This window comes from Herminiimonas glaciei, from assembly GCF_042664955.1.
Lineage (GTDB): Bacteria > Pseudomonadota > Gammaproteobacteria > Burkholderiales > Burkholderiaceae_D > Oxalicibacterium > Oxalicibacterium glaciei.
On sequence record NZ_JBHTBU010000001.1, the window covers coordinates 599329 to 656842 of the forward strand.

The following is a 57514-nucleotide window of genomic DNA, read 5'->3' on the forward strand; positions in this document are numbered from 1 at the left end:
TAGGCAGAATTCAACCAGTCGATAATCGAGGAACGGGACCCGGGATTCGATGCTATGTGCCATGGAATTCCTGTCTTCCCAATGAAGCAGCATCGGCAGATGGCGTGCCTTGAGCAATGACAGGGAAAGGGCTTGCACCGAACTGGTTTGTTCTACGGCGCCGGCGCTGCCTTGTGTCGCGATCTCGTTGAGGTAGGAAGGCGCAAGCCAATTGTTGTTCATCGAGGATGGACGCCCGACCATATGCCGGAGCGATTGTCGTATGGCCGGCGGCAGCAACATGTCGGCCATCCTTTGCAACGCATACATCGGCGAATATCCAAGTTCCCGTTTCATCGCCCGCATTTCCCGGATTAACTCCGGAAAGTTGCCGCGACAGAGCAATCCTGTGAGGCGTGGAGCGAGGAAGACATGATATCCGGCCAAAATTTCATCGGCACCCTGGCCATTCAGGATGACACGTACATCGCTGCCGGAAACCAGCCGGTAGACGCTCCATTGGGCAAAGATGCTGGTGGAACTGAATGGTTCATCCTGATGCCAGGTCATGTCCGGCAAGGCTTCAAACAATTGATCCAGGTCCGGGATGGTTTTGTGGCTGGTAACCCCCGTTTGCTGTACCACCATATCGATCCAGGCCCGTTCATCCACGCTTGCCACATCGGAGCAGGCGGAAAAGGCAGACTGCGCGCTGTCAGTACTTCCTTGCAGCTGCCCATGCATCAGGCATACGATGCTGGAAGAATCCAGCCCACCGGACAGGCACGACCCGACCGGGACATCTGCACGCAAGCGCAGTCGTATGGAATCCTGCAACAGGTGTTTGAACTCGGCGGCTGCGTCCTCATAGCTTCCGGTATATGAGCCCGGTTTCAGTTCATACCAGGCGGTGGTCTCGAGCCGCCCATCGCTTTTCAACTTTGCCAGCGGCTGGCCTGCATCAATAACCGTGTAGTGTCCCGCAGGGATCTGATAGACAGCATCAAACAGCGTTTCGTCGGTGTGATCCATGACATTCCAGACCAGGAAATCATGGGTACGCTGGATATTGGCGCGTGCCTTCCAGCCGGGCAGGGCCGTCAATTGTTTGATTTCGGACGCGAAGGCCAGGATCCCGGCGTTGGTTTTATTGTAGTAAAGCGGTTTGACGCCAAACCGGTCACGTGCCAGGAACACTGTGTCGGAGGAGGTATCCAGGATTGCGAATGCCCACATACCATTGAATCGCTCGAGACAGCGAGGCCCCCATTCTGCATAAGCGGCGAGGATCACTTCTGTATCTGAATGCGAGACGAAGGTATGTCCGAGGACTTCCAGCTCCTGGCGCAATTCAACGTGATTAAATACTTCACCGTTGTATGTGATCCAGTAACGGCCATTTGCGTAGGACATGGGTTGGTGTCCCAACGGGCTTGGCTCGACGATGGCCAGTCGCCTATGTCCCATGGCCAGGTTTGCCGTATGGTTGGCATCTGCCACGTGCTGTTTCGGTTGCCACGGCAGGGCCGCCGAGATTGCCGCAGCCGGCGTGTCGTCGCCATAATAAACCGTTGGCGACATATTTCCCGTGCGCAGAAGATAACCTTCATCATCCGGTCCGCGATGCCGGATCATGGACGTCATTTGCCGGAGGGGGGCGGTCAGGGCCGCGGCATGCGGACTAAAGATGAGTGAGATACCACACATGGTCAGGTATTCCCAATGAGTTCACGCAGCAAGTCCGCGTTGCGTTCGGCACAAAGTTGCGGCGCAGCCTTATGGCTATTGTTCTTGTAGCGCATGAGCATGTCGGCGGAAAGTCCGGACAGGCTACGCGCCATTGATTCGGCGCTGAAATCGTCGGATACGACTCCCAGCTCATGCTTGTCTACCAGTCTTTTCATTTCGCTCGATGGGCCGATGGCGATCGCCAGTCGGGCCTGCAGGAATTCGAAGAATTTGTTCGGCAATGCATAGGAATAGTTCACGCTCACCGGCGGTAACAAGAATAGCCCGATGTCATAGTCATTGATCGATGGTGAAATCTCAAGCATGGGGACGGGGTCGAGGAAACGAATGCGCGGATTGTGCGCAGCAAGGGTTTTCAGTGTTTCCAGGTATGCCGGTGCATGTGCAATCAGCATGAAGTCCAGGCTAAAGCGTTCGTCGAGCAGATCCATCAGGCGGATCATTTCTTCCGGGTGTCGCGACGGGGCGGCGACTCCGTGGTGGATCATACGGATTTTATCCGCGACGACCTCGCGAGGCCCGAGGTCCTGATATGCGGTGGCGTTTGTTATCGTGTGTACGCGGACACCGTATTCGCTTGCATACAAGTCGGCGATACTTTCACAGACAGTCGTCATCGCATTGACTTGCGGGATGAACTCCTTGCACTGCGCAGATATCCTGCGCTGGTGCAATAAACGCCAGATCCATCGATCTTCGAATTCCCGTGGTGCGTATTCATGTGCATCAAACACGATGCGTGTTTTTTTGCCGGCAATGGCAAAAGTGACCGGCAGGGCATCGAGATCATTTGCCAGTATGACGTCGAAGTCGCAATTACGTGTCGCAGCCAGCGCTGATTTCACCGAAGGATGCGACCAATAAAAGAGCTGATCCAGCCGGAGAATGGAGAGGAATGCACCGAACAGGCGGCGTGTTTTTCCATTCGGGCGATCTGCATTGATGTGCGCAACACCAGGGATGGAGGAAGGCGAGAGTCCTAGCGTTGTAACTGAATAGCTGTCACGCAGCGCAAGGATTTGCCGGTGTACACGTGGATCGCGTGCGAGATCGGAAAATGAAATGATGAGTATGCTTTTCATTGGATCGGTTTGATGTCCTGGATGGCGTATCCAAGTGAGCTGTATATCGCAAGCAGCGCAGCTTCTTCCGATTCCCACGAGTAGCGAACCGGTGATGCCTGAATATGCTTCCTGATATCACTTATTGATTGGTGATCGATGCTACGAAGTTTTTCCAGTACGGTTGCGACACCGGGCTCCACGGTCCAGCCATAAGCAGATTCTTCGATGAAACGACTCATTTCGGGGAAGTTGCTTACCAGGCTTGGAACGCCACAAGCCGCATACTCAAATACTTTATTGGGCAGGCAGTAGTAATAGCTGAGGCAAACGTTTTCGATCAGGGACAAGCCGACATCAGCATCCGATGTATGTGCCAACACTTCTTCCGGTGGCACGGCGGGTACCCAATGAATGTTGGGATGCCGGTCAGCTGCTGCCGATATAGTTGATTCCATATCGCCATAGCCCATGAAAACCAGGTGCTGTTTTGCATCCATTTGCCGGAACACATCAAGCAGGATCGGAATGCCCCGGCCTGCGGTCAGCAAGCCTTGATAAAGGTAAATGCGTTCTTCAGGACCGGTCACGCCGATTAATGCGCGGAGCTTTCCGGTGGCAGCTATTTTGCGCTGCTGCACTTTAGGCATATTACGGACAACCGCAACTTTGCCCAGCTTGTATTGCTCTTTGTACCATTGGGCGATGGAGTGGTTCACCACTGAAACTGCATCGCACTGGCCGATCATGAGGCGTTCCGCGATTTTCGCAAGCCGTTTGCGTAAGCCGCGACTGGACACCACTTCCGTTTCCAGTTCGTGAGTGTCATAGACCAATTTACATTTCAAGAACCATTTTGCGAGTACGCCCAGGGGCAGGACTGACAGGCTGTGACAATTGACACATTGCAGTCCAGGCAGTGACAGCAACTTGCGGAAGGCAGCCACATACCAGCCGACAGCCTTGATGACATGCCCTAATTTTCCGGTAATTGTGCGTCCGAACGCAGGGGCAATGCGTGTAACCCGGGAGTTGTCATTAATTGCCTCTTCCGCAGGAAGGTCCTTGCGGAAGATGGCTATTATCAGGAACTCATTGAATACCCGGTACTTACCCAGGCATTCCACAATACGCAGGATTCGTGATTCGTTCGTGAAATACGACGGATAAATATGAACGTTCACTGGCTCAGGCGGTTTTGAAGTAACTGGTCGACATGTATCAGCGCGCAGTACCCCGCAAAGCGCGGCGTGCTGCACGTAGTGGGAATGTCGCAACGCGCAGCGCGAGGCCGACGCCACGCCTTGCCTTGGAATAGGCACCGAAGGCCAGCTTGAATTTCAGGCTGTGATTAGGGAATTCCGTGTAATGCCGTGGTGGTGCGGCTATCATTTGTTCCAGCTCTTCGAGTGAAAGCCCGAGTTTTTTGGCAATGAAGGCTTTATCCTCGACCAGTAGCTTTTCATCGTAGAGGGGCTTCTTCAATTCGGCCAGCGCATCGTCGCGGCTCATTTGGCCGGAGACTACCAGGCTCGACAGATGTGCTTTCCTTTTGTCGTAACCGAACTTGTGCGGCAGATAGTAAGCCTGGAAGAAGCGGGTCCAGCGTGATTCATAGTGCTTGCCGCCGTAATAGCGCCAGCCATAATCCTGCTCCAGGGTTTTGATAGCACTGTCTTTATCGTAAGGGATATAGTTGAGCGGACGCAGTACTTCCATTTTCAGGATCAGCGGATAGCGGAAATACAGGTCAAAGAAACTGACAACCGGGAAGTCGCCGCGCTTGCGCTGACCAAAGCGGGAGTGAATCGCTTTCAGGTGGGTTGCATCCATCGCGTCATAGCCCCAGCTTTGCGGCAGGATGCTCTCGGTGGAGAAGTTGCTGCCGTTGATCACGTATTTAATGCCGGCTTTGATCGCATAGCCATACAGGGCCGCAAAGTAGGCGTGATCTTGCGGGACGTCCTGGTTGGCGAGGTTGGAACGCAGGAAAGCCAACTGCATATCCTTCATTTCTTCCCAGTCCACAACGTGCGTCACCAGATCAAGGCCAAGTCGTTTGCAGATTTGTTCGATGTTCATCACTGCGAGTTCTGAATTCCAGCCGGCATCGACGTGCACCACGAGTGGTCGCAGTCCCCATTCCACCGCCTTGATCGCAATGTATGAACTGTCGACACCGCCGGACAGGCCGATGATGCAGTCATACTGCTTGCCCTGGCCGTAGGCCTTGACCTTTTCCAGCATGCGTTCCAGTTCGACCTTGCCCTGTTCAGGCGTAGGCCAGGCCGGGGTAATATTGTTGTCGAAGTAGTGGCAGTGGCTGCAGACGCCTTCCGAGTCAAAAGTGATCGTCGGGTCGGTCGTGTCCATGACGCAACGGGTACATACTTGATAGGCGCGTGTTTCAGGTACGAACGCCGCCTCTGTGATTGGGCTGCCGTCGATAGGGGCAAGAATGGCTTTTGAGTTCATGTCGAAATGGTCTTGAAAAGAATAGTAGGAATACGGCGACGGGCTTTTTAGGGAAGCCTGTCAGAAAGTTGTTTCCGGTCAGGGTAGTTGATCAAAACGGCACGATGCGGGCCGACGAAGACGAACAGACTGCCTGCAGCGACAGCCGATGCATGCCCCTCCGTTACCGCAGCCACGAAATCATCTATGCTGCCGGCCCCACCACATGCGATAACCGGGACCGTTACTGCATCGCTGACCTGGCGCACGAGTTTAATGTCATACCCCGACTGGGTGCCGTCGCGATCAATTGAATTGACGAGGATTTCACCGATGCCGGCCGCCTCAAGGCGTTCCAGGTGTTGTTGCAATGCTCCAGGCTGGCGGTTCTTGCCGGAGTGAGTATACAGCTCGTAGCGGCCGAGTAGTGTTTTACGTACGTCTACGCAGCCTACTATACTCTGGGCGCCGTAAATGGAGACGGCTTCCCTGATCAGGTCCAGGGAGGCGTAAGCCGCTGTATTGATGATGACTTTTTCAAAACCGAGGGAGAAAATCTTCCGGATTTCATCCATGGTGGTGATGCCGCCACCGTAACCCATGGGCATGAACGCTTCACCAGCGATATCTTCGAGCAGGGCAAAATCCGGACCCCGGCCTTCGGGAGTCGCGGTGATGTCGAGGAATACCAGTTCGTCGACTTCCTTTTCGTTAAAGATACGGACGGAATTTATCGGGTCGCCGATATATTTGGCATCCTTGAACTTAACGGTTTTGACAAGGCCTTTGCCCCTCAGCAGAAGGACGGGAATGACGCGGGTTTTATTCATGATGGTTGATATTCCACGAAGGCCTTCATTAAGGCCAGGCCATGGCGCAGTGATTTTTCCGGATGGAACTGTGTGCCAATGATGTTATCCCGTTGTACCGCACAGGTGAATTCGATGCCGTGGATTGCCGTTGCCAGCACGTCATTTTCATCCTGGCAATGCATGTAATAGGAATGCACGAAGTAGTACCTCGCATCGGCGCTCCTGTTGTCGAGCAAGGGCGAAGGTTTGCGCTGGACTATACTATTCCAGCCCATGTGAGGCACCCTCAGGCCGGGTGCTGCCGGCAAGCGGCGGCACTCCATGTCGATCCAGCCCAGGCCTTCGGTATTACCTTCCTCGCTGCGTTTTCCTAGGATCTGCGCGCCCAGGCAAATACCCAGCACCGGCTTGCGGCTTTCGAGCGCAAAGCGATCGATCGCTTCCCGCAGGCCGGATGTGTTGAGCATTTTCATGCCATGGTCGAAGTGTCCGACGCCGGGCAGCAGTAGCTTGTCCGCAGCGGCTATTTCACCCGGATCACGGGAAATTTTTACGTCACCGCCGGCCTTGCGCAGCATGTTATTGACGGAAAGCAGGTTGCCTACGCCATAGTCAACAATCACGATCATTGGGAAATCTCCTGATACAGCGACAGCATTATTTTTTGTTCCGCTTCCCAATTAAGTTCGCGCGCAGCAAGTAATGAGTTGCGCTTCATTTCATCGATCTTTTCTTTGGTAAAGCTATTGATGACATCGGCGATTGCCTGCTCATCGTAAGTCGACACGAGCAAGCCCAGTTCATGTTGTTTGACCAGTTTGGCCATTTCCGGAAGATCGGATACACATAGCGCGATCCCTGCCATCACATATTCAAAGAATTTGTTCGGGAGGGTAAAGCGTCGCTGCGGGCTGTTGTCCTGATGCACGAAGTAGCCGATATCGGCCTGGTTGGCGGATGGCACGATTTGGTTAAATGGTACTGGTGCTTCTATGGTCAGGCGATCCTGTACACCATTATCGCGCGCGATTTTCTTCAATTCCTCGATATAGAGGGGATCGCTATAGCCGCGCAGGACCAGGCGGAACTCCGGCCGCCACAATCGCATCGACTGGACCGCCAGGTGCAGGCCGCGCGATGCGTAAATTTCACCGTGATAGAGGACAGTGATCGTGTCCCCGGTCGGGCGGAATGCCTGTTCGCTGTAGAACGGAGTCGAACGAATGACGGTGGCAGGGCGTCGCAGCGACTGTTCACTATCCAGCAAGTCAGCGATGCCGCTGCATACCGTGGTGACCGCATCTGTCTTTTCAAGGTACTGGTCCTGCAATGCCGTCACATACGGACGATGCCATTTGACCCAGTAAGGATCCTGCATGTATTGACCGCGGGCATATTCATGGCAATCCATGGAGAATTTGGCACCGTGCTGTTGCACCACTTTGTACGCTGCAGGCGCTGTGAAATAGTCGTGACAGAGCACCAGGTCGGGCTTGAAGTCGGGGTGCTTGTTTTGGAAATCCGAGATGGCTTTTTTATTCCACGCATATTGCTTGACGGTGGAGTGGTAAAAGCGGGCGCCAAATCTGCGGATGGCAGAAGTCGGACCATATTTTGCAATCGACAGCCCCCCCAAATGCTGGATACGATGGACCTGGAACAGGCCCTTTGCGTGCGCAAACAGCTGGTGCACGATTTGCGCCGGCCGACTTGCACGCAATATCGGATTGCTCTGTGAGAGCTGCACATAATGCCATTCCGGCGGACATTTGGTCGGTCCCTCGTAGCCAAAAACAAAAACCCGCCAGCCTGCATCGATCAGGGCCTGGGCCTGGCGGATTACCCGGGGCTCTTTCGAGACCGGGGTGTATGAAATGATCCAGGCGGTTTTGTCTCCCTGGCTGGTGCCCTTGCGGTAGCCATGGTCGTATTGTTCAATTTGGAAAGGCATTTTTGCACTAGTAGTAGTTGTTTTTTCGGCTGGCGGCATCACGGTTTGCGGTACCGCATTACTGCCGCGTTTCCATTCACCCTGCGCCTGCATGTCTATCAGTTCGGCGGCACTTGCCCACTTCCAGAGTTCGGCGGAGTAATCGCCTTCACCTTTCATGTGATGGGTAAAAGCGACTTCAAGATTGCGCCCGATATAGCCGGGTATGGTACTCAGGCGTGTATCAAAAACCCTTTCTTCCAGCCATTGTTTCATGACCGGGCTTGCCAGCCATTTGTCTTGCGGCGCCGCAAAGCCCACTTTGTCGACGCGCCAGAGTACGCTGTGCGGAAGTTTATCCGGCAGCGCTTTGCGCAATATGGCCTTGTTCCATGCATCATCCATATACGCCCAGTCAGGCAGGTGCGTCGCAAAATCGACCAGGTCGTAGTCCAGGAATGGATAACGGCATTCAATACCGTGCGCCATGGAGTTGCGGTCGCCGCTATACAGATTGGACGGGAGTGAGGTCCGTAATAAATTCAAGGCCAGATCGAAGCGCAAGGCCCCGATGTCTTGCAGTGCCGGCAGGCCATCGCCACCATAGGCGGCGCTCATTTCAGCAGCGAAGCCGGTGGGGAATTTCCTCATTTGGGAAATGGAGAAGCTGTCCCTGATGCCAAACCTGCGCTGGGCGTTATCGTATTGCTTGGCAGTCTGTTCCAGCCTGCGATTACGCTTGTATCCAAGCAGTACCGACTGGAGCAGACCAATCGGGCCGCGACTTGCCAGTTCCGCCTGATAAGCCTGCAGATAACTGCGATAGCCGGCCAGGACTTCATCTGCACCCTGGCCATCGATGATGACCTTGTAACCAAGCTTGCGTGCTTCGCGCATCACGCACCACTCCAGGTACATCGAGGGGCCGGGAATAATGGTTTCGTGATGCCAGTGCAGGCGTCGTAAATCCCGGGATAGTTCATCCGAGGTAGGCGTGACCGTATGCCCTTTCAGTCCTGTGCTTTGCAAGACCAAATCAATGAAATGACCTTCGTCTATCGTCGGGTCATCAGGGAATCGAGCGGAAATTGCGCCCTTGATTCCACCTTCTGCAAGGTTGGCAGTCTGATCGGCCAACAATGCCACCAGGGTCGAAGAATCGAGTCCACCGGATAAGCATGCCGTCATCGGTACATCACTGCGCATGCGCATCGCTACCGACTGTTCGAGCTTTTCACGGAATTGATGAATGAGTTCCTTGCGCTCAACACTGGATAGTGCCCGGTCATATGCGGGAGTCCAATAGCGGCGTTCGCCAAGTATCCTGCCTTCTGCGGTGACCAGCATGCAATGCGCCGCAGGAAACTGCCGGATGTTTTGAAATAGCGTGTCTTGTGTACCGAAGACCAGATGCCCGTTGTTGAGGACACGGCCAAACATCGACAAATCGTAACTTGCCTTGATGTCCGGGTGTGCCAGCAATGCCTTGATCTCGGATGCGACAGCGATTTTTCCGTCGGGAAGCTTGCATATGAACAGTGGTTTTTCGCCAAAACGGTCACGCGCTATCAAGGCCTGGTTTTTACTTGCATCCCAGATCATGAAAGCGAACATGCCATTGAGGCGTTCGACCATGGATTCACCCCAATGCTCGTACGCCTGCAGCAGAACTTCTGTATCACTGCGCGTGACGAAACGACGTCCTTTGGCTTCCAGTTCAGCCCTGATCTCGACGAAGTTGTATATCTCACCGTTGAAGACGACAACCTTGTTTTTATCGCCCGACACCATAGGTTGATCGGCGATATGTCGTGTATCGATAATGGCAAGCCGGCGGAAGCCCATGCCGATGCTGCCGTTTGCATGGTTGCCCATCCACGTACCCGCACCGTCCGGGCCGCGATGCGCAAGCTGGTCGCGCATGTGCTCGAGGATGGTTTGGGGGAGAGGGGCACCGGGGCCTATAACTGCAACAAATCCGCACATAACGTTATACCCAGCCCGAAATTTTGCTCGCGATTGCGACGCGTGCGTTTCCTGAATGCCATTGGCCGTCCAGGTGTACCAGGGGCGGGTCGCTCCAGTTTGTCTGTGCCATTTGCAAGTTCAGCGGATGGTTACTTACCTGCACAATGCGCTTGACGACAGGATCACGTAAAGCAGGGAAGAGTACATAGCTACCCACTCCCACGCCGAGACGCTCCGCATTTAATATTGTCGACGGCGATGCGGATTGTCCATCTGCATTGATTTCGAATTCGAAAATAAACGCGCCCTGGTCCGTAAAGCCGAGAATGACCGGTTGCAGTCCTGGGGTGTCGTTGGTGGATAAATGAAGGCTCAGCTTCGCTCCGATATCCAGGGTTTTGGCTGACTCGCCGTTGGCGTAACTGAATTCGCGAATGAACGGGGCCTGTGGATCAGTCAAGGAAAACAGGGCCCTGATTTTATCGAACAGCTGGGGCGGAGGTGCCGCCGGATTATGGGTGCTTTTGCCACCGGCAGCTTCACTTTCGGAAAACCGGCGTTCCGACTGGGCGTTCATGTATTCCCTGTACTGCTGCAGTGTTTCAGCGACAGGGCCATCGGCGCGTATCTTTCCACCATCAAGCCAGATCACCCGGTCACAATATTCGCGTATCTGGTCCAGCGAGTGCGAGACAAGCAGGAGCGTCGTTTTGGACATGAGGTGCCGCATGCGCAGCGCACATTTCCGTACAAAATAGCCGTCACCTGCACCCAGCACCTCATCAATCGCAAGGACGTCGGGACTGATTGCCGTCGCGGCTGCAAACTCAAGGCGCGCACGCATCCCGAGGGAATATGTTTTGAGCGGATGGTGTAAAAACTCGCCCAGTTCCACGAAGTCTATGATCTCTTCTTCGGCAATTTGCGCATCGGCAGTCGATACCCCGTTATACACCAGGGCGTTGCGGATGTTTTCGAGACCGGTAAGGTCATCGTTGAAACCGTAACCGGTCTGCATCAAGGCCTGGACGTCGCCGTCTATGACCACTGTGCCGGAGGTGGCTTGTGTGTAGCCTATGATAAGGCGCAGGAGCGTCGTCTTGCCCGAGCCATTATGACCTACGATACCGACGCGTTCGCCGTGCCCGATTTCCAGGCTGATATTGTCCAGTGCGAGTTTGCTCGATACATTCCGCTTGCCGATGCCGATATAGCCGAGCATTTGCCGCAACGGGCTGGCGTACAGCGGGAAGGTCTTGCTGGCACCGTCAAGTTTGATTGCAGGGAGTGATGTTTTCGTCATTTCATTACCTTTTGCAGCCGGCCCCTGAGCCAATCTGTCGCCTCGGGGCCTCCTAAAGCGGTTCTTTCCGGATGCCACATGATGCCGAGCCAAGGTAGTACGGTGTGTTGTGCCGCCTCGATTGTGCCGTCGGCATGCTGGTACAGCCCTTTTAGCGGTGCTGCCAAAGAGCCTTGTCCGATAGCCGATGTGTGGTAACTGTTTACCAGTAATTCAACCGGTAAGCCGACATCATCTGCGATTGCATGGACGGCATGTGCACAGGCGACATGCCCGTCTACCCTGATCAGGGAACCACCTAAAAAATGCTGGAACATTTGCAAACCGCGGCAGATGCCCAGTACCGGTATTTTTGCCGTTGCGGCATGTTCAAGCAATGCGCGTTCCGTCGCATCCCGCTCCGGTGCCGTGCCTATATCATTGCCGCCGCTCAGTATGAGCAAGTCCGGGTTGATGGAGTCCAGTGTTGCAGCTGCATTGGCAGGGCGGTTAGCGATCGGATGCATGGTGACATTCGCGCCAAACCAGTTTTCCAATGCATCGCCCCACGCCTGGTCGAGGGCGTCCCGACGTTCATTCCTGTCTGGATAAAGGTCGACGCGTTGGCTGATGGCTATGCGCATGTAATACCTTCCTGCTGCCAGCGTTTCTTTTGGCAGTCCAGATCAATAAATGTGCCGTCGCGCAAACATCCCAAGGCCTGTTCACCGATGCCGATGACGGCAGGAATTGAGAATTCGGACGCGCGAATCGCCATATGCGAATTGGGACCGCCGAATGCGGTAATCAAGCCGCTGATGCCCAGCGCAAACAGGTAATCAAATCCGGGATCTGCATTTGCGATTGCGACCACGCAGTTTTCCACATGGCTACGCTTGACTACTTCACCCGGGAAGATCAAGCGCAGCGGAGCCCTGACCTGGCGCACGGTAATAAACGTTGGATTGCTCGCGGGGATCGCGAATGACTCGATCTCGGACAATTCGGTAATCACAGGCGGCAGTAACATCATGCCGGCGAGTCGATGTTGCTGGTGCCGGCGTTCGGTCAATTCGATGAGGAAGGCGCGGCTGTCAGCCTTGCCCCACGTTAGAACTGATTCTTCCAGCCATACATGGAGCGGCATGCTTTCCAGGCGATCAGGAGCGATGCCCAATGCCAGGCCTTCAACCGCAAGCTTATCCAGTACCGCAGACAGCAGTCGGGTAAAGACAAACTTTGCGTACTCGCGCCCGACAGTGGCGGTGCGTACAAAATCGAGCAGGGTATCGGCGTTGAGTCCGATATCCAAATCCTTTAATGCGGAATTCAGCGCGGTGCTTTCCTCACTGGTCCAGGCGAAAGGAAGGGCTGGAGCGGAATGTGCCGACGCAATGATCGGATCAAGATACTCTTCAGGGCGATCACGATAAGCCGGGGTCGAAATATCATAAGTGCCGGGGCGCAAATGACCGAATTTTTCTATCAGCGCCTGTTTGCTCAGGTCCCCTGAACGAACGCTTAGCGCTGAATCGGTAAGCATTTTTCCGATTCCCGGTATGCTTTCCATCAATGCAGCACAACGACTCTCCTGCAAAATACCGATCCTGGTGGCGGAGCGCAGCAGGGCTGCGGCGACAAAACCGGCACGCGCCAAATGGGCGAACGTCAACGTGCCTTCTTCGGCGCAAATATGAAGCGTATGTCGCAACCAGTCGGATAGCGGTGCGAATGGACGTACCAGTTCAGGGCAGCGCACTTCCAGTGCTTTGGCTGCGGTGAGATCCGTTGCTGCGCGTGTAACGATATTACTGGTCACCTTGCGCAAGCTCGACTCAAGTTGTTTTGCTTCGGACTCCGAGCATACATGCGCTGCTTGATAACGCTGTTGCCATTCAGCGAAATTGAAATCCAGGCAGGTTGGGATCAATTCAAATTCGAGCTTGTCGTGCAGCGATTTGTCGGCTTTTAATTTGTTGATCGCATATTCGCTCATCCGTTGCGCAAGCTCTTCGCTGACACTGGCGGGGATGAAGGAGTTGACGCTGGAACGGACATCTACAAAAGCCTGGCCTGCAAAGCTGCGGATGAGTGGCCAAGCCCGCAGATCGCGATAACCGACTTCATGTCGCTGAACCGCCCATATCCTGTCGGTAATGATATGGCGATACAAGTCCAGTGCCAGAGGTCCGGGTGTCCGACCGAGGATTTCTGCCGGATTCCAGTCCGCCATGACACTCCAGGCAGTCTCCCGGCCGGCCTGGCCGGGTGGCGGAGAGGACAGCGCATGCAAGGCGGCATGCATGGATTGCAGGCAGTCCTGGATTTCACCATCATGGCTGCGATCCTGATAGGCATCATCGATCATCAGCGGACGGACTTGCAGGGTGTACACCTGACCGCTTGCATCGACCGCAAATTCTATATCGAGGGCATCGTGGCAGACGTATTCCTCTATCTCGTCCGCGACGGTCAGCAATTGGCGGGTCAGGGCTGGCAGGCGTGCCAGCGTGTCCGCCCCGGCCTGACGGTAGACATACTGCGTAATGCTGTCGCGGCTGTAGCCTGCGGTAATGGCGGCAGTGTCCGAACCTTCGGTGTAATTGAACACCCGGTAAGGCGCACCGGTTTCGAGGACGCGCGTAAAGATCACTCCGCTGGCACGTACTTCGTCGAGCTGTGGTTGCACCAGTACTTCGTCAAGCGGGTCTTCACCGGAGTATGACGCGAATACGAGATCTATTGCACTTCCGAGCGAGCTGGTCGTTACATTCAATTCCGAGTGGTAGCGGCCTGCATTTGCATTTGCAAATCCGTCTTCGTCCGTTGCACTCGATCGCACTATCAAAAAGCGTTCTTGGGCAAAGCGCTCAGCGAGCCTGGCCAGGATTTCGTCGCGCCGGTTGGTGTAGTCCATGCGCGTGAAGTATTCAAGCGCGAGAATTTTGGAGTGCGTAACGCGATTCTGCAAACGGGCCAGCGTTGCCGCCTTGCTGCCGAGAACAAACTGGGCAACGGATTTTCCATGTTCGGCATGTGCCCACAAACCGCCGGCTGCAACGCCGTTCAGGCGGATGTGCGGATGCGTGAGTTGCAATCTTTCGACAAGTGCGGAAAGGTGTGCCTGTTTCGCCGACGCTGCGATGTCGATAGTCGCTGAACGGAATGCTTGCGTTTGGGATGCCGGAACCCGGATCAGGCCGACAAATTCGTGGGAGCCATCGTCGAGGGTAATGCTTTCCGGTTGTTTGCCGGCCTTGAGCGGCGGTTTGCTATCGACAGCGATCGAGCAGATATCCGAAGCTCCTGCCGCCAGGGCTTGCACCAGTGCCGGGCGCAGCAGGATATCCGAATACGCGATGTACAGATCGCGCCGACCTTCTTCCAGGTCTTCAAGTGCGTCGAGTGCAAGTGCAAGCGATGCCAGGCTGCCGGTGCTTTCCCAGTCACGGTTAAAGTGATAGGCAAGTCCCGGGAAATGCTGCATTACTTGTGCAATGTCATAACCACCGACAAAACTGACTTCAGGCGACAGTTGGGAAAAGGCATCAAGCTGCCAGTCCAATACGCGTCGTTCAAGCGTCACTCTTTGCAATCCGAGTGGCAAGCCGTCGCCGCGTGAGCGGCCCGCACCGAGGATGATGAGATGGGGCTTCATAGGAAAGATTCTTGCATTGTTTTGAGCCTGAGCCGTGGATGCATCCATAAGTAGGCAGGCCTGAGCGGGCTTGCCTGGACTCGGGTAGTGAGCTTTCGCAAATCAGCGTTGCTATCATTTTCCAGTACCTGGACCAATAGTTTCGCGCGGTAATGCGGGTCTATTGAAAATAGCAGTGCCTTGTAGGCTTGTTCTTCCACTTTTGGCGACAGGAACGGTTTCAGCGATGGCAGCTTGGGCAATTCAAATTCCTGTTGCGCGATGACGGCGCCATCATCTATGCCCGAACCCATGTAGAAGCAGCTGACGCCGATGCGTTGACGCAGGAGCGCAGACCATAGCAAGCAATCCGAACCACGCATTTCCGGCACGATGCCGGGGTGGATATGGAGGATGCGAATTTTAGGATTTGCCAGTAATGAAGCCGGCACAATGCCGCCATTGGTATAGAGGAAAGCGGTGTCCGCGGCTTCCAGCATGCGCCGTTGTAACAAGGGATCACTGAAGTCAGTAGCGCTGAAATACTCAAGCTTATCGGCGAGCGCCGCAGGATGCCATTCATTGTAAAACTCGACCGCCTCCAACTGCGCCTCTGTTTGCAGTTGCGCGGAAAATATCGCAGCTTTACTGTCCGTGGCCTGTGACGGGCTGTTGCGTTGGCCCAGCATGCGATCGGCGCGACGCCAGCCGAGGAATTTCCGCGCGAGTTTCAGGCCGGTTGAAGCTGGTCCGAAATTGACCAGCCACAGGTTCTTGGGACGCAATCCCGCCGTGTGCAAATAGGCGAGGTAGGTGCGCGTTGTACTACACGCACAATCACCGATGATGGTCAGGTTAATGGTTTTCATCTGCATGCTGTCACGTCAACCTGCAGAAGCAGCAGACATCCAACTCGGATGCGAAGGCCGGACGGGGCGTATGCAGGCTGCCGTCCAGGGCTTTCAATACGGTATTCAGGTGTCGCGGATCTTTTGCCAGGTCGAACGCTGTCAGGAAGGCTGCCAGTAGCGCGCCGGCTTCTTCTGCGCTGGCATGTCCAGCGGCTTCGACCGCTTTCATATCCGGCAATGAATACTGCCTGAACAGTGTGCCGGCGATTTCCAGTTTGCGCGCCAGTGCGTCCAAGCGGCGGATACTGACTTCATCCAGGTTTTCTGATGTGTTGAGCTTGGCGGCGAACGCGCGAATGTCGCAGATCGCACTATTGTCAATTGGTGCAGGCGCCTGTATTCGCGCCGCAATTTCCCGTGGCGAAGGGACAGGAGCAAGCCGGCATAAGGAATCCAGTTTGCCTTCCTTGGCCAGGGTTTCGTAGTTATGCAGGTCTTCCAGCGTATCCACTTCCAGCCAGCCACCGTCGATCAAGGCCGGCCGGACGTTCCATCCGGCATCAATGAGCTGCTGGATGAAGCTCGTCATGTACATCTTTGGGAAGGGCTGTCCATCGAAGACTGCGTTGCGATCCAGGCTGTCGTAGAAAGCCATCAGGCGGGCGTGGCATGCGGCCGGGAATTTCACCAGGCCGATATACTGGGCTTCGACTTCATCCAGGCTTTTGGGGCGGCGCCCCAGTTCCGCCACAGAACCGTCGTGACGCAGGCGAAATGTTTCAACATCGGAAGCATAATCCTCCATTCGCGCACTCCAAAGCGCCTGCCATTTTTTGTCGGCAGTGACGGCGATTTCGCCTTCCGTGCGCAGCAGTGTTTCCAGTACCCCCGCTTCATAGACGATATCGCCATAAGCCATGATGATGTCTGCTTTACCGTCGAACAAATGACGGGCGCTCATCAGGGATTCAACCATATTGGTCGAGTCATATTGCGGATTGAGGGCGAGCGGAAGGCCCAAGGGCGCAAGGCGCTCGGAAAGGTAGCCGCCTACCAGTGAAATTTCTTCAACTCCGCCATTACGCAAGACGGATACCTGTCGCATGAGTAAGGGCAAGCCGGCAAGCGCGACCATGCCTTTCGGGCGGTCCTTGGTCAGTGGCATGAGGCGGCTTCCGAAGCCGGCCGCGAGAATGATTGCGCGCACCATGGTGTCAGTTCTGTGTGAGGATATTTTTAATGGCCGTTGCGGCAAGGGCGCCGCAATGACCGGGTTTGCCGTGCAGGAATGAAGCGATTGCGGCATCCGGAGTGGCAGCACGGCCAAGCGCAGATCGCACGGCTGTCACGATCGCATCTACATCGGCGGGGACGACGGGCCCGAGGAGAGCGCGGCAAGCAATTTCTACCGGCTCCAGGTCGAACACTTGCCATTCAGGATTGGCAATTTTTAAACCAACATTGACAGATACCACCGGTCGGCGGTGCAAGGCGGCAAATTCGAAGCTAATGCCGGAGTAATCGCCGACCAGGATATCTGCATCAAAAATGGCATCGTCGCCGGCAAAAGGCGACTCAATATGTATGCCTGCCTGTTCCTGCGCGAGTGTTTGCAGCACTTCAAGTACCGGCGCCTTATCCAAAAAGAACAGCGGATGAGGGCGGACGACGACGTCGCATCCTTGTGCAACCAGGGCCTTGGCCAGGGCGACGCCGCAATTGTCGAGCAGATTGTCGGCCCCCCAGCTCGGAGCAATGAGCACGAGCGGACGTTCGCTGGTACGCGTGGCGCGTAAATCCAGTACTTGTTGCAATACATCCAGCTTGCCATAGCCGATTGCATATGACGGTTTCGGTGTTGCCCGGTTTTGCCCCGTGATGGCGGCATATTCTGCTGCATGCTGCGGACCGGCTTCGAACAGCATGTCATATCCATCAAACGCGCCAGCCGGGTAGATCATGTGCAGGCTGGCAAGCGAATGTGGCATATGGATGAAATATCCAGCGCGGGTGGGGAAGATATTGCGATCCAGCCCGCTGGAGGCCGTCACCGCAATTCGACTATTGATTTTTGCCGCATTGGCGAAAGATATCCCGTCATGCGTGCGTATCCCTTGTTCTGCGTAAGGCGCGAGCAAGCGCTGTGTATGCGCATCTGCATCGGCACAAATCGCGACTTCCACCCGCAGGCCGGACGCATGGCAAGCCAGCGCCGTTGTCCTGGTCCAGACTTCGTCTATCGGGGACGAACTCAGGAACAGGACATCGGGTTTCGAGCGATTAAACAGGTGACGCAGCATTAAGCTCGGTCTCAGTCAACCAGCTTGAATACCAGGGTGGAACGGCGGCGATCGCGCGCCGGCCAGGAGAATTCGCGATTGTTTTGCAAAGCGCGAACGCCTTTCTTTTCATAGATGCGATGCACCATGCGCCAGTGAGGCAGAAGGTCGTTGTCGTATACATAGAGGCCGGGATCGGTTTCATCCGAACGGTGGTGCAAGGCGAAACCATGCTTGAGGAATTCCTCAATGATGGATTCCGGTTGGCGCAGGATGAAATAACTGAATTCATCCAGTTGCGTCCTCAACATCACGCCGAGGGTAGGAATGACCGAGTGGTTGATCATGACGTAACCGCCCGGAGTAAGGCTGCGGCGGATCTGCGCGGCGAAACCACTCAGGTCCTTGGCGAACATAAGGCAGGCACGCGCAAACACAATGTCGAAACGCTGGTTGGTCACAGCAGGAAGATCATGCTCGTTCAGGTTGTATTCGAATACTTCAAAACCATGCTTCTGGCGTGCGTAGTCAATGGTCTTTTTATTGATTTCGGTGAGCGTAATTTGTGCACCCAACTTCTCAATCTGTTTAATGAAGTGACCATTGCCGCCGGAGATATCCAGCAGACGCTTGCCGCCAACCTCAAAATTCGCAGGGCGCAAGTAGTCGTCAATAAACTCCTGACCTTCACGTTCCGACCAGTTGATGTGGATGTCTTCGACGAAATAGTCATACATTTTTTCTTCGTCGAGGCTTGCACCCTTTTTCAGATCCGCATAAGGAAGCATCGCGAGGGGATAGCTATCCCTTTGTTCGCTGATGGCTGTTCCACAGTCACGGCAGCAATGCCAGTAACGTTTATAGGTAGTCAACGTAATGAAATTGGTCTTGCTGCAAGTCGGGCAGTTAGGTGTGTTCATGATTTATCCTTATTTGTTACGGCGAAATAGATATAAGTGTCGTGTGCCCTTATCCGTGTCCCATTTGTCTTCCACTGAGAACATGTCGGAGAAGGTATTGATTGCGTCATAAAATTGCGCATTGCCTACATCTGCGGCATGCGTTTCAAATATCAGCAGTCCGCCGGGTGCCAGATAGCTGGCACAGCGTTCGAAATGCTCGCGCAAAGGTACGCGATAGTTTTCATCATCGGTCCAGTGGGTGGCAAATGAAAAGACCACAGTGAAATCAGCTTGTCCTGCGAAATCCTGAATGCGTGTGGCCGACAGTTTGACGCGATCGGAAACGCGCAAATAATCTGAACATTGGTCACCGATTTCGATCATATAGGGATTGATATCGATACCCTCCGCATAACAACCGGTGCGGTAGGACGTGTAAAGGGCCACAAAGCCGCAATTACAACCGATATCGAGTACGCGATCCTCGGATTTGATCAGTTTCGCCAGGCGGTAGGTATCAAATCGTTCTTCGGTTGATCGTTCTCCGTAGACACCAAGAATTCCGAGTGCCTGATAAGGCTGTCCATAAAAATAGTAGTAGTCGCCATATTCCGAACGTTGACGCTGCAGAATGGACTGGATTCTGCGATGCAGTGCCGGCAGGCCATGTACGAACCAGTCTGACTCCTCATGCGTGACATGATGGTTCATGAAACGAACACAGGAGCGGGACAACCATATCAGCCGGTATCCCATGTCATTGAGCCATGCTCCCAGTGCTGCGCAAAAAATCCGATAACGGGTGCGCTCAAGGATGAGCTTGTATGCTTTTTGTTTTAAATTGAACATTATTGGCTAGGTTCGGAGAGTAGGGTAAATCGATAAATAGGGGAGGGATGACCACCATTCGGTGCAATTTCGACAGAAAAAGATTTATACAATGCGTCCAGCCGCGTTGCAGTTTCATTGGTCGTCCCGATGCTTGCACCCGTATCCATTACGGTCAGGGTGATATGGTATGCACCGCTTGCAAGTCCCAGTGTTTCAAGATTGAGCGAAATCGCATGCTGCTCGTCTTTTGCGAGTTCGATAAAGTCGGTTTCGTTTTCGACTACCGCAACGCGTTTGCCGTAAACGCTCCAGAATGTGAATAGATAGCCCAAGCGGAACTGGCCGGATTTACAGGCCTTGACGTGCAGTCGTATCGATAGGGGATCTTCAGCCGATAGCTGGATCTTTGAACTTGGCTTTTCATTCAGCCATACCCCTGTAATTTCCACATCGCCGCGCCCGGGCCAACGCGTAATTGTCTGGCCGCTATCGGGAAGAGTCCGATTGCCCAGCCCCGCTGCCATCTGTTGAATCGAAACCGTCTTGTCATCCAGATCGTCGGTCTGCCAGCTCAGTTGTTCGAGGAAGCCCTCGTAACGCTTGGTGACTTCGACCGCGGTGTCATCCAGGACCACTTCGCCTTTTTCAATCCAGACAGCACGTTCGCAATAGCGATTGATCTGTTCCAGCGAATGGGATACCAGCACGAGGGTGGTGCCTTGTGCGCACAGTTGTTCCATCCTCCGCGCAATTTTTTCCGACCAGTAAATATCGCCGGCACCCAATACTTCATCAATGATGACTATATCCGCCATGCGTGCGGTAGCCACTGCGAACTCGGCGCGTACGCGCATGCCCAGTGACAGGTTTTTGACCGGCTGCGTAAAGTACTCACCCAGTTCGGTAAAGGTGCGAATATCTTCTATCCTTGCTTCCATTTCCTCTTCGGTAATGGGCAGGTAGGACAGATACTGGCGCGCATTCTCAAGCGTGGATTGCTCAAGGGTGAAACCGACCGAACCTGGTAGCAGGCAATAAATTTCACCGTTGACATGCATGCTGCCACGGGTAGGGGGGAAGTCAGCGGATAAGAGTTTGAGTAGCGTGGATTTGCCGGCGCCATTCCGGCCTACGATGCCTATCCGTTCACCACGGCGTACGGTCAAATTAACGCCGGAAAGCGCATGGACGCCATCCTGCAAATGCTTTTCATCAAGGCGACCATGTCGTATCAGTGCGCCGAGATAGCGTACGGCCTGCCACGGATGCGTGAAGACAGGGTAGGTCTTTGCTACGTCGCAAATTTCGATTGCGATGTCTTGGCTCACAGCAGATCCATCATTGCGATGCGGGCGCGGCGGAAAACCCATATGCCACCAAAAAACATGGCCAGTGAAATTGTGATGCCAAGGACAATTTCAACCATTGGGGGTAGTGTATTGAGCAAGATCAGGTGCTGGTTCGCCGATACATAGTAGTACAGCGGGTTAATGTAAAGAACCGGCTTGATCTGCGGCGGAATCATGTCCGGCGTATAGGCAATCGGTGTGACTACCAGTAAAGCAATGACAATATATTGAATCAGGAAACCGATGTCGCGCATGACCAGTCCGAGCAGTGACAACAGGCATCCGAGGCCGATTGAAAATGCCAGCTGGAAGAGGGCAACGACTGGCAGTAACAGCAAATGCCAGCTAGGCGATGAAAAGATTACATCGCCGGCGATGACGAAGCAGGTTGCCGGTAACAGCACGATATACGAAACGATGACAGCTTTCGCCGGGATGAACTCGGCGGGGAAGCTGCTGAACATGAGCTTGCGCTCCTTGCTCAGGGCACCGGTTGCTGCGGTCAATGCTTGCGAAAAAGCGAGGAACAAGACCAGCCCTGAAAATACATTCAGGATGTACTCAGATCGTGAGAGACCCGGAACGCGTACTTCGAATACGACTGCATAGATGAACGCATACAAGGTAAGCAGCAAGAACGGACCCAGCAGGATCCAGGACAGTCCCAGTACCGTGCCGGCGTGCTGGCTCTGGATTTCGACTTTTACAGCACGCCACAACAAGCTGCGGCGTGCGATGAAGTTGCTCATGAGATTCACTGCAAAGCACCCTTCAAGGTATTTACGATCAATGCAATATCAGTTTCCTGCAAGTCTGGGCTCATCGGCAAACTCATGACACGTTTTGCCGCCTGTTCGCTATTGGGCGTATCCATCGAGCGGCTGATGTTTTCGTAGGCGGGCTGGCGGTTAAGCGGCAGCGGATAGTGTATGGCGGTAGGAATGCCGGCCGCTTCGAGAGTTGCTCGCACTGTTTCCCTTTGATCGACCATGATGGTGTATTGCGCCCATATGCAATCACGATCAGGGCGAACGCCGAGCAACTCGATGGGAATCCCGGCTTGTGTGAGGTGCTGGCGATAGGATGCACCCAGCGCAAGGCGCTGTTCGATTTCCCAATCGAAGCGATCCAGTTTGGCGAGCACGATTGCACATTGCAGCGTGTCCATGCGACCACCGACACCGATACGGGTATGGCGATAACGTGCCGACTGTCCGTGTACCCGGATTTCCCGCATCGCTTGCGCCAGGTTCTCGTCGCTGGTGAAGATGGCACCGCCATCGCCATAGCAGCCGAGTGGCTTGCTCGGGAAGAAGCTGGTGCAGCCGATCGTGGACAGGTTGCAGCTTTTGCCTTTGCCTTGCTTGCCGGTATAGGTGGCGCCAAAGCTTTGTGCTGCATCTTCAATGACTGTCAAACCATGTTTGGCTGCAATCGCATTGATGGCATCCATGTCGCACACCTGGCCGTACAGGCTGACCGGCATGATCGCGCGGGTCTTTGGTGTAATGGCCGCCTCGATCTTGCCCGGGTCGATCAGGCAGGTATCTGCTTCGATGTCGACAAAGACCGGTGTGGCACCAATGATGGCGATCATTTCAGCAGTGGCGGCAAAAGTGAACGGTGTCGTAATGACTTCGTCTCCCGGGCCTATGCCCAGCGCCATCATGCTGATCAGCAATGCTTCGGTTCCGCTGGATACGGTGATGCAGTATTTCGCACCGGTATATGCAGCCAGGCGTTCTTCGAGTTCCTTGACTTCGGGACCCATGATGTACTGTCCGTGCTCAAGCACTTGGTTGATGCGACGCTGGATTTCGGGCTGCAGGGCGCGATATTGCGTTTTCAGGTCTATGAAAGGAATCGTCATCCTTTTACTTTCTCTAGTGTTTTACCGTTCAGGGTGTAGACAGAACCATCATGTGGGCAGGTGTAGCTACCTTCGCCCTCAAGTGGCAGCGCGATCTGGTCGCCATATTCACTCATCCAGCCGATTTGCCGGGCGGGTACACCAACCATCAAAGCGTAGGCCGGTACATTCTTGTTGACGACGGCGCCCGCGCCAACAAAGCCGAACTCACCGATCGTGACGCCGCAAACGATGGTGCTGTTTGCGCCCAGGGTTGCACCTCGCTTGACCAGGGTGTCGCGATACTCGCTTTTGCGTTCGATCAGGGAACGCGGGTTGTATACATTGGTAAACACCATGCTGGGCCCGCAAAAAACACCTTCTTCGAGGGTCACATTGTCATACACGCTGACATTGTTCTGGATTTTGCAGGAGTCACCGATTACGGTCTTGTTGCCGACGAAAACATTTTGTCCGAGCGACACGCCTTTACCAATTCGGGCGCCGCCACAGACGTGGACAAAATGCCATACGCGGCTGCCATCGCCGATTTGTGCTCCCTCATCGACAATGGCGCTTGGATGAATGGTCACCGCCATGCTTAATACTCCAGTGGCAGGGACACTGTCTTGCCGTCACGCGCTGCGAGGTAGGCACCGATCAGCAGTTCCAGCGATTTGAGGCCTTCGCGTCCATCGGTTTCCGGCTCAGCCTTGCCACGTAATACTTCAATTACATTGTTGTAGTAGAGCGGGTGGCCAAAGCCGTACACCGATGTGGTCTGGTAGTTGGCATCTTTAATCTGGGCATCGTAGTCTTGTACATCTGCGAACTGCCACAGTTGAATATCGTTTACAGCAACGCCGCCAACACGCACAGTGCCTTTTTCGCCGAGGATGGTAATGCTGCCTTCCAGATTTTGCGGATAGGTGAGCATGGTCACGCTCATGGATCCCAGGGCGCCATTACGCCATTTGACGTTCAGGACGCCGGTATCTTCAACTTCGATGTCGCGGGTCGTGCTCATCATCGCCTGGATTTTTTCTACCGGGCCGATCAGCCAATCCAGCAAATCAACATAATGGCTGGCCTGATTCATGAAAGCGCCGCCGTCGAACTCCCAGGTACCACGCCATTTTGCGGCGTCATAGTATTCCTGTGGGCGAGTCCAGAAGACGTTGATGTTGACCATGTGTATGCGGCCAAAACGCTTTTGTTCAACCGCGCGTTTAAGGAGTTGCAGTGTGGAATTGCGGCGGTTCTGCTTTACAACGAAGAGGCGCACGCCTGCATCGTCGCAAGCCTTGACCATGCGCAAGCCGTCTTCCCAACGTGTCGCCATCGGTTTTTCAGTCATGACATGACGTCCCGATTTTGCGATCTCGACCGCTTGATCCGGGTGCAAGCCACTTGGAGTGGTCAGGATGACGACGTCAGCCGTAGTCGTTTTCAGCATTTCGGTGAGGCTGGGATGGCCTTTGGCACCGGTCAGTTCTACCGCGTTCTTGAGTGCATCGCTGTTGACATCGCATACATCGACGATTTCAATGTTCGCTGCATGCTGTTTCATCGCATTGAAATGATTGGCCGCGATGCGGCCGCAGCCGACGAGTGCCATGCGGATCTTGCGATCGGTGATGGTAGGGTAATTTCTCATCGTGCTCTCCTTAGAACCTGAAAACTGTGAAGCCGGCTGCTGCGCTGGCATGTCGGTCAAATAATGCTTTGAGATCGCCGAGTACCGGTTTGTCACCACGACAGAGGCTGCGCAATTCAGTGACGTTTTCGCGTCGGAATTCATTGTGGCCCACTGCAACAATCAAGGAATCGACCGGATGTTCGGCGTCGATGGTGCCAAGGCGAATGCCGTATTCGTGGAATACTTCTTCGGCATCGGCCCACGGATCGCTCACGACCACATTGACACCCCAGCTTTGGAGCTCTTGTACGAGATCGGCAATTTTGCTGTTGCGGATGTCGGGGCAGTTTTCCTTGAAGGTAATTCCCTGGACGCCGACGGTGCTGCGTGCGACGTCGATGCCGTTTTTCAGCATGAGCCGGATAGTGCTGCGCGCTGCGTAGCGAGCCATGTTGTCGTTGATGCGACGTCCGGCAAGAATGACTTGCGGGTGGTAACCGACTTCCTCAGCCTTGTGCGTGAGGTAATACGGATCAACGCCGATACAGTGGCCGCCGACCATGCCGGGACGGAATGGCAGGAAATTCCATTTGCTGCCGGCAGCTTCCAGCACTTCGATAGTGTCTATGTCCAGGCGTTCGAAGATGACGGAGAGTTCGTTGACCAATGCGATGTTGAGGTCGCGCTGTGTGTTCTCGATTACCTTGGCTGCTTCCGCGACTTTGAGGCTGGTAGCCGGGAATGTTCCTGCGGTGATAATGCTTGAATAGAGGGCGTCGACTTCCTTGGCTATTTCCGGTGTCGAACCGCTGGTGATCTTGCGGATTTTGGTCAGGGTATTGACCTTGTCGCCCGGGTTGATGCGTTCCGGGCTATAGCCGCAGAAGAAATCACGATTGAATTTGAGTCCCGAAGTCTGTTCCAGTACCGGTACGCATACTTCTTCCGTACAGCCTGGATAAACCGTCGATTCGTAAATCACCAGTGCGCCGGCTTTCATCGCTTTACCTACGGTTTCGCTTGCTTTGATCAGCGGCGTCAGGTCAGGGCGATTGGCCTTGTCAATTGGGGTAGGGACGGTAACGATAAAAATGTCACACTCGCCAAGTGCCTCCAATTTATTGCTGTAGGTAAGTTGCTTGGCCGTAATGAGTTCGTCAGGAGTGACTTCGAGTGTGCTGTCCTTGCCGGAACGCAATTCGAGGATCCGGGCCTCATTGATATCGAATCCCAAAACCGGTCTGGTTTTGCCGAACTCCACTGCCAGTGGCAGGCCGACGTATCCTAAGCCAATAATGGCTATTTTTTTATCCCTTAAGGTCACAGTTATTCCCAGCTGTAAAGTCAATGATTGGTTAGACCCAAACTACCGTATGCCGCTACTTTGTCCACTGCATCAATTTCGCTGATCGAATCAGAGCGCCGCACGGAAGCCATGCGGGACAGGTTTGCTCTCAGGCATTCAGAAAAACAGACGTTCAGGTGTTTGGCAGTCATTTCAATGAGGGCACGGATTAAAGCATTCGGGTCGTGAATGTCTTTATTGAGTGCGCATTGAACTGTTGCAGGGTGAACAAAATTGCGAAAACCAGAGATGATACCACTGTCAACATGGCAAAAGACGCGGGTGCAATGCGCCAGCCTCGCAATGAGGGCGGCGTAAGGATTTTGCTTCGGTAGGGGGAGAATTTTGATTGATTCTTTAATTATTTTTGTAGCAGATCAAACACGCTACCGCCGTGCCGTTTTACGATCGGCAAGCGCAGGCAGCATGGCAAACAGCACTCTCAAAATGCAGGCCATGGGAGCCGGGCTAATTTTGACACAGCGGAAAAACTTTGAAAACCCTTTTGTAAAACGGCAAGAAGGGCTTAATTGACTTTTCGCAAGCTTGTGGTAGAGGCGCGCAGCGTCACTGATTTACTTAGCAATTCAATCAGTACCATGGCGCGATGCTCGCCATCCGCCATCTGGTAAACGCCCTCGAGTCCTGCAAAAGCACCCTCCGTCAGGCGTACCCGTTCGCCTGCTGTATATAGGCGTTTTGGTTCGACTTGCTGGATAGTCTCTTGCGCTTGCAGCAAATAAATCAGGTTTTCTGCGACTTTGGCCGGCTCCTTGCCAAAGCTTACCAGGCGGCTGACACCGATCGTGGAGCGAATCGGCGCCCAGCTCTTGGCCGAATCGCCTTGGCCAAGCCGAATAAACAGGTAACGGGGAAATAATGCCTCATCAGTAACTTCCAGCATGCCTTGTCGCAACCTTTCGGCTCGCAATGTCGGCAAATAGCACTGATAACCTTGCTGTTCAAGGTTTTGCAAGGCACGGTTTTCTTGTCTTGGTTTTGTATGGATAAGATACCAGTCCATCTTTATCCCTACCTCTCGCTCTATGTTTTAATTCTTGGAATGTAGCCGTATTATAAATTTTTTATAGGCGGGAACACCATCTTATGTGGATACTATACGTCGTCCGGAAATCAGAACGATGCTTTAATTGGTGAATATTACAATGAGGGCTTGCAAAATAAATGTATAAATATGCAAGTTTTAATTTGTCGATTCAAAATGACGTATGACAACGGCGCATGACCGACCGATAATATGTCCCCTTATGCAACGGCACTAATATATAGAACGAGAGTGGAAACTCATTTCACTCCGGACAGATTTTACAAATTCCAGTGTTGATTTAATGTTAATATTTTTGCCTCCCGCCATTCCTTCAATCTGCTTGCACAAGCAAGCGGTTCACAAAGCAGCTATGTTTCAAGTATCTGGTAAGCAGCGATCATGATTCTTGTAACAGGCGGCGCGGGCTTTATAGGCTCCAATTTCGTGCTGGATTGGTTGGCACAAGGCAATGTCGCAGTTTTAAACGTCGATAAGCTGACCTATGCCGGCAATCTCGGCAACCTGGCTACACTCAAAGACGATACCCGCCACACATTCGTGCTCGCCGATATTTGCGACCATGAAAAGATGCGGGCTTTGCTGGATACATACAAACCGACCGCCATCGTGCATTTCGCTGCTGAAAGCCATGTCGATCGTTCCATCCAGGGACCGGCGGAATTCATACGCACGAATATCAACGGCACATTCAGCCTGTTGGAGGCTGCGCGCGCTTATTGGTCGGGCTTGGAAGCCGGCGACCAGCAGCAATTCCGTTTCCTGCATGTATCTACCGACGAGGCGTATGGTTCGCTTGAGGCGGGTGATGCGCCATTTTCCGAAACGACCGCCTATGCGCCCAACAGTCCTTATTCCGCCTCCAAGGCAGCATCGGATCATCTGGTACGTGCCTATTTCCATACCTACGGCTTGCCGACACTGACTACCAACTGTTCCAACAACTACGGTCCGAATCATTTTCCGGAAAAATTAATTCCACTAATGATTGCGTATGCACTGGCGGGCAAGGATTTGCCGATTTACGGTGACGGCCGGCAAATACGCGATTGGCTCTACGTCGGTGATCATTGCGCAGCACTGCGCCTGGTTTTGGCAGACGGCGTGCCTGGCGAAACATATAACATTGGCGCGCAAAACCAAAAAACCAATCTCGATGTGGTTGTCACCTTATGCGACATATTGGATGAATTAAAACCACTCGCTCCCGGCAAAAGTTATCGGCAGCAAATAGTGCACGTGGCAGACCGCCCGGGACATGATCGTCGTTACGCAATTGATACCGGCAAGATTGAACGTGAACTTGGCTGGCGGCCGGTCGAGGCCTTTGACACTGGCATCAGGAAAACGGTGCAGTGGTATCTGGATACCCAGACATGAAGACCAAGGACATGTGCCCGGGCCAGGACAGAGTGCTTGCGCCTGAATTGCATAGGACTACGGTCAGATTTGTGATGGTGCCTTGATGGTCTTATCCATGGATCAAACCAGCCGCAAAGGGATTATCCTCGCCGGAGGTTCCGGTGCACGCTTGTACCCGGCGACCGTGGCGATATCAAAACAGCTGTTGCCGGTCTACGATAAGCCGATGATTTATTACCCGCTGACGACCCTGATGCTGGCCGGTATCCGTGACATCCTGCTGATTTCCACTCCACAGGACACACCACGCTTCCAGCAGCTGTTAAAGGATGGCAGCCAATGGGGTATTAATTTGTCGTACGCGGTGCAGCCTTCGCCTGACGGACTGGCGCAGGCTTTCATCATCGGTCGTCATTTCATCGGGAATGATCCTTCAGCCTTGATTTTGGGTGATAACCTTTACTACGGCCATGCCTTTGACCAGCAACTCATGCAGGCATCTGCGCGCATCCATGGCGCAACGGTATTTGCTTATCACGTACAGGATCCGGAGCGTTATGGTGTGGTCGAGTTTGATGACAAGCATCAAGCGGTCAGCATCGAAGAAAAACCCTTGCTGCCAAAATCAAACTATGCGGTGACCGGCCTGTATTTCTACGACAATCAGGTATGCGATATTGCTGCATCGATACAGCCATCAGGACGTGGCGAACTCGAAATTACAGATGTAAATCGTGCCTATCTGGCGCGAGGTGAACTGAACGTCGAACTGATGGGCCGCGGCATGGCCTGGCTGGATACCGGGACACATGAATCCTTGCTGGAAGCCGGGCAATTCATTGCCACGATTGAACATCGGCAGGGATTGAAAATCGCATGTCCGGAGGAAATTGCCTTCCGCAAAGGTTATATAGATGCGGGCCAAATGGAAAAATTGGCCGAGCCCTTGAAACAAACCGCTTATGGCAAATATTTGTTGCGCATCCTTGACGATAAAGTCTTGTGAATATGAAGCTAATTCAAACAGAAATCCCGGATGTCTTATTGCTTGAACCGAATGTCTTGGGCGATGACAGGGGATTTTTTTTCGAAAGTTTTAACGAAAGACGTTTTGCCGAAGTCACAGGTAAAACAGTCAAATTTGTTCAAGACAACCATTCCAAGTCATTGCGCGGTGTACTGCGCGGTTTGCATTACCAGATACAGCAGCCGCAGGGCAAACTGGTGCGAGTGGTATCTGGTGAAGTCTTTGACGTCGCAGTAGACATGCGCAAAAGCTCCCCCACCTTCGGCCAGTGGACAGGTGCCGTCCTTTCCGCCGAAAACCAACGCCAGATGTGGATACCTGAGGGCTTCGCGCACGGCTTTGTCGTCACCAGCGATACCGCGGAATTCCTGTACAAGACCACAGATTACTGGGCACCTGAGCATGAACGCTGCATCGCGTGGGATGATCCTGCGATAGGTATCGACTGGCCTGTAATCGGCGCACCAATTTTGTCTGCCAAGGATCAACAGGGCATACGCCTGGCGGATGCCGAGGTGTTTGCTTGAAGATCCTGCTGACAGGGCGCAACGGCCAAGTCGGTTACGAGCTGGAGCGCACGCTGCAGGGTTTGGGGCAGGTAGTCGCGCTGGATCGTGCACAAATGGATTTGTCCGACCTGGATCAGGTACGCAGTGTCATACGCGAAGTAAAACCACAGTTGATCGTCAATCCTGCCGCTTATACCGCAGTGGATTTGGCAGAGGGTGAGGTGGAACTGGCGATGTGTATCAATGCGCAAGCGCCGGAAGTCATGGCGCAGGAAGCGAAGAAACTGGGCGCCGGCATGATCCATTATTCGACTGATTATGTGTTCGACGGTGATCAGGCCGGCAGCTATACGGAAGACGATGTGCCGGATCCGCAAAGTGTATACGGCCGTAGCAAACTGGCAGGAGAACAGGCGATACAGGCGGCTGGTATCCCGCACCTGATTTTGCGCACCAGCTGGGTCTATGGCGCGCGCGGCAAGAATTTCCTGTTGACGGTGCGTCGCCTGGCACAAGAACGCGACGAGTTGCGCATAGTGGCAGATCAGTTTGGCGCGCCAACCTGGTGCCGCACGATAGCGGAAGCGACAGCGCATGCACTGATACAAATGCAACGGTATTCGGGCACGCAAAAGGATGCCGAACTGGATCAGGATGTCTGGTTGAGCCGTGGCGGCCTGTACCACCTGAGCGCGCAGGGGCGCACCAGTTGGCATGGTTTGACACAAGCTATCCTGTCGCATCCATCGGTGCCTAAAAAGCCGCGGCTTACCGCAATTTCAACGCAAGACTATCCATTGCCGGCCCGGCGTCCGGCCAATTCAAGCTTGTCCTGTGAGCGTTTTATGCAGACATTTTGTGGTTTGCCTGGGTGGGATGAGGCATTGAAGCTATGCCAGGACGGGATGTAGGAGCGGATAAGCGGATGTAATAAAAAAGCTGCCGGAAGATCGCATTGAGTTGCGATGTTCCGGCAGCTTTGTTTTATAACTTGAGCTTATTTGTAGCCGACGCGATCCAGGATTTTTTGTGCGGCGATTTGATTTTTACCAATCGCTGCAATGGAGACATTCTCCATCTTGTATGCGCCCAATGATTCCAGTGCTTCGTTTTTCACGCGCACCTTTTTGACTGCCGGCCATTCATTATTGCCGTCGGCAAAATAGGCTTGTGCTTCGTCGCTGGCCAGGTACTCAAGGAACTTCACTGCGGCTTCACGATGTGGGGCATTTTTCGCCACGCCGCCACCAGCAATATTGAAATGGGTGCCACTGGTTTTGGCGTTCGGCCAGACAAAGCCGACATTCTTCATCGCAGCAACATCTTCCGGTTTGGTCGAGCGCAGCATGCGCACGTAGTAATAAGAGTTCGCAATCGCGACACCACATTCACCCGAAGCAACGCCCTTGATCTGATCGGTATCGCCACCGCGTGGCGGACGCGCAAAGTTTGCGACCATGCCTTTGGCCCATTGTTCAGTCGCCTTCTCGCCGTCGCGTTCTATCATCGAACCGATGAGGGACAGGTTGTAAGGATGTGAGCCGGAGCGGGTGCAGACCTTGCCCTTGTTTTTCGGATCGGCCAGCGATTCGTAAGTAGCAACATCGGCTGGATTGACGCTTGCCTTGTTGTAGACGATGACACGTGCGCGGGTCGAGAAGCCAAACCATTCAGGGCCCTGGCCGTCATCCTTGCCGCGCAGGTTGGCAGGGATGCGTGTGTTCAGCACAGCGGATTTGACCGGTTGGAAGAAACCTTCAATTTCTGCGCGCCAGATGCGTGCGGCATCGACCATGACGATGACGTCGGCCGGGCTGTTCTTGCCTTCGTTTTTCAGGCGTTCAAACAGCGCATTGTCATCGGCTTCTATGCGATTGATCTTGATGCCGGTTTGTTTGGTGAAATTCGAGTAAAGCAATTCATCCGTCTGATAATGTCGCGCCGAGTACAGGTTAAGCACTTTTTCTTGTGCTTGCGCGACCGTAACGGTAGCCATCAGGGAAATTGCGGCGAGTAGGGTACTTACTTGTCTCATGTGTTTCCTTTGTTTATCAATGGAGATTTCTGCTGCAGGCAGTATATTAGGATTTCGTTAAGATGGAAACGATTCTCAATTAATCCATGCTTACTTTGCGTAACAACTTGAAGGCCGGAAAACGGGTAATCTTCGTTCTTTGCAAAAAATGATCCGAGATGTTGAAAACCTGTTCCCTTAAGTTGTGTCTGGCGGCTTTGTTATTGTTGCAAGCCGCATGTTCATTCCTGCCAAGCAAATCCGAGCCGGTAACTCCGGTCGTGGTAGCACCGAAGGCTGCCGCTCCGGTCAAGATTGCGTTGGTCCTCGGTGGTGGCGCGGCGCGCGGCTTTGCCCATATCGGTGTGATCAAGGCGCTGGAGTCGCAAGGCATCGTGCCGGATATGGTGGTCGGAACCAGCGCCGGTAGCGTAGTCGGTGCGCTCTATGCCGCTGGCAATAATGGTTTCGCTTTGCAGCAAATGGCACTGGCGATGGATGAGGCCGCGATTTCAGACTGGTCCGTACCATTTTTTGCCAAGTCCAGTGGCGTATTGAAAGGAGATGCGCTGCAAAACTATGTTAACAAGGCAGTCCGGAATGTACCCATAGAGAAGATGAAGATCCCGTTCGCCGCGGTGGCGACGGATTTGAATAGCGGTCTACCGGTTTTGTTTCAACGTGGCAATACCGGTTTGGCGGTGCGGGCGTCGTCTGCCGTGCCGGGCCTGTTCCAGCCGGTGAAAATAGGCGAGCGCATGTATGTCGATGGTGGTTTGGTCGCGCCGGTGCCGGTGCATTTCGCGAAGGAAATGGGGGCTGATTTCATTATCGCGGTGAATATCTCGGTACAGCCTGAGGTACAGCTGGCCTCCAGTTCGCTGGATGTATTGCTGCAGACGTTTGCGATCATGGGGCAAAGCCTGAATCGCTTCGAGTTGAAGGATGCGGATATTGTGATTCGTCCGAGCCTGGGCGATATGAAGGGTAATGACTTCAATGGTCGTAACCGGGCCGTGTTGGCAGGGGAACAGGCGGCGATGGCATTGATGCCGGAGTTGAAGAACAAGCTCGCCGCCAAACGCGAGCAGTAGCAAGCGAAACAACTAATAAAAAACGCACCCTCGGGTGCGTTTTTTATTTTACCGGAGGGAAATCCTGTTCCGGTTCACTGATGCGTCTGCCGCCGTTAAAGCGCTTTTTCCAATAAGAGATGTCCATGCTTTCAATACGTACCTGGCCACCGGCAGAAGGTGAGTGGATGAATTTGCGATCACCGAGGTAAATGCCGACGTGGGAAAAACCCTTGCGCAGCGTATTGTAAAAAACCAGGTCGCCCGGCTGTAAATCGTCTTTATCGACATGCTTGCCGACATGGCTGATTTCCACCGAGGTGCGGGGCAGGATCAAGCCCCAGGTTTCTTTGAATATATGACGTACCAGGCCGCTGCAGTCGAGACCGCTTTCAGGAGTGGAGCCGCCGTATTTGTAATGGATGCCCAACATGCCCATGGCTTGCATGGCCAGTTCCGAGGCATGGTTGGAGATGCTTTGCAACTTGCTGATCTGCGCATTTTGCTCTGGTGGCGGTGCTTCTGCACTCCACGCGGAGCTCGCCAGCAGGCTGAGCGCTAATACGGCTGAGCGCGCCAGTTGGCCAGTGCGTAAGGTCGGTTGCAAAAATGTCATCGGATGCGATTTCCTTCAATGGAACTGACGAAATGTAAGTCAATCTGGAAGTGCTGTCAAAATTTATTCGCCGGCGTTATGCTGTTGGTAACTTTAAAAGGCTAGATTTGCATGTTGACCGATTCACCCGCCGCCATCTCCCTAAAACCCCGTATTTTGATTGCCGACGACTCGCGTATCGTGCGTGCGACCTTGATCAAGCACATCGAGGGCATGTTTGAATTTCGTGAAGCGCTGGATGGCGAGCAGGCCTGGGAAGCCTTATTGATAGATCCCAGCATCCGCGTCGTGATTTCTGACCTGACCATGCCCAAGCTGGACGGTTACGGCTTGCTCAAGCGTATCCGTGCCTCAAAAATCAGCCGTATCCGGAATATGCCGGTGGTGGTGGTGTCGGGTAGTGATGAGCAAGCCGAGCGGGATCGGGCCAAGGCGGCAGGTGCGACCGACCTGATTACCAAGGGTATAGGTACCGGGCAATTGCTGTCGCGGCTGGATATCCTGTCCAAGCTGGTCAGTACGCAAAACGAATTCGAGCGCGGGCTGGAAGCCCTGGTCAATAGCAGTGATACCGGCGACCACGTCGAGTTACCATCGCCGCAGGAATGGGCGTTACGTGCTGAAGATATGCGTAGCAGCGCGGTGCGCCAGAACCGCAATTTTGTCATCCTGAATGCCTGTATCGGGCTCAAGCATCCGGAACTGGATGCCTACCCGGCTTCGCCACCGCCCAGCGTGATTAATGCGATCGGACAGCTGCTGCATCGCACGGTGCGCCAGACCGATTGCGTGGCGCGTACCGGTGACAATGAATTCACCATCGCAACGGGTAGCATCCATTTTGATTCCGCCCGTAATTTTGCCGAACGCGTGTGCCGCGCGATTGCCAATGCCAACCTGGTCAAGGATGGGCAACTGGCGATGATCGCCAGTTGTGGCGTGGTTTCCATTACCGAGTGTGGGGCCGCTGCGAGTGCAGAGATGCTGGATGTGATGCGTCAAATGGCGCGGGAACGTGCTTTGCTGGGTTTGCAAAACGCGATTACAGGTGTTATCGGCGCGGAAGAAGAGGATTTGTTGAAGCAGGGCGGGAGTTTGCCGGGCATAGCTGCAGTCCAGGTTTTAAACGACGTACAGGACAAGGCGGCCGACCTGTCGATAGATTTGGCGACTTTGCTGCGCTGGATCAAGGAAGGCAGGCAAGACCAGGTGTTGCTGCATATTAATAAGTTATCGGCCGAGCTGAAACCATTGCTGGACCTGCTGGTATCCCGGCACAAAGTTTAGCCGCGATTGCCCGGCTGGCTAAACTACGCGCCGCAAATGCTCACCGCGCCTTTCACAAAGCGTCGCTCGTATGCTTTTGGCGTGATACTCCATGAGCATGATCTTCAGATGCTCGGGCAGGAAAGGGTCGTTCGACAAGCTATGCAATAGTTGGGTCTGGATAAACATGGTCTGCCGTTTGATTACTTCACAATCGACATGGGGGACGCCCTGGTTCATGCGCGCGACCAGATCAAGCACGTTGCGTTTGAATTGATACAAAGTGGAGTTGGCAAGGGATGCTTCTGCCGATACGGCGGCTTTCTTTTTTGGTGCTTCCGCAGAGGGTGCTGCTACCGCGGTTTTTTTGATAAAGCGTGCGAAGAACATGGCTCCTCCCGGAACTCAAATAATGTAGCTGGTACTGGCTCTTGGAGGATTTTAGTATCGCTATATCGTCCGGAGCTTGAACAATAGTACGTCGTCGACAAAAATAAAGTAGTTAACCAATGTAAACGGGTGCGGCCATGGTTCAGCAGGACTGTGATGTCGTACAATTCATTCTTCTTTGACAGGAGGCACCATGCAAACAAAACAAGTACTGACGCTGGAAGACGTGAAAAAAATCGCTGCAGCAGCGGAAACCGAAGCCAATCTGCACAAATGGTGCGTCACGATCGCTATCGTTGATGATGGCGGTCATTTGCTGTGGTTGCAGCGTCTGGATGGTGCTGCGCCGATTTCCTCGCATATTGCTCCAGCCAAGGCAAAAACCGCTGCGCTCGGTCGTCGCGAGTCCAAAGTCTATGAAGACATCATCAACAATGGTCGTTTCTCGTTTATCACGGCGCCGACCCTGGAAGGCATGCTGGAGGGTGGTGTACCTATCGTCATCAATGGTCAATGCCTGGGTGCGGTTGGCGTGTCCGGCGTGAAATCGACAGAAGACGTACAAATTGCCAAGGCCGGCATCATCGCCATCGGCGGTTAAGTTGACTTGCGTCAATTTAACAGTCTGACATCTATTAAAACACCCTTGACGCGCAGGATCTCACCGGATTCGGTTGCCAGTTAAGGGTGCTTTGCGCTATAATTCGGCGGTTTAGCTAATTTTATTCCGCCGTAGCGCATACCCATTTCCCATCGTCTAAATAAGACCTGTACGACGCCTTGTTCGAGCAAGCCTCCAGCAAGCAGCGCGCAAAGTTGCGCGCGGGTTTCGACGGTCATTCTGGCGCAGCGCAGCGGCGGTAACATACATCAGGAGTTACCCCTTGCCGCCATTCTTTTCTGGCCCTACAGTTCCGGCCATCCTAGCGCTAGCGGACGGGTCGATTTTCAAAGGTTTTTCGATAGGTGCACCGGGTCATACGATCGGTGAAGTTGTATTCAACACCTCGATGACCGGTTACCAGGAAATCCTCACCGACCCAAGTTATAGCAATCAAATTGTCACGCTGACATATCCTCATATCGGCAATACCGGCATCAATGCCGAAGATGTCGAATCGACCAAGATCCATGCGGCCGGCCTGATCATCAAGGATTTGCCGATCCTGATCTCCAATTTCCGCTCCGAGCAAACACTGTCCGACTACCTGAAATCCGAGAATGTGGTCGGTATCGCCGGTATCGATACGCGCAAGCTGACCCGCATCCTGCGCGAAAAAGGCGCACAAAGCGGCGCGATCCTGGCAGGTGAGGACGCCACGGCTGAGAAAGCACTGGAATTGGCGAAGTCTTTCGGCGGCCTGGCCGGGCTGGACCTGGCGAAAGTCGTATCGACCAAGCAATCCTACCCATGGACTGAAACCGAATGGAAGCTGGGCGAGGGTTACGGCCAGCAGGCTGCGCCGCAATACCACGTCGTGGCCTTTGATTACGGTGTCAAATTCAACATCCTGCGCATGCTCGCGCAGCGTGGCTGCAAGGTCACCGTCCTGCCTGCACAGGCTTCCGCTGCCGAAGCGCTGGCGCTGAATCCTGACGGCATCTTCCTGTCGAATGGTCCCGGCGATCCGGAACCTTGCGACTACGCGATTGCCGCATCCAAGGAATTAATCGACCGAGGCATCCCGACTTTCGGTATTTGCCTGGGTCACCAAATCATGGCGCTGGCTTCCGGCGCCAAAACACTCAAGATGAAATTCGGCCATCACGGCGCCAACCATCCGGTGCAGGATCTGGACAGCAAAAAAGTGCTGATCACATCGCAAAACCATGGTTTCGCAGTGGATGCAGCAACCTTGCCGGCAAACTGCCGCGTGACGCACGTCTCGCTGTTTGACGGCTCGTTGCAAGGTTTTGAACGTACCGACAAGCCGGCATTTTGCTTCCAGGGCCACCCGGAAGCATCGCCTGGCCCGCATGACATCGCCCCCTTGTTTGATCGCTTCGTGGCGATGATGGAGAAGAATAAAAATGCCTAAACGCAGCGACATTAAAAGCATCCTGATTATCGGAGCCGGCCCTATCGTTATCGGTCAGGCCTGCGAATTCGATTATTCCGGTGCGCAAGCCTGTAAAGCACTGCGCGAAGAAGGTTATCGCGTCATCCTGGTCAACAGTAATCCTGCGACCATCATGACTGATCCGGAAATGGCCGATGTGACTTACATCGAGCCGATTACCTGGCAAGCCGTCGAACGCATCATCGATAAAGAACGTCCGGATGCGATCCTGCCGACCATGGGTGGCCAGACTGCGCTGAATTGCGCGCTGGACTTGCACCATAACGGCGTATTGACCAAATACAAGTGCGAACTGATCGGCGCTTCGCCGGAAGCCATCGACAAGGCGGAAGACCGCTCGAAGTTTAAAGATGCAATGACCAAGATCGGTCTCGGCTCGGCGCGTTCGGGTGTGTCACACACACTGGAAGAGTCGTGGGCGGTACAGAAGGAACTCGGCTTCCCGGTCATCATTCGTCCATCGTTCACGATGGGTGGCAGCGGTGGCGGTATCGCCTACAACGCCGAAGAATTCGAAGCCATCTGCAAACGCGGCCTGGAAGCATCGCCGACCAGCGAATTGCTGATCGAAGAATCGCTGATCGGCTGGAAAGAATTCGAGATGGAAGTCGTGCGCGACAAGGCCGACAACTGCATCATCGTTTGCTCGATTGAAAACCTGGACCCTATGGGCGTGCATACCGGTGACTCGATCACGGTAGCACCGGCGCAAACGCTGACCGACAAGGAATACCAGATCATGCGTAATGCATCGATCGCGGTACTGCGTGAAATCGGCGTCGATACCGGCGGTTCCAACGTGCAATTCTCGATCAATCCGGCTGATGGCCGCATGATCGTCATCGAGATGAACCCACGCGTATCGCGTTCCTCCGCGCTGGCATCGAAAGCCACCGGTTTCCCGATCGCCAAGATCGCGGCCAAGCTGGCGGTCGGCTTCACGCTGGATGAATTGCGCAATGAAATCACCGGTGGTGCAACCCCGGCTTCGTTCGAACCGTCCATCGATTACGTTGTGACCAAGATCCCGCGTTTCGCTTTCGAGAAATTCCCGCAAGCAGACAGCCACCTGACCACGCAAATGAAATCGGTCGGTGAAGTGATGGCGATAGGCCGTACCTTCCAGGAATCCTTCCAGAAAGCCTTGCGCGGCCTGGAAGTCGGCGTCGATGGCATGAATGAAAAAACCACCGACCGCGAAACCATCGAAGAAGAACTCGGCGAGCCGGGTCCGGAACGTATCTGGTACGTCGGCGATGCATTCGCCCAGGGTTTCTCGTTGGAAGAAGTGCATTCATTGACGCACATCGATCCGTGGTTCCTCGCGCAAATCAAGGAAATCGTCGATATCGAACTGTGGCTGGAAACACAAGCCCTGAGCGCGATTGACAAAGACACGTTGTTCAAGCTGAAGCAAAAAGGTTTTGCTGATCGTCGCCTGGCGAAGTTGTTGAAAACAAGCGACAAGGCAGTGCGCGAGCAACGCCATGCGATGAATATCCGTCCTGTCTACAAACGTGTCGATACCTGCGCCGGTGAATTTGCTACCAACACCGCCTACATGTATTCGACGTACGAAGAAGAGTGCGAATCGCAACCGACCAACAAGAAAAAAATCATGGTGCTCGGTGGCGGTCCTAACCGTATCGGCCAGGGTATCGAATTCGATTACTGCTGCGTCCATGCTGCTCTGGCGATGCGTGAAGACGGTTACGAAACCATCATGGTCAACTGTAATCCGGAAACCGTTTCAACCGACTACGACACCTCCGATCGCCTGTACTTCGAGCCGTTGACGCTGGAAGACGTGCTGGAAATCGTCGCACTGGAAAAACCATACGGCGTGATCGTGCAGTACGGCGGCCAGACGCCGTTGAAACTTGCACTCGACCTCGAAGCCAATGGTGTGCCTATCGTCGGTACTTCGCCGGACATGATCGATGCAGCGGAAGATCGCGAACGTTTCCAAAAAATGTTGCACGACCTGAAATTGCGTCAACCGCCTAACCGCACCGCGCGTACCGAAGAAGATGCATTGCGCCTGGCGCAGGAAATCGGTTATCCGCTGGTCGTACGTCCATCGTATGTACTCGGTGGTCGTGCGATGGAAATCGTGCACGAACAACGTGACCTCGAACGCTATATGCGTGAAGCGGTCAAGGTTTCGCATGATTCGCCGGTCTTGCTGGATCGCTTCCTGAACGATGCGATTGAAGTCGATGTGGATTGCCTGTCCGATGGCCAGCGCACCTTTATCGGCGGCGTGATGGAGCATATCGAACAAGCCGGCGTGCACTCCGGTGACTCCGCTTGCTCGCTGCCACCATATTCGCTGTCGCAGGAAACCATCGATGAGTTGAAACGCCAGACTTCGCTGATGGCGAAGGGCTTGAACGTAGTTGGCCTGATGAACGTGCAGTTTGCGATTCAGCAACAGGAAATCGACGGCAAGCTGCAGGACGTCGTTTTTGTGCTGGAAGTCAATCCACGCGCTTCGCGTACGGTGCCATATGTTTCCAAGGCAACCGGCTTGCAACTGGCCAAGATTGCCGCCCGCTGCATGGTTGGTCAGTCGCTGGACAGTCAGGGCATCTTCAATGAAGTCGTGCCGGAATACTTCAGCGTCAAGGAAGCGGTCTTCCCATTCGTTAAGTTCCCAGGTGTTGACACCATTCTCGGCCCAGAGATGAAGTCGACCGGTGAAGTGATGGGCGTAGGTAAAACCTTCGGTGAAGCCTTTGTCAAATCGCAACTCGGTGCCAGCATCAAGCTGCCACGCTCGGGCAAGGTATTCCTCAGCGTCAAGGCCAGCGACAAGCCGCGTGCGGTACAAGTTGCAAAAGACCTGGTCGAGATCGGGTTCTCGGTAGTGGCGACCAAGGGTACGGCAGCGGCAATCAGCGCAGCCGGGATCGAAGTGCAATCTGTCAACAAAGTGGCAGAAGGCCGGCCGCACGTTGTCGATATGATCAAAAACAATGAAATTGCACTTGTTATCAATACCGTGGAAGAGAAGCGCAGCGCCATCGTGGATTCCCGTACGATTCGTACATCCGCGCTGGCCGCACGTGTGACGACTTACACAACGATAGCCGGGGCAGAGGCGGCAGTGGAAGGCATGGCCCATCTGGACGAGTTACACGTCTATGATTTACAAGGCTTGCATAAAACCTTACACTAAGCCCACAGCGTTAAAAATCTAACCACAGAGGTCACAGGGGGTGCCGGGTTCCGGTGCCATTTGCGGCCTCTGTGGTTTTCCACTTTTGAAGATAGAAGCTATGAGCACACCAATTACCCCCTATGGCGCAAACGTCCTGAAAGAGGAACTGCACCGTCTGAAAACAAAAGAACGTCCATGGGTCATTAATGCTATTGCTGAAGCACGTGCACAAGGTGACCTGTCGGAGAATGCCGACTACGATGCGGCGAAAGAAAAGCAAAGTTTTATCGAAGGTCGTATTGCCGACATCGAAGGCAAGCTGGGCACTTCGCAAGTGATCGATCCGACCACACTGGAAGCAGAAGGCCGTGTGGTCTTTGCTGCTACCGTTGATCTGGAAGATCTGGAGTCTGGCGAGAAAGTAACTTACCAAATCGTCGGTATCGACGAAGCAGATCTGAAAGAAAAGAAAGTATCGATTACTTCGCCAATCGCACGCGCGATGATAGGCAAGTACGCAGGTGATGTGGTCGGCGTGGAAGCGCCTGCCGGCTTGCGTGAATACGAAATCCTGCAAGTACGATACATCTGATGATGTTCCTGTCACGCGTACGATTGCTGATAGCAACCTTCTGGGTCGGAACCCTGTGGGCGGTGGGCTTTGTAGTTGCACCAACCTTGTTCTCGACCCTGAGTGATCGCGCGCTGGCAGGTACGATTGCCGGTAGCCTGTTCAATACCGTCGCGTGGCTCTCATTGTTTTGCGCGGCGGCCTTGCTGGCCTTGTTGTTCCAGGCTGGGCGTAGTGCGCAGGCTAAACCGGCAAAAGTAAATTATTACCTGATCGCAGGCATGGTCGCATGTACCTTGATCGGTTACTTTGCATTGCAGCCGCAGATGGCGGAATTACGCCTGGTATTGCATAGCGTGGCGGATACCAATGTCGCGGCAATGGCCGACGTGCGTAAGCAATTCGGCATCCTGCATGCTGTTTCAACCGGGTTTTATATAGTGCAGAGCCTGTTAGGCGCTGCACTGATACTCAAGCTGCGTTGAGTAGGGGGAGATTATCGTCCGAGTGACGATTTTTTCGGGCTGGTCTGACGTGGTTTCGCGCGCTTGATCGAGCCACCCTGGGTGACGCGCTCATTTCCCTTGACCATTACTTTAGTCACTGACGGACGCTTGGTGCCGCTTGGACTAGGTTTGACGATGGTGACTTCGCGCATGCCGCGGCCACGGGTTTCGCTCGGTGCTTTAACAGCTTCTTTTTTCGGGCGATAAACCACCAGCAATTTGCCGATGTGCTGGATAGGTGCGGCGTCGAGTTTTTCGCAGATGGTGTCGTAGATCGTGACGCGTGCTTCGCGGTCATCGCCGAATACACGGACTTTGATCAAACCATGGGAATTGAGGCTGCCGTCGATTTCCTTGAGTACGCCCGGCGTCAAGCCGGCTTCCCCGATGATGACGACAGGGCTGAGAGCGTGCGCTTCAGCGCGTAAGGAGCTGCGCTCGGCCGGTGTAAGTTTCAACATAAATTGTGATGGTGTCGGGGGCAGGATTGCTTCGGTACGCAGCGCGAACCTGACAAACTTTGTCCCACAGTATTTAAAACTAGTATTCTACGCGAATGGCAAAGAACAAATTAAACAAAAACTGGCTGCATGACCATATTAACGACCCGTATGTGAAGCTGGCGCAGAAAGAAGGCTATCGCGCCCGTGCGGTCTACAAACTGAAAGAAATCGACGAAACCGAGAAACTGATCAAACCGGGTCAGATTATTGTCGATTTGGGGGCGACACCTGGGAGTTGGTCGCAATATGTCCGCAACAAACTGTCGGGCAGCGTAGGGGGCGGTATCAATGGCACCATCATCGGCCTCGACATGTTGCCGATGGAGCCGATCGCCGATGTCCACTTTATACAGGGCGATTTCCGCGAACAGGAAGTGCTGGAACAGCTGGAGCAGGTACTGCAGGGGCGTAAGGTTGACCTTGTGATATCGGATATGGCACCCAATTTATCCGGTATCGCCGTTGCTGATGCTGCGCGTATGATCGATTTGATCGATTTGGCAATTGATTTTACGCAACATCATATGAAACCTTCGGGCTCCTTGCTGGTAAAGTGCTTTAATGGTTCCGGATATAGCTATATAGTGGAAAAATTCAGGGACGAATTCAAAACGGTCGTACAAAAGAAGCCAAAAGCCAGCCGTGACAAATCGTCCGAGATCTTTTTACTTGGAAAAACCCTGAAAAATCCGCTTTAATGAGGAATTAACCCTTGTTAATAGCGTTTTTAGCCTGATATCCGTTACTGCAAGCCTTGAGTATTACGAGTAGAATCGAACTTATAATTTTAGTAAAAAGACGCGATCTGTGTCCAAGGAGTTTTAGTGAACAATATGTTTTCCAAGGCCGCCATATGGGTGGTCATCGGGATGGTTCTTTTCACCGTATTCAAACAGTTCGACGGACGTACCGCGTCGGGCTCGGCTACGGCGGTCGCCTACTCGGATTTCCTGGACGAAGTAAAAAGTAAACGCATCAAGGAAGCGACGATCGAAGATCGCAGCATTGTTGCGACTACGACCGACGGCAAAAAAATCAAATCCGCGATTACTTACCTGGATCGCGGCCTGGTCGGTGATCTGGTTAATAACGGCGTGAAATTCGACGTTAAACAACCGGAAGAACAATCCTTCCTGTCCCAAGTATTCATTTCCTGGTTCCCGATGCTGTTACTGATCGGCGTCTGGATCTTCTTCATGCGCCAGATGCAGGGCGGCGGCAAGGGCGGGGCATTCTCGTTCGGCAAGTCGAAGGCGCGCATGCTGGATGACACCAATAACCCGGTCACTTTTGCCGACGTCGCTGGTTGCGATGAAGCAAAAGAAGAAGTCGGCGAACTGGTTGATTTCCTGCGCGATCCTACCCGCTTCCAGAAACTGGGCGGCCGTATCCCGCGCGGCGTGCTGATGGTTGGTCCTCCGGGTACCGGTAAAACCTTGCTGGCGCGTGCGATTGCAGGCGAAGCAAAAGTACCTTTCTTCACGATTTCCGGTTCGGATTTCGTTGAAATGTTTGTCGGTGTCGGCGCATCCCGTGTGCGCGATATGTTCGACAATGCAAAAAAACATGCACCTTGTATCATCTTTATCGATGAGATCGATGCGGTCGGTCGTCACCGTGGTGCCGGTATGGGTGGCGGTAACGATGAGCGCGAACAGACCCTGAACCAGATGCTGGTTGAGATGGACGGCTTTGAGCCGAATGCAGGCGTGATCGTGATTGCAGCCACCAACCGTGCTGACGTACTCGATAAAGCCTTGTTGCGCCCGGGTCGTTTCGACCGCCAAGTGATCGTCGGCTTGCCTGACATCCGTGGTCGTGAGCAGATCTTGCTGGTCCACATGCGTAAAGTACCTATTGGTACCGATGTGCAGGCCGATATCCTGGCGCGTGGTACACCTGGTTTCTCCGGTGCCGACCTGGCCAACCTGGTCAACGAAGCAGCCTTGTTTGCCGCACGCCGTAACAAGCGTCTGGTTGAGATGCAGGACTTCGAGGATGCCAAGGACAAGATCGTCATGGGCCCTGAGCGTAAATCGGCTGTCATGCGTGAAGAAGAACGTCGCAACACGGCTTACCATGAGTCCGGCCATGCAGTAGTGGCGAAGCTCTTGCCTAAGGCTGATCCGGTGCATAAGGTCACCATCATGCCGCGTGGCTTTGCGCTCGGCCTGACCTGGCAGTTGCCTGAGCATGACCGCGTCAATATGTACAAGGACAAGATGCTGGAAGAAATTTCGATCCTGTTCGGTGGCCGTATTGCAGAAGAAGTGTTTATGCACCAGATGTCGACCGGCGCTTCGAATGACTTTGAGCGTGCGACCAAACTGGCGCGTGCGATGGTGACGCGTTACGGTATGTCGGAAAGCCTGGGTACCATGGTTTACGAAGATACCGAGCAAGACGCTTACTTCGGACGTTCGTCTGCCAAGACGGTGTCGGAAGCAACGCAGCAAAAGGTCGATACCGAAATCCGTACGATCCTCGACACGCAGTATGCGTTGTCGCGCAAACTGATAGAAGAGAATCGCGATAAGGTTGAATTGATGGCGAAAACCCTGCTGGACTGGGAAACCATCGATTCGGATCAGATCAACGACATCATGGAAGGGCGTGAACCGCGTCCACCTAAGGCTGGTATTCCTGTACGCCGCAATCCGCCTGACAATCCAACTGATGTCGCGCCTACTGCAACTGCACCGGCCTGATAGATCACTGCGGATCTGACGAACATGTTTTAATACAGGGGTGGGGAGAAATCCTCACCCCTTTTTATTTGTCCCTACAAAACAATGCAAACTCACCTGCAATGCGGTCGTTACCGCCTTTCCGTAGACGCCGCTGCGCGTCCCCTAGTGATGGGTATCCTGAACATTACCCCTGATTCCTTTTCCGATGGTGGCAAGTACCACATGCTGGATACGGCCTTGTCGCACGCGGAAGAAATGATAGCGGCGGGAGTCGATATCATCGATATCGGCGGTGAGTCGAGCCGCCCGGGTTCGCTGGCGGTTTCCCTCAAGGATGAGCTGGATCGCGTGATGCCGCTGGTGTATGCCTTGCGTGATTGCGGCAAGCCCTTGTCGATAGACACCTACAAACCGGAAGTCATGCGCGAAACCATCGCCGCCGGTGCCGATATGATCAATGACATCAACGGCTTCCGTGCGCCGGGTGCGTTGCAGGCAGTGGCAGACTCGGATTGTGGCTTGTGCGTCATGCATATGCAAAATGATCCGCAAAGTATGCAGCTGCAACCAGAATATGATGATGTCGTGGCTGAAGTCCGGGAATTTTTACGTGATCGTATCGGTCTGATGGAGCAGGCGGGTATTGCGCGTGAGCGTATATGTATAGACCCGGGCCTCGGTTTTGGGAAAACGCTTGCACACAACATCGCCTTATTGAAAAATACTGCCGAATTGCAAGCTGTGCTGCATTCACCGATCCTGATCGGCCTGTCGCGTAAGACGATGATAGGTGCACTGACGGACAAACCGGTGGAGCAACGCATGGCCGGCAGCCTGGCCGGTGCGTTAGCAGCTGTTGCACATGGCGCACGTATCGTGCGTGTGCACGATGTAGCGGAAACAGTAGACGCATTGAGGGTTTGGCAGGCAGTATCCTGATTGCAGGATCAAACTTAAAAGACAAACTTAGAAAAACAAAAATGACACGACAATATTTCGGCACCGACGGCGTGCGCGGCAAAGTAGGTACTTCCCCAATTACACCGGATTTCGTGATGCGCCTCGGCTATGCAGCCGGTACCGTGTTGACCAAATCACGCAAGGCAAGCAGCCGCCCGGTTGTCCTGATAGGCAAGGACACCCGTATTTCCGGCTATATGCTGGAAGCGGCATTGGAAGCGGGTTTTTCTGCAGCAGGAGTGGATGTCATGCTGGCCGGCCCTATGCCGACCCCGGCGATTGCCTACCTGACACGCGCTTTGCGTTTGTCGGCCGGCGTCGTGATTTCCGCATCGCACAATCCATACGAAGACAACGGCATCAAATTCTTTTCGGCCTCCGGCAATAAATTACCGGATACGATCGAACTGGAAATTGAAGCTGCATTGAATGAGCCCATGTCTTGCGTCGCATCTGAAAAACTGGGGCGTGCGAAACGCCTGGATGATGCACGCGGACGCTATATTGAATTTTGCAAAAGCACCTTCCCGAATGAACTCGATTTGCGCGGTACCAAGCTGGTAGTCGATTGCGCGCACGGTGCGGCCTATCATATTGCGCCAGACGTATTCCATGAGCTCGGCGCGGAAGTGATTGCAATTGGCAACCAGCCGAACGGTTTCAATATCAATGAAGGTTATGGTGCGACCGCACCTGCAGCCCTGGTCGAAGCCGTGCGCGCGAACCAGGCACATCTCGGCATTGCCCTCGACGGTGATGCGGACCGCTTGTTGATAGTCGATGCGGCGGGTCGTGTGTATAACGGTGACGAGCTCTTGTACATCATGGTCAAGGATCGTATGCGGGTGCGACCGATCGAAGGCGCGGTTGGTACGCTGATGACGAATATGGCGCTCGAAGTCGCGTTCAAGGAAATGGGTATAGGCTTTGCACGTGCAAACGTCGGTGATCGCTATGTGCTGGAAGTTTTGCGCGAACGCGGCTGGCAAGTAGGCGGCGAAGGTTCCGGCCACATGCTGTGCCTGGACAAGCATACTACCGGTGATGGCATTGTTTCTGCCCTGCAAATCCTGTCAGCTTTGAAGCGCAGCGGCTTAAGCCTGGCGGAATTGACGCAGGATATCGAAATGTTCCCGCAAACCTTGATTAATGTGAAAGTCGAACCGGGTTTTGACTGGAAGAAAAACAAGGAATTACTGGCCGAAAAAGAAGCAGTTGAAGCCGAGCTGGGCGACAAGGGCAGGGTGCTGATTCGCGCCTCCGGCACCGAGCCTTTAATCCGCGTCATGGTAGAGGCCAAAGACGCCGATATCGCTGATAAAATGGCACGACGGATTGCGGCCAAACTGAGTAAATAAATTTATAAAATTATTGAAGTTAAAGCATTTTAGCCATTGACCAATCCCTGAATATTCAGTATTATCTCTTTCTTTCGGAGTGTAGCGCAGCCCGGTAGCGCACCTGGTTTGGGACCAGGGGGTCCAAGGTTCGAATCCTTGTACTCCGACCAGAATTTAGTAGTAAATTAAGGACTTAGAAGCTAAAACTTCTAAGTCCTTTTTCTTTGCCCGAAACATTCTGCATCATTGTCCTGATCCCCATACAGGATTCAAAACAGCTGTCAGCAATTAATCGGCATCATGCTGGTAATACGTTGGCGTTTATAGTGGATTTTCGGGATAGGGAAGACCACTTCATTGATTTTGACTGATGGCAAGGTCAAATCAAATTCATCAGGCAATTTTTGTCCGGTTCCAAAGCGTGTCGAATAGCGTAAATAGTGCATGGTTTTAGAGGCGACTCCACCGGCCATGGGGGCTAATGTTTTTACTTTTGTTGAGGTTTTGGCCCCAGGTAAGTACACAGTTGTTCCCATAGCCTTAAGCTGAATGGGAAGGGGCGACGCCGGGGAGCTTAAGATGCCAACCTCGGATTCGAATTGAGCGACTTTCTCTGCTGGTACCAATAACTCGACCAGAGTTCCACCTTGTTGCACTTGTACTTTGACAGTATCAAATTGAAACTCTACGCCAGAATTAGGGCCAACGACTCCGCAGCGTGTCTGATAGGTTCGACCTTCGGTCACTGTGGGAAGATAGGCTTCTTCACTTACAGGGAAACAGGCAGTTAGGGTCGGGATAAGAAATAATGGAAGATATGTTTTAATTTTTCTCATGTCTGATTGTGTCGAGGAAGGTCTCAATCTTCAAGTCTCTTTGTTCCTGTCGGAGATTAAAGGGCTAAGCTGATCCATAAGTCTTTTTCGTCTATTATCTTCTAATGTCCTGGGAAATAAGTGCTGTATTTTCCGCGCATCTCGATTTACGTTTCAAAGCTCGCCCTGATTTTTTTGCACATGATTTCCTGCAAACGGATCTTATTGATCGTTTGTCATTCCAATGTGCATGAACGGATTTCATCAGCCTAACCGTAAAGGATGCACATCATGTTGAGTATGATTCCGAATCGCAGCTTGTCCTCATTATCGAATCGCGTACAGCATCTTCCTTTGTCTGCACATACCGCACCAGTGCCGGAACCGATAGAGGATCCTTTGCCGGGAGAACATCCGGTGCCACAGGAAGATCCGGTCCCTTCGCCAAATCCTGAAATTGACGATCCGAAATCACCACGTAAGGCTGTAGCTTCAATCAATTAAAACCTTGGGAGGTTTTTATGGAAAAGCAGCAAAACTGGAGTACCGAGTTGTATCAGGGGCTCGAAGTGCATGTCACGGCTATACGAAAAGAAGACCCACCGCAGCTATGGGATTACACGGTACGCATATGCGAGCCGGGTGTGGATGCTTCGGCTGAAAGTGAATTGGCCGCCGAGTCGGGTGACGATGCGGATTACGATACTGCGGAAGAAGCGTTGGAGGCTGGCTTTTCCCGTGGCTACGAACTGGTAGATGAGCTACGCAAGGATAGTTAGGTCGAGGGTGTCGGGCCAGGCCGTCATTGAAAGAGTGGCGTAAAAAAGGCATAATGCAGCACCTTTAGGCAGGTACCGTTTGACGGTCCTGGCTTTCCGCATCACGGGCCACTCCCGTCATATTCTGCCCATAGCTCAGTTGGATAGAGCATCAGCCTTCTAAGCTGAGGGTCACAGGTTCGATTCCTGTTGGGCAGGCCAATTCCATTCTTTTCTCCAGCCAATTCGCCGCGCAATCCTTTGCCGCAAACATTGCATTTGCTTTGGGTGCTGTGTGTCCACACATAAAATACCGCAGCCTTAAGTGAGGTAGCTAACAGAGCTCGATATTCAATAGTGATAGCGTATTTATCATCCTTGACTGTCGCGAGTACCATCATGAATCGCATCGACCAGGCAATCAGTGAGTTGGCGCGTGCTTTCTGTCAGCTGAAACAGCATGACGAACAACTCTATACCAAGGCTTTGCAATCCCTCGTCGCGCTGGCACTGTCCGAAGAAAAAGTGGAGCGGGTGTCCAGCATAGAACGGGATATGCAATACGTCGGCCAAATCCTTTCCAATACACGTCGTGTACCTTCGACAGGTGGCGATGCGGTACTGGAGTTTCCTTGCCGCAGGAAGGGTGACCGCCGCGTCGCATCGCGCTGAGCGTATTGCCTGTCTGAAAAATTCCGGCCCTGTGCTTGCAAGAGCATAGGGCTTTTTTCGTGTCGGTGCTTCTCTTTTACAGTTGTTAGCAGTCTGGGTATTTCCGGCGATTTGTTGACGCATGACGAGTGTGTACGAAAGCGAATTTTTTAAACACACTGCGTATCTTTCAGACATTAACTTGTATATATTTGATATATGGAGAGCTCGGATGACTGGTCGGCTGGGCCAGCATCGATTACTTGCCATATCGCGATATAACCCAAGTGGATTGAGGAGACAACATGACTAAAATAAGTAGACGTGGAATGCTTCAGGCAGCAGGTTTAATGACGGTCGGTGCAGTAACAGGTTGCGCGGCACCTCGCAGTTCAGGCGGTAAGGAAGGCAATGCAATTTTCTCAGTCGCGCAACCGACTATTCCTATTGTCGGCAGCAATGAACAATTCCCGGTGCGTCGTATTTACTGCATAGGACGTAACTACGCAGCGCATGCACGTGAAATGGGCTCGGATCCTACACGTGAACCACCTTTCTTTTTCCAAAAGCCGAGCGACGCGATTCAATACGTTGCGCCAGGTAAGGTAGTCGATCATCCATATCCGACCCTGACCAAGAATTACCACTATGAGATTGAGCTGGTCGCTGCGATTAATAAGGGCGGCAAGAATATCTCGGTCGAAAATGCGCTGCAGCACGTCTTTGGTTACGCGATCGGCCTGGATATGACACGCCGTGATTTGCAGGCTGCGATGAAGAAGGAAGAAAAGCCGTGGGAAATCGGCAAGAGCTTCGATATGTCGGCTCCTATCGGCCCTTTGCATCCGGTTGCCAGCATCGGCAATTTTACTGAAGGCAAGATCTGGCTGAAGGTGAATGGCCAGGTGAAGCAAAGCGCCGATTTGAAGCAGATGATCTGGTCGGTTGCCGAGCAAATCAGTAATTTGTCGAAAGCCTTTGAGTTGATGCCGGGCGATATTATTTATTCCGGTACCCCGGAAAATGTCGGTCCAGTCGTCCGTGGCGACATCATGGAAGGGCATATTGATCGCCTGCCCAACATCACACTGAAAGTCGTATAAGCAAGTTACCGGGCAATATTTTCATATTGCCCGGCTATATCTCACAGGCCTAATGCTTTGGCCACGCCGGCACCATAAGCCGGATCACATTTCGTACAATTCTCTACGTGACGCTTTTTGATTTCTAGCGGCGCATCTCCCATTGCACGTCCGGTGTTATCGAACAATGCCTGGCGCTGCGTTTGATTCATTAGCTTGAACAAGGCACGCGGCTGCGAATAGTAGTCGTCGTCATCGTTACGGAAATTCCAGTGATCGGCAGCACCATTAATCGCCAGTGGCGGTTCGCGGAAGTCAGGTTGTTCCTGCCATTCACCGTAGCTATTCGGTTCGTAATGCAAGGTGCTGCCGTGATTACCGTCTACCCGCATTGCGCCATCACGGTGGAAGGCATGGAAGGGACACTTCGGCGTATTGACCGGGATCTGGTAGTGGTTCACACCGAGTCGGTAGCGTTGCGCATCGCCATAGGAAAACAAGCGGCCCTGCAGCATGCGGTCCGGTGAGAAGCTGATGCCGGGCACGACATTGGCAGGATTGAAGGCAGCCTGTTCCACATCGGCAAAATAATTATCTGCATTGCGATTGAGTTCCAGCACACCGACTTCTATCAGCGGGTAGTCACCTTTGGGCCATACCTTGGTCAGGTCGAATGGATGGTAGGGGACTTTTTCAGCATCTTTCTCCGGCATGATTTGCACCGACATGGTCCAGCGCGGGAAATCTTTCTTTTCTATCGCGTCGTAGAGGTCACGCTGGGCGCTTTCGCGGTCCGAGCCAACCAGTGCGGCTGCTTCAGCATCGGTGAGGTTCTTAATGCCTTGTTGCGTCTTGAAATGGAATTTGACCCAAAAGCGTTCATTCGACGGGCTGATGAAGCTGAAGGTATGTGAGCCGAAGCCATGCATATGGCGATAGGAAGCGGGGATGCCGCGATCGCTCATGACGATGGTGACTTGGTGCAAGGCTTCCGGCAGGGAGCTCCAGAAATCCCAGTTATTTTTCGCGCTGCGCAAATTGGTGCGCGGATCGCGTTTGACCGCATGGTTGAGGTCAGGAAATTTTAGCGGATCACGGAAGAAAAATACCGGCGTGTTGTTGCCGACCAGATCCCAGTTGCCTTCTTCGGTATAGAACTTGATGGCAAAGCCGCGAATATCGCGTTCCGCATCGGCAGCACCGCGTTCCCCTGCCACTGTAGAGAAGCGCATGAAGAGCTCGGTTTTTTTCCCTATCTGGGAAAAGATCTTGGCCTTGGTGTATTTCGTGATGTCATGCGTGATGGTGAGGGTGCCGAAAGCGCCTGAGCCTTTCGCATGCATGCGTCGTTCCGGAATGACTTCACGGTCAAAGTGGGCGAGTTTTTCCAGGAACCAGACATCTTGCAGCAGTTGTGGTCCGCGTGGACCGGCAGTCAGGACGTTTTGATTATCGGGGACCGGCGCGCCACCGATGGTGGTGAGCTTTTTCTTATCTGACATAGAAACCTCCTTGATATGTACGGGTGGTACTTAGGTAGGAAATCCGGATTGCAGTAGAAATGCCGTTTGATTCTATCACTGCCAGTAGGGGTATTTATATATCTTTTGGCTGTAGAAAACATGCATTTGAACAGCGCGTACAGAGTCCGGCTGCAAGCATTGCGGCAATGCAGGAACGAGGTGCTTTGAGGAGGTGTTTGCGACCTTGTCGATAACCTAGCGGTATCTTAAGGTCGCGTGCTGTTATCTAGATCCGGCTGTAGCTATCAGGGCTACCCTTGATTTTGAAGGTGCCGTCTTTTTGTGGTTCTGCAACTTTATCCGTGTACTTGACGCGGTAGCCGATGAAGTCAGGCGGGAGTTTGGTGCTGCCGAAATCCAAGTAGGTTCGGCCTTTGCCGATATTTTGCAAAATCACGACATTGCCGGATGGACTTTTGACGTTGAACTCTTCAATGCTTTTCATGAAGCCTCCTGATAGGTGGGGTGAGCAGCGGGTTTCGTGACAGCTGTTTACAAGACTGGCCGAAGAAGTGTTACGTCAATGTTATACCACAATGCGATTGTGGTATCAGCATAGGGCATCGCGCAGGAGCCATCGTTCAGTTGGGAAAACATGCAGGACAGCAGGTCTTCAGTATTGGTGCTGGTATATTTCCCGACCGCCAGCGCCGGTAGTAGCGACCATTGCTTAAATGGCCCTAAGGCATGCCCACTCTTGGTGAGCAAGGACGTATCGTAACAAGGCTATGTGACCGCAGTTTGACATGGATCAAATTCGTCTTGATCCGCATGTTTTTACTGCATGACGGGAATTTCCTTGCCACATTCCAGTTCATATTTTTCCGTGGCGCGTTGTGCCTTGCGTCGTTCGCGCGACATGTTCTTGATATTGGTACGAACCGCATTTTCCTGCGCCCAGCGCGCACGTTGTTCCAGGCTGGCGCAACGCTTCCTCTTGTTTTCCTGTTCCCTGTACCTCCGCTGGCGTTCTTTTTCCGCGCTGGTTTTTTCTTTGCGCCGATCAGCTTCTATCGCCTGCAAAATTTTTTTATCCTGCATCAATTTTTCTTGCGCAACATGGCTATCGGGTGGCGCAGCAGGGATAGCGATTCTTTGGACTTTGCTATTTGCCCGGGTATCAGTACAAGGCAGATCGCTATAACTGATTTTTCCGCCGGATTCACATTTGTAGATTGCCAGCGCAGGAAAGGAAATGAAGAGAAGGAAAACCGATAACAGCAGGGACGGCATGGCAAACTCGCAGGTCTAGGGTGACCTTGCCACTTTAGATGAGCTTGCCCGGATTCATCAAATTCAAGGGATCGAGTGCCTGTTTGATGCTGCGCATTAATTGCATTTCCACATCCGACTTGTAACGCAGGATTTCGGTGCGTTTCAACGCGCCTATGCCGTGTTCAGCGGAGATGGACCCGCCATGTTGATGCACGCTGTCATGTACGACGCGATTAACCGCGGTTTGTTTTTGCAGAAAACTCTGGTCGGTTTCCTGCTCCGGATGCGCGACGTTGTAATGCAGATTGCCGTCACCCAGATGACCGAAGGTCACCATGCGCGCACCCGGGAAGGCCTGCTGCAGTAATGCATCGGTAGTGCGGATAAAGTCGCCTATGCGCGAGATCGGGATGGAGACATCGTGTTTGATGTTCTTGCCTTCGACTGCTTGCGCCAATGGAATATGTTCACGGATGTCCCAGATTGCCTGCGATTGCGCAATCGACCTGGCGACTATCGCATCCTGGATAAGGTCTTGTTGCATGGCTGTGCTGATCACATGCTCAAGCATGGTTTGCGCATGTTCTTCCGATTCGCTATCGGATAGCTCCAGCAATACATATTGGGGATGCTCTTCCGCAAACGGCGGGCGCATATCCGGGAAGTGTCGATTGACCAGCCTGAGGCAAAAGCCCGACATCAATTCGAAACCGGTCAGTGCCGAGACGCAATGGCTTTGCGCGAGTGACAGCAGGCGTAATGCATCATCCGGCGTACGCAGTGCAGCGAGTGCGGTGAGTTGCGCTTTGGGTTGCGGGTAGAGTTTGAGTACCGCGGCAGTGATGAAACCCAATGTGCCTTCCGCTCCTATGTACAGGTCACGCAAATCGTAGCCGGTATTGTCTTTGCGCAAGCCACGCAAGCCATTCCAGATATCGCCTTGCGGTGTCACGACCTCTAGGCCGAGGCAGAGTTCGCGGGTGTTGCCATAACGCAGGACTGCAGTACCGCCGGCATTGGTCGACAGATTGCCGCCTATGGTGCAGCTGCCTTCGGCTGCCAGCGATAGTGGAAATAGTCGGGCGGCATCGCCGGCCGCGGCCTGGATGTTCTTCAGGATGCAACCGGCTTCGACGGTGATGGTGTTGTTGACCGGATCTATCTGGCGGATGCGATTGACGCGTGTCAGCGAGAGGATGGCAGCCGTGCCACTGTCATCCGGTATGCCACCCAGTACCAGGCCGGTATTGCCGCCTTGCGGCACCATCGGCACTTTATATTCATTGCACAGGCGCACCAGCGTCGCGAGTTCCTGTGTATCGGCCGGCTTGAGTACGGCGCATGCCTTGCCGGTAAAACGACGTCGCCAGTCGGTCAGGTAGGGGGCGGTGTCTGCAGCCTCGGTCAATACATGCGTTGCGCCTATCGCGCGACGGCAGGCATCGAGGAAGGCGTCCATTATTTGGCGGCTTTCTGCAGCGCCTGTTTGGTGAGGGCCTTCGCGGCCTTTTTGTAAGGGCGCAAATACAGGACGACGCAGCTAAAGAAGACCAGCACCAGGCCGACTTCGATCCAGCCCAGTATCGCGGACAGGCCGGTGTCGCTCATGCCGCGCACGATGCCTTCGGCGAAGAACAGGAGGATCAGCATGGATGACCATTGCATCGTATACAGATTGCGTTTCCAGATACCGTGCAAGGGAATCAGCAGCGGGATGACCTTCAATACCAGCCATGAGCCGTTCGGGCGTATCGGTGCCAATACCATTTCCCACGCAATGCACAGGACGATCAGGGCCAGCAGGCTGCCGAGCGCACCCATGTGGAGGATTTTTTGCCCCTGGCTTTGCATCAGGCGCTCCGCAATTTGACGGTGGTTTGCGCCAGGCGCTGGCCGAGCGCGATGGCAAGTGCACGGGTGTCAGCGGAAATCGGCTGGTTGCCGCTCACTCCTGACCAGTGCGAGGCACCGTAGGGTGTGCCGCCGCTGCTGGTGGTCATCAATTCCGGCTGGGTATAAGGAATGCCAAGTACCAGCATGCCGTGATGCAGCAAGGGCAGCATCATCGAGAGCAGGGTCGACTCCTGGCCTCCGTGCAAACTGCCGGTAGAGGTGAATACGCAAGCGGGTTTGCCGTTCAGTGCGCCGGACAGCCATTGCGCACTGGTGCCATCCCAGAAATACTTCATCGCGGATGCCATATTGCCGAAGCGGGTAGGGGAGCCCAGCGCGAGGCCGGCACACTCTTCCAGGTCTTGCAGCTCGACATAAGGCGCGCCTTCATTCGGCACTTCCGGCTCGGTCGCCTCGGTGACGGTGGAGACGGCAGGGACCGTGCGCAGGCGGGCTTCACAGCCGGGCACGCTGTCTATACCCTGTCCTATCAGTTCGGCCAGTTTGCGGGTCGAGCCGTGGCGCGAGTAGTACAAAACGAGAATAGGGAGCTTGGCAGTGTTCATGCTTGGTATTATAGGGTGCTTTATAAGCATCTTAAATGCTGGATGGTTGTTCGCTGGCGTAATTCTGCGCCCACGCTGTCCGGCTAAGAATACACTCACACGCACTGCATGAAGCTAGCCATCGTCCCTTTTTTTCGCGAACTGACCTGGTCCCAGGTCCGTAATCTCTTTCAATTTGCGGCGCGCCGCCTGACTGAAGAGCGCCTGCCGCAAGTGGCAGGCAGCCTGACGTTCACCACGGTGCTGGCGCTGGTACCTATCCTGACCATCGCATTGGCGATCTTCACCACCTTCCCGCTGTTCAATACTTTCCGCACTTCGCTGGAAGCCTATTTCGTGCATAACCTGATGCCCAAGGGTATTGCCAATACCATCCTCGGTTACCTGACACAGTTTTCCAGCAAGGCGACGCGGCTATCGGCTTTCGGTGCCGTCGCCCTGATCGTGACGGCGGTCGCGATGATGCTGATGATAGATCGTGTATTCAACCAGATCTGGCGCGTCAAAACCAAGCGTCCTATCATGCAGCGCATCCTGGTGTATTGGGCCATTGTGACACTGGGGCCGTTGCTGATCGGCGCGTCGATGACTTTTACCTCTTACCTGTTTACCGCGACTGATGGCGTGGTACGCGGCGTGCCGTTTGTGGGCGCGGTGTTTTACACCTCCATCTCCATCCTGCTGAGCATGGTGGCGTTTACATCGCTGTATATCGTCGTGCCGAATCGCCTGGTGGAGTGGCGCGATGCGGTGATCGGTGGCTTGCTGGCGGCGATTGCCTTTGAAATCGTCAAACGCCTGTTTGCCGCTTTCGTCATCAAGGTGCCGACCTATACCGTGGTGTACGGTGCGGTCGCCGCTTTTCCTATTTTCCTGGTGTGGGTGTATCTGGGCTGGCTGATTACCCTGGCCGGGGCCGTGGTAACGGCGGCCTTGCCGATTGTGAAGTACGAGCGCTGGTGGCATGTGCCGCAACCCGGCAGTGCCTTCGTCGATGCGATGGCCTTGATGGCGGTCTTGTACGAAGCGCGGGCATCGGCCGACTCGGCGGTGGTCGATACCAAATTACTGCGTGACCGGACCCAGCTCGGCTTCGATGAATCGGAAGCCTTGCTGGAGAAAATGCTGGATGCAGGTTGGGTGGCACGCCTCAAGTCGGAAGGACCGAAGCGCATGCAATGGGGCAAGCGCATCACCGACGGCCTGGATCGCTGGGTCTTGCTGGCGAATCCGGAGTACCTGACGCTGGCCGATGTGTATCGCGTATTTGTATTCGACGCCACCGGCAATGAAATGCTGGCGAAGAAGGTGGAATGCGCGGTCGAGCAGGGCTTGTACCAGTCGCTGGCAAACTACTTCCGGGAAAGCTCAGAAAGAGATTTGCCCGGTCAGCATTTGCCAGTACATCAGCCATGATCCTGCAAAGGAATACAGCGGCTGTTTAAGTGAGCTGGGCCGATTTTTTTCAAAACCGAAATGGCCTATCCATGCCAGTCCATAAAACGACAGGATCGCAGCCAGCAGCCACCAGAGATTCCCGCTCAGTGCCAGTGCGGCCAGGAAAATAATCGCGAGCGTTGAGCCGAGGAAATGCAGCTGGCGTGACCTGCGGTCGGAATGACCTGTCAGATAAGCCGCATAGAACTCCGGAAACGATTGATACGTCTTTTGTGCAATGACACTCATGACGGCCTCCTGTGGCTTCTATCACTTCAGGGTAGTCCTCGCCTTATGACTATGCAAGGCTTATTGGCGTAGGGCATGAAAGAGGACGGCATATGCACAATAAGCGGGGAAAATCGACTTTTCCGTGGGTGTCATCCGTTTATCGCATTTAAAGATGCTATGGTGGATTTTTTCCAAGGCTTGAGCTACATTGGAAGTGTCCGAAGTACAACCATAACTCTTGAGGACGGTCCCATGAAAGTATCCGAAATACTTAAAGTAAAAGGAAACA

At 53.7% G+C, this 57514-nt stretch carries 56 protein-coding genes and 2 tRNA genes (2 of these 58 running past the window's edge); 24 read left to right on the forward strand and 34 right to left on the reverse strand.

What is annotated here, in order from left to right; genetic code table 11:
* The 21 genes from asnB (ACFQPC_RS02585) to ACFQPC_RS02685 all read right to left on the reverse strand — a co-directional run.
* A protein-coding gene (gene asnB / locus ACFQPC_RS02585) for an asparagine synthase (glutamine-hydrolyzing) (protein ID WP_382270080.1) crosses the window boundary here: on the reverse strand, positions 1–1686 show its 5' portion. Its footprint begins 330 nt before the window's first position; only the first 1686 of its 2016 coding nucleotides appear in the window; its start codon is at positions 1684–1686; the stop codon falls past the left edge of the window.
* A gap of 2 nt (positions 1687–1688) precedes the next feature.
* Positions 1689–2810 (reverse strand): glycosyltransferase family protein, encoded by a 1122-nt coding sequence (locus ACFQPC_RS02590; protein ID WP_382270081.1) that lies wholly within the window; start codon positions 2808–2810, stop codon positions 1689–1691.
* Positions 2807–3973, reverse strand: coding sequence for a glycosyltransferase (locus ACFQPC_RS02595; RefSeq protein WP_382270082.1), 1167 nt, complete (start codon positions 3971–3973; stop codon positions 2807–2809). Before ACFQPC_RS02595 ends, ACFQPC_RS02590 begins: the two co-directional genes overlap by 4 nt.
* Before the next feature lie 37 nt (positions 3974–4010).
* On the reverse strand, positions 4011–5264 hold the full coding sequence (locus ACFQPC_RS02600; protein ID WP_382270083.1) for an N-acetyl sugar amidotransferase: 1254 nt from the start codon (positions 5262–5264) through the stop codon (positions 4011–4013).
* A gap of 47 nt (positions 5265–5311) precedes the next feature.
* Positions 5312–6073 (reverse strand): AglZ/HisF2 family acetamidino modification protein, encoded by a 762-nt coding sequence (locus tag ACFQPC_RS02605; protein WP_382270084.1) that lies wholly within the window; start codon positions 6071–6073, stop codon positions 5312–5314.
* Positions 6070–6684 (reverse strand): imidazole glycerol phosphate synthase subunit HisH, encoded by a 615-nt coding sequence (gene hisH / locus ACFQPC_RS02610; RefSeq protein ID WP_382270085.1) that lies wholly within the window; start codon positions 6682–6684, stop codon positions 6070–6072. Before hisH ends, ACFQPC_RS02605 begins: the two co-directional genes overlap by 4 nt.
* Entirely contained in the window at positions 6681–9971 is a 3291-nt protein-coding gene (gene asnB, locus ACFQPC_RS02615; RefSeq protein WP_382270086.1) for an asparagine synthase (glutamine-hydrolyzing), read from the reverse strand. The genes hisH and asnB (ACFQPC_RS02615) overlap by 4 nt, the downstream gene beginning before the upstream one ends.
* A 4-nt stretch (positions 9972–9975) precedes the next feature.
* On the reverse strand, positions 9976–11256 hold the full coding sequence (locus tag ACFQPC_RS02620) for an ABC transporter ATP-binding protein (protein ID WP_382270087.1): 1281 nt from the start codon (positions 11254–11256) through the stop codon (positions 9976–9978).
* The gene (locus tag ACFQPC_RS02625) at positions 11253–11879 is read right to left on the reverse strand and encodes a gamma-glutamyl-gamma-aminobutyrate hydrolase family protein (RefSeq protein WP_382270088.1); all 627 of its coding nucleotides are present in this window, start codon (positions 11877–11879) and stop codon (positions 11253–11255) included. The genes ACFQPC_RS02620 and ACFQPC_RS02625 overlap by 4 nt, the downstream gene beginning before the upstream one ends.
* Positions 11870–14893, reverse strand: a complete 3024-nt coding sequence (locus ACFQPC_RS02630) for a PEP/pyruvate-binding domain-containing protein (protein ID WP_382270089.1) — start codon at positions 14891–14893, stop codon at positions 11870–11872. The genes ACFQPC_RS02625 and ACFQPC_RS02630 overlap by 10 nt, the downstream gene beginning before the upstream one ends.
* The gene (locus ACFQPC_RS02635) at positions 14890–15741 is read right to left on the reverse strand and encodes a formyltransferase family protein (protein WP_382270090.1); all 852 of its coding nucleotides are present in this window, start codon (positions 15739–15741) and stop codon (positions 14890–14892) included. Before ACFQPC_RS02635 ends, ACFQPC_RS02630 begins: the two co-directional genes overlap by 4 nt.
* 10 nt (positions 15742–15751) lie before the next feature.
* Entirely contained in the window at positions 15752–17029 is a 1278-nt protein-coding gene (locus ACFQPC_RS02640) for a phosphocholine cytidylyltransferase family protein (protein ID WP_382270091.1), read from the reverse strand.
* Positions 16938–18023, reverse strand: coding sequence for a hypothetical protein (locus tag ACFQPC_RS02645; RefSeq protein WP_382270092.1), 1086 nt, complete (start codon positions 18021–18023; stop codon positions 16938–16940). The genes ACFQPC_RS02640 and ACFQPC_RS02645 overlap by 92 nt, the downstream gene beginning before the upstream one ends.
* Positions 18024–18034: 11 nt before the next feature.
* A complete protein-coding gene (locus tag ACFQPC_RS02650; protein ID WP_382270093.1) occupies positions 18035–18922 on the reverse strand; it encodes a class I SAM-dependent methyltransferase in 888 nt (295 codons plus the stop codon).
* A 9-nt stretch (positions 18923–18931) separates the two neighbouring features.
* Positions 18932–19615: a class I SAM-dependent methyltransferase gene (locus ACFQPC_RS02655; RefSeq protein WP_382270094.1), complete on the reverse strand. Its 684-nt coding sequence runs from the start codon at positions 19613–19615 to the stop codon at positions 18932–18934.
* A gap of 137 nt (positions 19616–19752) precedes the next feature.
* A complete protein-coding gene (locus tag ACFQPC_RS02660) occupies positions 19753–21063 on the reverse strand; it encodes an ABC transporter ATP-binding protein (RefSeq protein WP_382270095.1) in 1311 nt (436 codons plus the stop codon).
* On the reverse strand, positions 21060–21833 hold the full coding sequence (locus ACFQPC_RS02665) for an ABC transporter permease (RefSeq protein ID WP_382270096.1): 774 nt from the start codon (positions 21831–21833) through the stop codon (positions 21060–21062). The genes ACFQPC_RS02660 and ACFQPC_RS02665 overlap by 4 nt, the downstream gene beginning before the upstream one ends.
* 5 nt (positions 21834–21838) lie before the next feature.
* Positions 21839–22948 carry a DegT/DnrJ/EryC1/StrS family aminotransferase gene (locus ACFQPC_RS02670; protein ID WP_382271855.1) on the reverse strand — a complete coding sequence of 370 codons (1110 nt, stop codon included), beginning with the start codon at positions 22946–22948 and terminating at the stop codon, positions 21839–21841.
* A 2-nt stretch (positions 22949–22950) separates the two neighbouring features.
* Complete coding sequence (gene wbpD / locus ACFQPC_RS02675; RefSeq protein ID WP_382270097.1) at positions 22951–23532, reverse strand: UDP-2-acetamido-3-amino-2,3-dideoxy-D-glucuronate N-acetyltransferase; 582 nt, start codon at positions 23530–23532, stop codon at positions 22951–22953.
* A 2-nt stretch (positions 23533–23534) separates the two neighbouring features.
* Positions 23535–24590, reverse strand: a complete 1056-nt coding sequence (locus ACFQPC_RS02680; RefSeq protein ID WP_382270098.1) for a Gfo/Idh/MocA family protein — start codon at positions 24588–24590, stop codon at positions 23535–23537.
* A gap of 10 nt (positions 24591–24600) precedes the next feature.
* Positions 24601–25896, reverse strand: a complete 1296-nt coding sequence (locus ACFQPC_RS02685) for a nucleotide sugar dehydrogenase (RefSeq protein ID WP_382270099.1) — start codon at positions 25894–25896, stop codon at positions 24601–24603.
* 366 nt (positions 25897–26262) lie between these two features.
* Here ACFQPC_RS02685 and ACFQPC_RS02690 point away from each other — a divergent pair, with 366 nt between their 5' ends.
* Positions 26263–26451, forward strand: coding sequence for a hypothetical protein (locus ACFQPC_RS02690; protein WP_382270100.1), 189 nt, complete (start codon positions 26263–26265; stop codon positions 26449–26451).
* On the opposite strand, the gene rfaH is transcribed toward ACFQPC_RS02690, so the two are convergent.
* Positions 26444–26941 carry a transcription/translation regulatory transformer protein RfaH gene (rfaH, locus tag ACFQPC_RS02695; protein WP_382270101.1) on the reverse strand — a complete coding sequence of 166 codons (498 nt, stop codon included), beginning with the start codon at positions 26939–26941 and terminating at the stop codon, positions 26444–26446. The two genes, ACFQPC_RS02690 and rfaH, sit on opposite strands and share 8 nt — an antisense overlap.
* Positions 26942–27364: 423 nt before the next feature.
* Here rfaH and rfbB point away from each other — a divergent pair, with 423 nt between their 5' ends.
* From rfbB to rfbD, 4 genes are all read left to right on the forward strand, one after another.
* A complete protein-coding gene (gene rfbB / locus ACFQPC_RS02700; RefSeq protein ID WP_382270102.1) occupies positions 27365–28363 on the forward strand; it encodes a dTDP-glucose 4,6-dehydratase in 999 nt (332 codons plus the stop codon).
* Between the two features lie 97 nt (positions 28364–28460).
* Positions 28461–29351, forward strand: coding sequence for a glucose-1-phosphate thymidylyltransferase RfbA (gene rfbA / locus ACFQPC_RS02705; protein WP_382270103.1), 891 nt, complete (start codon positions 28461–28463; stop codon positions 29349–29351).
* Positions 29352–29353: 2 nt separating this feature from the next.
* The gene (rfbC, locus tag ACFQPC_RS02710; protein ID WP_382270104.1) at positions 29354–29899 is read left to right on the forward strand and encodes a dTDP-4-dehydrorhamnose 3,5-epimerase; all 546 of its coding nucleotides are present in this window, start codon (positions 29354–29356) and stop codon (positions 29897–29899) included.
* Entirely contained in the window at positions 29896–30792 is an 897-nt protein-coding gene (gene rfbD / locus ACFQPC_RS02715; protein ID WP_382270105.1) for a dTDP-4-dehydrorhamnose reductase, read from the forward strand. Before rfbC ends, rfbD begins: the two co-directional genes overlap by 4 nt.
* An 86-nt stretch (positions 30793–30878) precedes the next feature.
* Here rfbD and ACFQPC_RS02720 read toward each other — a convergent pair whose 3' ends face one another.
* Entirely contained in the window at positions 30879–31916 is a 1038-nt protein-coding gene (locus ACFQPC_RS02720; protein WP_382270106.1) for a Fe(3+) ABC transporter substrate-binding protein, read from the reverse strand.
* Between the two features lie 158 nt (positions 31917–32074).
* Here ACFQPC_RS02720 and ACFQPC_RS02725 point away from each other — a divergent pair, with 158 nt between their 5' ends.
* Entirely contained in the window at positions 32075–32989 is a 915-nt protein-coding gene (locus ACFQPC_RS02725; protein WP_382270107.1) for a patatin-like phospholipase family protein, read from the forward strand.
* A gap of 43 nt (positions 32990–33032) precedes the next feature.
* Here ACFQPC_RS02725 and ACFQPC_RS02730 read toward each other — a convergent pair whose 3' ends face one another.
* Positions 33033–33584, reverse strand: coding sequence for a C40 family peptidase (locus tag ACFQPC_RS02730; protein ID WP_382270108.1), 552 nt, complete (start codon positions 33582–33584; stop codon positions 33033–33035).
* Between the two features lie 111 nt (positions 33585–33695).
* Here ACFQPC_RS02730 and ACFQPC_RS02735 point away from each other — a divergent pair, with 111 nt between their 5' ends.
* Positions 33696–34871, forward strand: a complete 1176-nt coding sequence (locus ACFQPC_RS02735) for a response regulator (protein WP_382270109.1) — start codon at positions 33696–33698, stop codon at positions 34869–34871.
* Between the two features lie 18 nt (positions 34872–34889).
* Here the strand turns inward: ACFQPC_RS02735 and ACFQPC_RS02740 are convergent, their stop codons facing one another.
* A complete protein-coding gene (locus tag ACFQPC_RS02740; RefSeq protein ID WP_382270110.1) occupies positions 34890–35240 on the reverse strand; it encodes a hypothetical protein in 351 nt (116 codons plus the stop codon).
* A gap of 193 nt (positions 35241–35433) precedes the next feature.
* Between ACFQPC_RS02740 and ACFQPC_RS02745 the strand changes: the two genes are divergently transcribed.
* From ACFQPC_RS02745 to ACFQPC_RS02765, 5 genes are all read left to right on the forward strand, one after another.
* The gene (locus tag ACFQPC_RS02745; protein WP_012080097.1) at positions 35434–35841 is read left to right on the forward strand and encodes a GlcG/HbpS family heme-binding protein; all 408 of its coding nucleotides are present in this window, start codon (positions 35434–35436) and stop codon (positions 35839–35841) included.
* A 283-nt stretch (positions 35842–36124) separates the two neighbouring features.
* Complete coding sequence (gene carA / locus ACFQPC_RS02750) at positions 36125–37279, forward strand: glutamine-hydrolyzing carbamoyl-phosphate synthase small subunit (RefSeq protein ID WP_382270111.1); 1155 nt, start codon at positions 36125–36127, stop codon at positions 37277–37279.
* The gene (gene carB / locus ACFQPC_RS02755; protein WP_382270112.1) at positions 37272–40502 is read left to right on the forward strand and encodes a carbamoyl-phosphate synthase large subunit; all 3231 of its coding nucleotides are present in this window, start codon (positions 37272–37274) and stop codon (positions 40500–40502) included. The genes carA and carB overlap by 8 nt, the downstream gene beginning before the upstream one ends.
* A gap of 100 nt (positions 40503–40602) precedes the next feature.
* Complete coding sequence (greA, locus tag ACFQPC_RS02760) at positions 40603–41076, forward strand: transcription elongation factor GreA (protein ID WP_012080094.1); 474 nt, start codon at positions 40603–40605, stop codon at positions 41074–41076.
* Entirely contained in the window at positions 41076–41540 is a 465-nt protein-coding gene (locus ACFQPC_RS02765) for a DUF4149 domain-containing protein (RefSeq protein WP_382270113.1), read from the forward strand. Before greA ends, ACFQPC_RS02765 begins: the two co-directional genes overlap by 1 nt.
* 11 nt (positions 41541–41551) lie before the next feature.
* Here ACFQPC_RS02765 and ACFQPC_RS02770 read toward each other — a convergent pair whose 3' ends face one another.
* Positions 41552–42022, reverse strand: coding sequence for a YhbY family RNA-binding protein (locus tag ACFQPC_RS02770; protein WP_012080092.1), 471 nt, complete (start codon positions 42020–42022; stop codon positions 41552–41554).
* 95 nt (positions 42023–42117) lie between these two features.
* Here ACFQPC_RS02770 and ACFQPC_RS02775 point away from each other — a divergent pair, with 95 nt between their 5' ends.
* From ACFQPC_RS02775 to ACFQPC_RS02795, 5 genes are all read left to right on the forward strand, one after another.
* A complete protein-coding gene (locus tag ACFQPC_RS02775) occupies positions 42118–42762 on the forward strand; it encodes an RlmE family RNA methyltransferase (protein WP_012080091.1) in 645 nt (214 codons plus the stop codon).
* A gap of 126 nt (positions 42763–42888) precedes the next feature.
* Positions 42889–44772 (forward strand): ATP-dependent zinc metalloprotease FtsH, encoded by a 1884-nt coding sequence (gene ftsH, locus ACFQPC_RS02780; protein WP_012080090.1) that lies wholly within the window; start codon positions 42889–42891, stop codon positions 44770–44772.
* A gap of 84 nt (positions 44773–44856) precedes the next feature.
* On the forward strand, positions 44857–45693 hold the full coding sequence (gene folP, locus ACFQPC_RS02785; RefSeq protein WP_382270114.1) for a dihydropteroate synthase: 837 nt from the start codon (positions 44857–44859) through the stop codon (positions 45691–45693).
* 41 nt (positions 45694–45734) lie between these two features.
* Positions 45735–47072 carry a phosphoglucosamine mutase gene (gene glmM, locus ACFQPC_RS02790; RefSeq protein ID WP_382270115.1) on the forward strand — a complete coding sequence of 446 codons (1338 nt, stop codon included), beginning with the start codon at positions 45735–45737 and terminating at the stop codon, positions 47070–47072.
* 75 nt (positions 47073–47147) lie between these two features.
* Positions 47148–47224: transfer RNA gene (locus tag ACFQPC_RS02795), tRNA-Pro, on the forward strand.
* Between the two features lie 111 nt (positions 47225–47335).
* Here ACFQPC_RS02795 and ACFQPC_RS02800 read toward each other — a convergent pair.
* The gene (locus ACFQPC_RS02800) at positions 47336–47890 is read right to left on the reverse strand and encodes a hypothetical protein (protein WP_382270116.1); all 555 of its coding nucleotides are present in this window, start codon (positions 47888–47890) and stop codon (positions 47336–47338) included.
* Positions 47891–48160: 270 nt separating this feature from the next.
* On the opposite strand from ACFQPC_RS02800, the gene ACFQPC_RS02805 reads away from it, so the two are divergent.
* The 5 genes from ACFQPC_RS02805 to ACFQPC_RS02825 all read left to right on the forward strand — a co-directional run bounded on the left by ACFQPC_RS02805 (position 48161) and on the right by ACFQPC_RS02825 (position 50381).
* Entirely contained in the window at positions 48161–48373 is a 213-nt protein-coding gene (locus tag ACFQPC_RS02805) for a hypothetical protein (RefSeq protein ID WP_382270117.1), read from the forward strand.
* Between the two features lie 17 nt (positions 48374–48390).
* On the forward strand, positions 48391–48648 hold the full coding sequence (locus ACFQPC_RS02810; protein ID WP_012080087.1) for a hypothetical protein: 258 nt from the start codon (positions 48391–48393) through the stop codon (positions 48646–48648).
* A 124-nt stretch (positions 48649–48772) separates the two neighbouring features.
* A tRNA-Arg gene (locus tag ACFQPC_RS02815) sits at positions 48773–48849 on the forward strand.
* 177 nt (positions 48850–49026) lie between these two features.
* Positions 49027–49299 carry a hypothetical protein gene (locus ACFQPC_RS02820; RefSeq protein WP_049831600.1) on the forward strand — a complete coding sequence of 91 codons (273 nt, stop codon included), beginning with the start codon at positions 49027–49029 and terminating at the stop codon, positions 49297–49299.
* Positions 49300–49583: 284 nt separating this feature from the next.
* Positions 49584–50381: a fumarylacetoacetate hydrolase family protein gene (locus tag ACFQPC_RS02825; RefSeq protein ID WP_382270118.1), complete on the forward strand. Its 798-nt coding sequence runs from the start codon at positions 49584–49586 to the stop codon at positions 50379–50381.
* A 41-nt stretch (positions 50382–50422) separates the two neighbouring features.
* On the opposite strand, the gene ACFQPC_RS02830 is transcribed toward ACFQPC_RS02825, so the two are convergent.
* The 6 genes from ACFQPC_RS02830 to wrbA all read right to left on the reverse strand — a co-directional run bounded on the left by ACFQPC_RS02830 (position 50423) and on the right by wrbA (position 55557).
* On the reverse strand, positions 50423–51862 hold the full coding sequence (locus tag ACFQPC_RS02830; RefSeq protein WP_382270119.1) for a catalase: 1440 nt from the start codon (positions 51860–51862) through the stop codon (positions 50423–50425).
* Between the two features lie 247 nt (positions 51863–52109).
* Positions 52110–52328, reverse strand: a complete 219-nt coding sequence (locus tag ACFQPC_RS02835) for a hypothetical protein (protein ID WP_382270120.1) — start codon at positions 52326–52328, stop codon at positions 52110–52112.
* Between the two features lie 332 nt (positions 52329–52660).
* Positions 52661–53116, reverse strand: a complete 456-nt coding sequence (locus ACFQPC_RS02840; protein ID WP_382270121.1) for a hypothetical protein — start codon at positions 53114–53116, stop codon at positions 52661–52663.
* A gap of 34 nt (positions 53117–53150) precedes the next feature.
* Complete coding sequence (locus ACFQPC_RS02845; RefSeq protein WP_382270122.1) at positions 53151–54557, reverse strand: FAD-binding oxidoreductase; 1407 nt, start codon at positions 54555–54557, stop codon at positions 53151–53153.
* Entirely contained in the window at positions 54557–54949 is a 393-nt protein-coding gene (locus ACFQPC_RS02850; RefSeq protein ID WP_382270123.1) for a DUF2069 domain-containing protein, read from the reverse strand. The genes ACFQPC_RS02845 and ACFQPC_RS02850 overlap by 1 nt, the downstream gene beginning before the upstream one ends.
* Complete coding sequence (gene wrbA, locus ACFQPC_RS02855; RefSeq protein WP_382270124.1) at positions 54949–55557, reverse strand: NAD(P)H:quinone oxidoreductase; 609 nt, start codon at positions 55555–55557, stop codon at positions 54949–54951. Before wrbA ends, ACFQPC_RS02850 begins: the two co-directional genes overlap by 1 nt.
* A 108-nt stretch (positions 55558–55665) precedes the next feature.
* Between wrbA and ACFQPC_RS02860 the strand changes: the two genes are divergently transcribed.
* The gene (locus ACFQPC_RS02860) at positions 55666–56973 is read left to right on the forward strand and encodes a YihY family inner membrane protein (protein WP_382270125.1); all 1308 of its coding nucleotides are present in this window, start codon (positions 55666–55668) and stop codon (positions 56971–56973) included.
* On the opposite strand, the gene ACFQPC_RS02865 is transcribed toward ACFQPC_RS02860, so the two are convergent.
* Positions 56926–57243, reverse strand: a complete 318-nt coding sequence (locus tag ACFQPC_RS02865) for an Mpo1-like protein (protein WP_382270126.1) — start codon at positions 57241–57243, stop codon at positions 56926–56928. The genes ACFQPC_RS02860 and ACFQPC_RS02865 overlap by 48 nt on opposite strands.
* Positions 57244–57477: 234 nt before the next feature.
* On the opposite strand from ACFQPC_RS02865, the gene ACFQPC_RS02870 reads away from it, so the two are divergent.
* On the forward strand, positions 57478–57514 hold the 5' portion of the coding sequence (locus ACFQPC_RS02870) for a CBS domain-containing protein (protein ID WP_382270127.1). The gene runs 419 nt beyond the window's last position; 37 of the gene's 456 nt are visible here — the first part of the coding sequence; it begins with the start codon at positions 57478–57480; its stop codon lies off the right edge, out of view.

Bases quoted from the DNA above. Each gene is read 5' to 3' on its own strand.
- ACFQPC_RS02850 (WP_382270123.1), bottom strand. From the start codon at position 54,949: ATGCAAAGCCAGGGGCAAAAAATCCTCCACATGGGTGCGCTCGGCAGC.
- wrbA (WP_382270124.1), bottom strand. From the start codon at position 55,557: ATGAACACTGCCAAGCTCCCTATTCTCGTTTTGTACTACTCGCGCCAC.
- ACFQPC_RS02845 (WP_382270122.1), bottom strand. From the start codon at position 54,557: ATGGACGCCTTCCTCGATGCCTGCCGTCGCGCGATAGGCGCAACGCAT.
- ACFQPC_RS02645 (WP_382270092.1), bottom strand. From the start codon at position 18,023: ATGCTGCGTCACCTGTTTAATCGCTCGAAACCCGATGTCCTGTTCCTG.
- ACFQPC_RS02630 (WP_382270089.1), bottom strand. From the start codon at position 14,893: ATGAAGCCCCATCTCATCATCCTCGGTGCGGGCCGCTCACGCGGCGAC.
- ACFQPC_RS02590 (WP_382270081.1), bottom strand. From the start codon at position 2,810: ATGAAAAGCATACTCATCATTTCATTTTCCGATCTCGCACGCGATCCA.
- hisH (WP_382270085.1), bottom strand. From the start codon at position 6,684: ATGATCGTGATTGTTGACTATGGCGTAGGCAACCTGCTTTCCGTCAAT.
- ACFQPC_RS02655 (WP_382270094.1), bottom strand. From the start codon at position 19,615: ATGAACCATCATGTCACGCATGAGGAGTCAGACTGGTTCGTACATGGC.
- ACFQPC_RS02605 (WP_382270084.1), bottom strand. From the start codon at position 6,073: ATGAATAAAACCCGCGTCATTCCCGTCCTTCTGCTGAGGGGCAAAGGC.
- ACFQPC_RS02680 (WP_382270098.1), bottom strand. From the start codon at position 24,590: ATGAGAAATTACCCTACCATCACCGATCGCAAGATCCGCATGGCACTC.
- ACFQPC_RS02800 (WP_382270116.1), bottom strand. From the start codon at position 47,890: ATGAGAAAAATTAAAACATATCTTCCATTATTTCTTATCCCGACCCTA.
- ACFQPC_RS02865 (WP_382270126.1), bottom strand. From the start codon at position 57,243: ATGAGTGTCATTGCACAAAAGACGTATCAATCGTTTCCGGAGTTCTAT.
- ACFQPC_RS02745 (WP_012080097.1), top strand. From the start codon at position 35,434: ATGCAAACAAAACAAGTACTGACGCTGGAAGACGTGAAAAAAATCGCT.
- rfbB (WP_382270102.1), top strand. From the start codon at position 27,365: ATGATTCTTGTAACAGGCGGCGCGGGCTTTATAGGCTCCAATTTCGTG.
- ACFQPC_RS02600 (WP_382270083.1), bottom strand. From the start codon at position 5,264: ATGAACTCAAAAGCCATTCTTGCCCCTATCGACGGCAGCCCAATCACA.
- rfbC (WP_382270104.1), top strand. From the start codon at position 29,354: ATGAAGCTAATTCAAACAGAAATCCCGGATGTCTTATTGCTTGAACCG.
- glmM (WP_382270115.1), top strand. From the start codon at position 45,735: ATGACACGACAATATTTCGGCACCGACGGCGTGCGCGGCAAAGTAGGT.
- wbpD (WP_382270097.1), bottom strand. From the start codon at position 23,532: ATGGCGGTGACCATTCATCCAAGCGCCATTGTCGATGAGGGAGCACAA.
- ACFQPC_RS02665 (WP_382270096.1), bottom strand. From the start codon at position 21,833: ATGAGCAACTTCATCGCACGCCGCAGCTTGTTGTGGCGTGCTGTAAAA.
- ACFQPC_RS02830 (WP_382270119.1), bottom strand. From the start codon at position 51,862: ATGTCAGATAAGAAAAAGCTCACCACCATCGGTGGCGCGCCGGTCCCC.
- ACFQPC_RS02860 (WP_382270125.1), top strand. From the start codon at position 55,666: ATGAAGCTAGCCATCGTCCCTTTTTTTCGCGAACTGACCTGGTCCCAG.
- ACFQPC_RS02625 (WP_382270088.1), bottom strand. From the start codon at position 11,879: ATGCGCATAGCCATCAGCCAACGCGTCGACCTTTATCCAGACAGGAAT.
- ACFQPC_RS02735 (WP_382270109.1), top strand. From the start codon at position 33,696: ATGTTGACCGATTCACCCGCCGCCATCTCCCTAAAACCCCGTATTTTG.
- rfbA (WP_382270103.1), top strand. From the start codon at position 28,461: ATGGATCAAACCAGCCGCAAAGGGATTATCCTCGCCGGAGGTTCCGGT.
- ACFQPC_RS02805 (WP_382270117.1), top strand. From the start codon at position 48,161: ATGTTGAGTATGATTCCGAATCGCAGCTTGTCCTCATTATCGAATCGC.
- ACFQPC_RS02835 (WP_382270120.1), bottom strand. From the start codon at position 52,328: ATGAAAAGCATTGAAGAGTTCAACGTCAAAAGTCCATCCGGCAATGTC.
- ACFQPC_RS02620 (WP_382270087.1), bottom strand. From the start codon at position 11,256: ATGACGAAAACATCACTCCCTGCAATCAAACTTGACGGTGCCAGCAAG.
- ACFQPC_RS02765 (WP_382270113.1), top strand. From the start codon at position 41,076: ATGATGTTCCTGTCACGCGTACGATTGCTGATAGCAACCTTCTGGGTC.
- ACFQPC_RS02825 (WP_382270118.1), top strand. From the start codon at position 49,584: ATGACTAAAATAAGTAGACGTGGAATGCTTCAGGCAGCAGGTTTAATG.
- rfaH (WP_382270101.1), bottom strand. From the start codon at position 26,941: ATGGACTGGTATCTTATCCATACAAAACCAAGACAAGAAAACCGTGCC.
- ACFQPC_RS02730 (WP_382270108.1), bottom strand. From the start codon at position 33,584: ATGACATTTTTGCAACCGACCTTACGCACTGGCCAACTGGCGCGCTCA.
- ACFQPC_RS02770 (WP_012080092.1), bottom strand. From the start codon at position 42,022: ATGTTGAAACTTACACCGGCCGAGCGCAGCTCCTTACGCGCTGAAGCG.
- ACFQPC_RS02775 (WP_012080091.1), top strand. From the start codon at position 42,118: ATGGCAAAGAACAAATTAAACAAAAACTGGCTGCATGACCATATTAAC.
- ACFQPC_RS02810 (WP_012080087.1), top strand. From the start codon at position 48,391: ATGGAAAAGCAGCAAAACTGGAGTACCGAGTTGTATCAGGGGCTCGAA.
- asnB (WP_382270086.1), bottom strand. From the start codon at position 9,971: ATGTGCGGATTTGTTGCAGTTATAGGCCCCGGTGCCCCTCTCCCCCAA.
- ACFQPC_RS02640 (WP_382270091.1), bottom strand. From the start codon at position 17,029: ATGCCGCAATCGCTTCATTCCTGCACGGCAAACCCGGTCATTGCGGCG.
- carB (WP_382270112.1), top strand. From the start codon at position 37,272: ATGCCTAAACGCAGCGACATTAAAAGCATCCTGATTATCGGAGCCGGC.
- ACFQPC_RS02650 (WP_382270093.1), bottom strand. From the start codon at position 18,922: ATGAACACACCTAACTGCCCGACTTGCAGCAAGACCAATTTCATTACG.
- ACFQPC_RS02840 (WP_382270121.1), bottom strand. From the start codon at position 53,116: ATGCCGTCCCTGCTGTTATCGGTTTTCCTTCTCTTCATTTCCTTTCCT.
- greA (WP_012080094.1), top strand. From the start codon at position 40,603: ATGAGCACACCAATTACCCCCTATGGCGCAAACGTCCTGAAAGAGGAA.
- ACFQPC_RS02720 (WP_382270106.1), bottom strand. From the start codon at position 31,916: ATGAGACAAGTAAGTACCCTACTCGCCGCAATTTCCCTGATGGCTACC.
- ACFQPC_RS02740 (WP_382270110.1), bottom strand. From the start codon at position 35,240: ATGTTCTTCGCACGCTTTATCAAAAAAACCGCGGTAGCAGCACCCTCT.
- ACFQPC_RS02635 (WP_382270090.1), bottom strand. From the start codon at position 15,741: ATGAAAACCATTAACCTGACCATCATCGGTGATTGTGCGTGTAGTACA.
- folP (WP_382270114.1), top strand. From the start codon at position 44,857: ATGCAAACTCACCTGCAATGCGGTCGTTACCGCCTTTCCGTAGACGCC.
- ACFQPC_RS02725 (WP_382270107.1), top strand. From the start codon at position 32,075: ATGTTGAAAACCTGTTCCCTTAAGTTGTGTCTGGCGGCTTTGTTATTG.
- ACFQPC_RS02820 (WP_049831600.1), top strand. From the start codon at position 49,027: ATGAATCGCATCGACCAGGCAATCAGTGAGTTGGCGCGTGCTTTCTGT.